This is a genomic window from Pseudomonas fungipugnans, from assembly GCF_029955235.1.
GTDB classification, from domain to species: domain Bacteria; phylum Pseudomonadota; class Gammaproteobacteria; order Pseudomonadales; family Pseudomonadaceae; genus Aquipseudomonas; species Aquipseudomonas fungipugnans.
Genome location: NZ_JARBWL010000001.1, coordinates 1,092,747 through 1,150,047, shown reverse-complemented (window position 1 = coordinate 1,150,047; position 57,301 = coordinate 1,092,747). Strand labels below are relative to the sequence as shown.

Below are 57,301 nucleotides of genomic sequence, written 5' to 3'. Positions count from 1 at the left end.
ATGGCCGAGCAAGAGCTGATGGCGGTGCAGATGGCGACCATGGACGAGTTGACGTTGCTGTCCAACCGTCGCGGTTTCAAGGCCCTGGCGCAACATGGCCTGGACGCCTGCAACCGGCTGGGCAAGCCTGCAACACTGCTGTTTTTCGACCTCAATGACTTCAAGCAGATCAACGATCTTTACGGTCATGCCGAAGGCGACAGCGCGTTGAAAACCTTTGCCGATGTGTTGCGCATTGCCTTTCGTGAAAGCGATGTGGTCGGGCGGCTTGGCGGCGATGAGTTCGTGGTGTTGCTGACCGGGTCGACGCATCTGGAAACCACGTCGGTGATGGCGCGGCTCAAAGAGATTCTCGACGAGCGCAACGCCACTTTGCAGCGTGGGTACGACATTCGGTTCAGCGTCGGCCAGATCGAGTACGACGCCAAACGCCACGACAATGTCGATCGGTTGTTGGCCGATGCGGACGGCGCGATGTATGCGCACAAGCAGTTGTTGCGGCGTGGGTAGGCTCGTTATTCCATGGCTGTAGAGGACTTTTGTGGCAAGGGAGTTCGCTCCCGTCGGGTCGCGAAGCGACCCCAATGCTGCATTCGCGGTGTATCGGAAAAAACTCACTGACTGCTTTGGGTCTGCTTCGCAGCCCAGCGGGAGCAAGCTCCCTCGCCACAAACGCTCCGGGGTGGGGCTTAAGTTTTCAATGTGCCAGCCAGCTGCTCAGCCACTGCCAACAGCGGTCCATCAGCCCTGAAACGCCCGATCACCTGTAACCCCACCGGCAATAATCTTTCTTCGCGAGGCAACGGCAGGTTTACCTGCGGCCAGCCGAACGCGCCCCAGAACTTGATGAAATCCGATGGTCCGGTGCTGTCCAGGCCTTCAGGTGCGACCATCCCGCACGTGGCGCCGAGCATCGCATCGAAGGGCAGGCATAGTTCGGCAAGGCGCGGTGCCAGGGCCGCAAGGCGCGCCTTGGCTGCCGATTCCTGCTCCCAGCCGGTCGCCGTTGCGCGGTCGAACATCGCCAGTATTGAGGGACTCAACCGTTCGCGGTGTTGCTCAAACTCCTTGGCCAGCGAACGTGCGCCCTCGCAGTCGTTGATCAGTTGATGATCATCGAACACCCCGGCGAACGCGTCCGGCAATATCACCTCGTTGACCCGATGTCCGGCACGGCGCAACTGTTCGACGGCCTGTTCCAGGGCCTGAGCCACTTGCGGCTCTACATCCGCCCAGCGCGAGGTGCGGCAAAAGCCCAGATTCAGCGGGCGTGGCGCAATCTCGTTGGAGGGAAAGCCAGCAATCAACACCCGCGCCACCAAGCGCAAATCCCGCACGGAGCGCCCGTACCAACCCACCGTATCGAAGCTTGGGGCCAGCGGTTTGACGCCTTCCAGCGACACCAGCCCCAACGACGGTTTGTAGGCGAAGAGGCCGCAATAGGACGCCGGTTTGAGCAACGAACCGGCTGTCTGCGTGCCCAGCGCAACGGCAAAGAAACCTGCCGCCATGCCGGCCGCCGAACCGGCGCTGGAACTGCCCGGTGTGCGGTTGAGGTCGTGCGGGTTACGCGTCGGCCCGGTGTACATGTAGGCGAATTCGGTGGTGTGGGTCTTGCCCATGATCAGCGCGCCGGCCTGTCGCAGCAGGGTCACCACATGCGCATCGCGGGACGGTTGGTTGCCAGCATAGATCGGCGAGAAAAATTGCGTGGGATGGTCGACGCTGTCGAAGATGTCCTTGACGCCCACCGGCACACCGGCCAGTAGCCCTCGGCCATCGTGCTGTGCGGCTTGATCACGAACCTGCTGCGGGTCGAACGAGACGAAGGCCTGAATTTGCGGTTCCAGTGCCTGTATACATTCAAGAAAGTCCTCGGCGATTGCAGCGACACGTGTCTGGCCATTGACCACCGCTTCACTGAGGGCGGTGGCATCCGGAGCTGGCCGGATCATTTGGCAAACAACTGGCTGATGTCCTTGAACGCCTTGAACTCCAGGGCGTTGCCACACGGGTCGAAGAGAAACATCGTCGCCTGCTCGCCCACCAGCCCCTGAAAGCGAATCCCGGGTTCGATCACGAAGCGTGTGTTCAGGGCTTTCAGGCGCTCGGCCAGGGCTTCCCACTGGGTCATGCCCAGCACCACGCCGAAGTGCGGCACGGGTACGTCATGGCCATCGACCGCATTGGTGTGGGCGGCTTCCTGAGCGGCATTTTTCGGTGCCAGATGAATCACCAGTTGATGGCCGAAAAAGTTGAAATCCACCCAATGATCGCTGGAGCGACCCTCTTGCAGGCCGAACACATCACGGTAAAAAGTGCGTGCGGCGTTCAGGTCGTAAACCGGGATGGCCAAGTGAAATGGGCACAGTTGCATGGGGTGATCTCGATTGTCTGGCGTTGAGACGAGTTTAGCCCTGTGATTTTCGATGAAAAGACGATAGTTTTTGCGTCGAGCTCAAATTATTTCGATCAGTCGGGAGCCCTATGCTGCGGGAACTGAAAACCTTTATTGCCGTGACTCGCTACGGCACCTTCGCGGCGGCCGGCATGCACATCGGCCTGACGCAGTCGGCCGTCAGCGCACAGATCCGCAATCTGGAACAGGCGCTGGGCATTCGTCTGTTTGATCGCACTGGGCGCCAGGCGCTGCTCAATGCGGCGGGGCAACGCGCATTGCCGATGGCTCGGGAGATGCTGGAAACGTTCGCGCGCATGGCGGTCAGCGAGGACGTCAGTGAGTATCGCGGCGAGCTGAAGATTGGCGCGGTGGCCACCGTGCAGACCGGCTTGCTGCCGCAGGCGCTGGTGCGTCTAAGGCAACAGGCACCGCTGCTGGAGGCGAAACTGGTGCCCGGGGTGTCGCTGAATCTGTTGAGCCAGGTGGACACCGGGGAAGTGGATCTGGCGATCCTGATCAAGCCACCGTTCGAGCTGCCCAAGGAGCTGACCGCGCAGGTCATACGCCTGGAACCGTTCGTGTTGATCGTGCCGGCGCAGCTTGAGGGCGATGATCCATTGCAGCTGTTGGCCGAACATCCGCACGTGCGCTACGACCGCAATTCTTTCGGTGGCCGACTGGTGACACGCTTTCTGCGTGAGCAACAGATTGATGTACATGTCGCCCTGGAACTGGATGAGCTGGAGGCGATCGTGAAAATGGTCGAGTGCGGGCTCGGTGTGTCGTTGCTGCCTGAGGCGGGATTGTGGGTCGAACAGGGTGCGAACGTCAGGGTCATCCAGCTCGGCGAGTTGACGTTCTATCGCGAGATCGTGTTGTTGCAGCGATACAGCCAGCGAGCGCAGCCGATTCAGCAACTCTTTGCGCGGTGTTTGTCGTGATGTGAACGTCAAAAGATCGTCCGCCTGTGGCGCGGGCCTTTGCGATCTTTTGCCTTGAAAACACACAATTTGCGCTGCCCCGGTTAAACTCTGCCTCTTTTCAAGGAGTTCATATGAGTTATTACCAGCCGGGCATTCTCGCCACCCCAGTTCCGCCTCACGCCCGTCATATGTTCTTCGCCCTCGAATCTGTCGACGCATTGCCGGCGGCCCTGCAAAGCCTGCAAACCCTGGTAGACGGCAAATCGGCGGTGGTCGGTTTCGGCAAATCCCTGGTGCAAGCCATGCATGGCCAGATTGAGGGCCTGCGTGCGTTCCCGGCGTTGACCGGGGTTGGCGTCGACAACCCGTCGACCCAGCACGCGCTCTGGTGCTGGCTGCATGGTGTGGATCGCGGTGAGTTGCTCAATCGCAGCCACGCCATCGAAGCGGCGCTGGCCCCGGCGTTTCGCCTGGTGCAAATGAACGAGACGTTCCGCCACCTCACCGGCCACGACCTGACCGGCTACGAAGACGGCACCGAAAACCCCCACGACGAAGCCGCCGTGGCTGCCGCCCTGACTCGCGAAGGCGCAGACGGCATGGTCGGTGGCAGCTTCGCCGCGATCCAGCAATGGCAGCACGACCTCAAGGGCTTCAACGCCATGGCGTCCCATGAAAAGGACGACATCATGGGCCGCCGCCTGAGCGACAACGAAGAGCTCGACGACGCGCCGATCTACGCCCACGTCAAACGCACCGCCCAGGAAAGTTTCACCCCCGAAGCCTTCGTGGTGCGCCGTTCGATGCCGTGGATCGAAGGTGATCGCGCCGGCCTGATGTTCCTCGCCTTCGGTTTTTCCCTCGACGCCTTCGAAGCCCAGCTGCGACGCATGAGCGGTCTGGAAGACGGCATCACCGACGGCCTGTATCGCATGAGCCGGCCAATCACCGGCGGCTACTACTGGTGCCCGCCGCTCAAGGACGGTCACCTGGACCTGCGCGCTTTGCGCATCGATTAAGCAAACATCAAGGAGTGATTATGAACGTGGTGCGCTGGGGCATGATTGGTTGTGGCGATGTCACCGAACGCAAGAGCGGGCCGGCCTTCTACAAGGCGCCGGGCTCGGCACTGGTGGCGGTGATGGGGCGGCGTCTGGAGGCGGTGAGCGACTACGCCGCGCGCCACGGCATTGCCCGGTTCTACACCGATGTCGATGCACTGATCAACGACCCCGAGGTGGACGCGGTGTACATCGCCACGCCACCGGACAGTCACCACGCCTATGCCCTGAAAGTGGCCGCCGCCGGCAAACATTGCTGTGTCGAAAAACCGATGTCGCTGAATGCCGGGCAGAGCCGCGAGATGCAACAGGTGTTCGCCGACGTCGGGCTGCACCTGTTCGTGTCCTACTACCGACGCTCGTTGCCGCGCTTTCAGCAAGTGCGGCAATGGCTGGCGGACGGGCGCATCGGCGAGGTCCGGCACCTGAGCTGGACCCTGACCAAAACCCCGTCCGCAGGCGACGTCGAGGGCAGTGACAACTGGCGCAGCGACCCGGCGATTGCCGGTGGCGGCTATTTCGCCGACCTCGCCAGCCATGGCCTGGATCTGTTCCAGTACCTGCTCGGCGATATCACCGAGGTGGCCGGTTTCACCGCACGCCAGGCCGGCTTGTATGCCGCCGAAGATGCCGTCAGCGCCACCTGGCGTTTCGCTTCGGGAGCCTTGGGCACGGGCTGCTGGAACTTCGTGGCGGACCGTCGCGAAGACCGCGTCGAGTTGATCGGCAGCCAGGGGCGGATCACTTTTTCAGTGTTCGACGCACACCCGGTGCAACTGGATGCCGACGAACAACTCAGCCTGCACATCGAGCATCCCGAGCACATCCAGTGGCACCACGTACTGGGCATGAATGCGCACATTCGTGGCGAGTCCCGGTATCCGGCGCTGGCCGAAGAGGCGTTGAAAACCGACTGGGTGATGGACCAGATCCTCAAGCGCTGACACAAGCCCCCCCTGGAGCAGGCTTCGCCAGCGTCTATGGGGGATGCGGTGGTTACAGGCGATTGTAGACCTGACGCCCGGCAAACCACGTCTGCAGCACCTGAGTGTCGTGCAGGGCTTTGTCGTCAACGCTGAAAACATCGCGATCCAGCACGATGAAGTCGGCCTGTTTCCCGGCACTCAACGAGCCGATCTGCTGCTCCAGGCCGATGGTGCGGGCGGCGTTGACGGTGTAGGCGTAGAACATCGTTTCGCGGTCGATGCGTTCATCGGCGTTGAGTACGCCCAGCGGGCCGATTCGGGTGATCGCCTGGGCCATGGCATTGAATGGGTTCGGCGAAGACACCGGCCAGTCGCTGGCGCCGGCAATGGTCGCGCCCTGTTTGAGCAGCGAGTGCGCCGGGTACTGATAACGGAACGCCAGGGCGCTGACATAGGGCTTGATCATGCCCGTGGTGTAGTCATCGGCGGTGGCCCACAGCAACTGCATCGAAGCGATGACGTTCAGCGGCTTGAACCGGGCAAACTCCTTCGGGTTGACCATTTGCAGGTGGGTGATGGAGTGCGTCACACCGCTCTGCCGGTCTTTGCGCGCCTGCGCGATGCCGTTCAGGGATTCACGCACCGCCCGGTCGCCGATGGCGTGGATGTGCACCAGCCAGCCGCGCTGGTCAATGGCGCTGACCAGTTCGCCGAAATGCTGCGGATCAATCAGCAACTCGCCTTGTTTGTGCGAGTTGTTGTACGGATCGATCATCGCCGCGCTCTGGGCCGGGTATTCGATCACCCCGTCGGCGAAGATCTTGATGCCGGGCAGGGTCAGGTTGGGGATGCCCTGAAATTGCCGACGGACCTTGTCCAGGGTGTCGAGATCGGCCGGAATGCTTTTCGGGTTGGCCACCAGCAGGGCGGCGACGTGGGCGCTCATGCCGCCGGTTTGCGACAGGGCCTTGTAAACGGGCAATACGCCGACGGTGTTCTCCGTGGGCTTGAGGGCGAACACCGGCTCGCCCGGCGCGGCGTTGGCGGCCGGGTCCATCCAGGCGGTGATGCCGAGGCTGTTGTTGTAGCGCACGGCGGTTTGCGCAGCCTTCAACATGTCGGCGGGGCTCGGCACCGGCATGTTCGAGGCGACCCGGTCCCAACCAGCGTCCACCAGAAAGCCGTTGGGACGACCGTCGGCGAGTGTGCCGATGGTGTCGCGCTCGGCGCCCGGCAGGTTTTTCAGCAGGGCGGCGTTTATGCCGGCGCGCTCCAGCATCACGTTGTTGGCCCACGCGGTGTGGTGGTCGCTGCCGGTGAAGACCACCGGCACGGTGGCCCATTCGCCACTGTTGAAGGTCTTGCCAAAGGCCTCGGCCTGCGCCCAATAAGCCGAACTCATGCCGGCCACGCTCAACACATCGCCATGCCGGGCCTTGCCGTCGTCACGCCAGCCGCGCAGGCGTTTTTCCAGTTCATCGAGGCTGACCACCTCGTCTTCCATATTGGCCGCGACCATTTCCAGGCCGCCGAAGATCGCGTGGGAATGACTGTCGATCAGGCCCGGCATCAGGGTCTGGCCGCCGAGGTCGACCACTTGGGTGCCGGGTTCGATCAAGGCCTTGATCTGTGCGTCGCTGCCCACTTGCAGCACTTTGCCGTCCTGCACCGCCAGGGCCTGGACCTGAGGCTGGCGGCGGTCGGCGGTGAAAATCTTGCCATTGAGCAACACCAGGTCAGTGGTGGCCATGGCTTCCATTGAGGCAAAACTGACGGCGGCGACCAACAGATTCGGGATGAATTTTTTCATTGAACATTTCCTTGTTATTGCGTCTGATGGCCAGATTAGTGGCAGCTCACCCGCAGCAGAACGCCTGCCTGACGAAAAACGTTTTTGCCTGAATGGAAAAAGCATGGACAAGCTGGGCGCACTGAAAATGTTTGTGGTCACGGCGCAACTCGGCAGTTTCAGCCGCGCCGCCGAGCAACTGGGCAAGACGCCGTCGGCGCTGACCAAAGCGGTCAATCACCTGGAAGCCGAACTCGGCGCCCGGCTGTTCGAGCGCAGCACCCGGCGCATTCTGCTGACAGAATCCGGGCGGCTTTATCTGGACACCGCTCGTCAGGTGTTGCAGCGCCTGGAGGAGGCCGGCGAGGAGATCGAGCAGTTGCAACACGGGCTGCGCGGCAGTTTGAAAATCACCGCCCCGCTGGCCTATGGGCGCGCGTTCCTTGACGACGTCTGTGGTGGTTTTGTGCAGCAATACCCGCAGATCGATCTGCACGTGGACCTGTGCGACGCATTCGTCAATTTGCTGGAAAGTGGCTACGACCTGGCCCTGCGCGAAGGCCATGACGACCTGCCGGGGCTGATTGCCCGCGTGGTGGGCAGCAACCGTCTGGCGTTGTGTGCCAGCCCCGCCTATCTGGCCCGCAAGGGGCTGGTCACGCCGCAAACCCTCGATGAACATGAGTGGCTGCTGTATCGCCACCCCTTGCTCAGCCGCGAGTTCTGGTGGGCCGAGCGCGATGGCCAGCGCCTGAGCCTGCCGCAACCCCGATCGCCACGCCTGCGCAGCGACAATTATGATTTGCTGCTGGCCAATGCCCTGGCCGGGCGCGGGTTGCTGCATACACCGCTGTGGAGTGCTGCGCCCTACATTGCCGACGGGCAACTGGTGCGGGTGATGGCGGACTACGACATCGACCCGGACAGCTTTGGCGCGCACATCCTGGCGGTGTACCCGAGCCATCGACGGGCGACCGCCAAGGTGTTGGCCTTTATCGACTGCATCAGTGCATTTCTGGCGGCCCGAGGCTTGAGCTGACTGGCGGTTCTTGTCAGTCATATCCTACAGGAGTACAAATGTACTCCATGACCACTCTGACTCCCCGCCGTACTGCCATCCTGACCTTTATCCGTGATCGAATCGCGGAGCACGGTCAGTCCCCGAGCCTCGCTGAAATCAGCGAGGCTTTTGGTTTTGCCTCCCGCAGCGTGGCGCGCAAGCATGTGCTGGCGTTGACCGAAGCCGGTTTTATCGAGGTCAACGCGCATCAGGCGCGGGGCATTCGCCTGCTCGGGCAACCGGCGCGCCCCGAGTTGCTGGACATTCCGGTACTCGGTCGAGTGGCGGCGGGTGCGCCGATCGGTGCCGATGCAGAGGTCCACAGCCGCCTGTTTCTTGACCCGGCGATGTTCTCCCGTACCCCGGATTACCTGCTGCGGGTCCAGGGCGATTCGATGATCGACGACGGCATTCTCGACGGCGATCTGGTGGCGGTGCACCGTACTCCGGACGCGCTCAATGGCCAGATCGTGGTGGCACGCCTGGATGGCGAAGTCACCATCAAACGCTTCGAGCGGGTCGGCGGCCGCGTTCGGCTGTTGCCGCGCAACCCGGCGTACCAGGCGATCAACGTCGAGGCCGATCAGGACCTGGCCATCGAAGGGCTGTTCTGCGGTCTGGTGAGGCGCGGGTGATGGGCGCCGTCGTTGCGCTGGACACGCTGTTCAATGGCGGCCAGGTCTGGAAGGGCCGGCCTGCGCCACCGGCAGTCAGCCCGCAACCCACCGGGCACGCAGCACTGGATGCGGCATTGCCCTGCGGTGGCTGGCCGGAGGCGGCGTTGAGCGAAATACTGCTGGCCGGGCAGGGCATTGGCGAGTTGCAGCTGGTGTGGCCGACGCTGGCGCGCTTGTCGGCGGCGGGTGAGCGCATCGTGCTGGTGGCGCCCCCCTATATCCCGTATCCCCAGGCCTGGCAGGACGCCGGGGTCGATCTGCGACAGCTGTCGATCATCCAGGCCAGTGAACGCGATGCCTTGTGGGCGGCAGAACAATGCCTGCGCTCAGGCAGTTGTGGCGCCGTACTGTGCTGGCCGCACAAGGCCGATGACCGGGCGTTGCGACGCTTGCAGGTGGCGGCGGAAACCGGCCAGACCCTGGCCTTTGCCTATCGCTCGATCCATGAAGCCGTCAATCCGTCACCAGCGGCCCTGCGCATTGCCATCGATGCGCGGCCCGCGCAGTTGCGGGTACTCAAATGCCGGGGCGGGCTGGCCCGCTCGGCGCCGATTGCCTTTGCCATGGGGCATTGAGGTTGCCATGCGTTGGGTCTGTATTGTTTTCCCGCAATTGGCGCTGGACGCCGTGCTGCGCCAGCGCGCCAATCCCGATGAGCCGCTGGCGCTGCTGACCGGCCCGGCCCAGCGTCGTGTGTTGCAGGCCGTCAACGGCTCGGCGCGGGCGCTGGGTCTGCGTCCCGGTCAGTCAATGACCGCCGCCCAGGCGCTGAGCAAAGGTTTTGCCACCGCCAACTACGACGCCGCCGAGATTGAACAGTGGCAGCAATTTCTCGCCGCCTGGGCCTATCGTTTCAGTGCGCAGGTCAGCGTGCATTACCCCCGTGCCGTGGTGTTTGAAATCGAATCGAGCCTGGGGCTGTTCGGTCCGTGGCCACAGTTCGAGGCCCGGTTGCGCGCCGAACTCACGGCGCTGGGCTTTCGTCACCGCATCGTCGCCGCGCCCAACCCGGTGGCGGCCAGGGTGTTGGCCAATGTCTATGACGGGCTGGTGGTGCCGGACGCTCAGGCCTTGCAGCATCATCTCGGTCAACTGCCCATCGACCGTCTGGCTCTGGAGCCTGCGGTGGCCACGGCCCTGTCGCGCATGGGCCTGCGTACCTTGAGTCAAGTGCAGGCCTTGCCCCGGCACACGCTGGCCCGGCGCTTCGAAGCCCAGGTACTCAAGCATCTGGACACCCTGCTGGGCGAGCGCCCTCTGGCCCTGGCGTTCTACTTGCCGCCGGACCGTTTCGATGTGCGCATCGAACTCAATTTCGATGTGCAATCCCATCAGGCCCTGTTGTTTCCCCTGAGGCGGTTGACCGGCGATCTGTCGGCGTTCCTCTGCGGCCGGGACAGCGGCGTGCAGCGTTTCGATCTGCTCCTTGAACATGCCGGGTTGCCGGACACCCTGATCAAGGTCGGTCTGTTGGGGGCCGAGCGCGACGCGGCGATGCTGTTCGAACTGGCCCGAGGGCGTCTGGAGCAGGTGCAGGTCGAGGCCCCCGTGCGTGGCTTTCGCCTGCGGGCCGAAGACTTGCCGGCCTTTGTACCCCAGTGTCAGGAACTGTTCGACGACCGCCCGCAGCAATCCATGCCCTGGGAGCAACTGCGCGAACGCCTGCGGGCACGGCTGGGGGATGAGGCGGTGCAGGGCTTGCGGTTCCAGGCCGATCATCGGCCCGAATGCGCCTGGCAGCCCCGTGCCGACAGCCAGGTTTGCGCCGGGGTGCCGGGGGTAAAACGGCCTGGCTGGCTGCTCACCGAACCGCAGGCCGTGCACGAAGGCTCGGCGCGGATTCTCATGGGCCCGGAGCGTATCGAATCCGGTTGGTGGGACGGCGACGATGTGCGCCGCGACTACTACCTGATCCAGACCCGCGCCGGCCAGCAGGGCTGGGCCTATCGAACCGTGGGCGAGGACGGCCCCCTGTGGTTGCAAGGCTGGTTTGCATGAACGTCGACTATGCCGAGCTGCACTGCCTGTCGAACTTCAGCTTCCAGCGCGGTGCCTCCAGTGCCCTGGAGCTGTTTCAGCGGGCCAAAAAACAAGGCTATCAAGCCTTGGCCATTACCGATGAATGCACCCTGGCCGGCATCGTCCGCGCCTGGCAGGCGGCCAAGGCGGTTGAGCTGCCGCTGATCATCGGCAGTGAAATACGCCTCGAAAACGGCCCCAAAGTGGTGCTGCTGGTGGAGAACCTTGAGGGTTATCAGACGCTGTGTCGATTGATCACCCGGGCGCGGCGCCGAACGCACAAAGGCCAGTACCAGGTGCTGCGCGAAGACTTCAGCGAACCGTTGCCGGGGCTGTTGGCGTTGTGGGTACCGGACACCGTCGAGGCGGTTGAACAGGGGCGCTGGCTCAAGCAGGTTTTTGCCGAACGCCTGTGGCTGGCCGTGCAGTTGCATCGCGGGCAGGACGACACTCGGCGGCTGGCCGCGCTGCTGACCCTGGCCGGGGAACTGCAAATCCCGGCGGTGGCCAGCGGCGATGTGCACATGCACGCCCGTGGCCGACGTGCCTTGCAGGACACCATGACCGCGATCCGCCATCACCTGCCGGTGGCCGAGGCCGGGATGCGCCTGCACCCCAACGGCGAGCGGCACCTGCGCAGCCTTGAAGCGTTGGGCGAGTGTTATCCGCCGGCCTTGCTGGCCGAAACCCTGACTATCGCCCGGCGTTGCACCTTCGACCTGAAGCAGTTGCGTTATGAGTATCCCCGCGAGTTGGTGCCCGAAGGCCATACGGGCACGTCCTGGCTGCGGCATTTGACTGAAGAGGGCATCCAGTGGCGCTGGAAAGCACCGACAGCCGAAGTATTGAAGCAGATCGACAAAGAGCTGGAGCTGATCGCCGAACTGGGCTACGAGAGTTATTTCCTGACGGTCCACGACATCGTGCGCTTCGCTCGTGATCAGAAAATCCTCTGTCAGGGGCGGGGCTCGGCCGCCAACTCGGTGGTGTGTTTTGCCCTGGGCATCACGGAAATCGACCCGGACCGAAGCACGATGTTGTTCGAACGCTTTCTGTCCAGGGAGCGCAACGAGCCGCCGGACATTGACGTCGATTTCGAGCATGAGCGCCGCGAAGAAGTCCTTCAATACGTGTTCCGGCGTTACGGCCGCACCCGCGCCGCACTGACCGCTGTGGTCAGCACCTACCACGCCGCGGGCGCGGTACGCGACGTGGCCAAGGCGCTCGGATTGCCGCCGGACCAGATCAATGCCCTGGCCGATTGCTGTGGTCATTGGAGCGACCAGACGCCACCCGTGGAGCGCCTGCGTGAAGGCGGTTTCGATCCCGACAGCCCGGTGTTGCGCCGGGTACTGAGCCTGACCGGGCAGCTGATCGGCTTCCCTCGGCACCTGTCGCAGCACCCCGGTGGTTTCGTGATTTCCGAGCAGCCGCTGGACACCCTGGTGCCAGTGGAAAATGCAGCCATGGCCGAGCGCACGATCATTCAGTGGGACAAGGACGACCTCGATGCGGTGGGCTTGCTCAAGGTCGATATCCTGGCGCTGGGCATGCTCAGTGCCATTCGCCGCTGTTTTGATTTGCTGCACAGGCATCGCGGACTTGAGCTGAGCCTGGCGACGATACCGTCCGAAGACGCGCCCACCTACGACATGATCAGTCGGGCGGACACCATTGGCGTGTTCCAGATCGAGTCACGGGCGCAGATGTCGATGCTGCCCCGGCTCAAGCCCCGCAGGTTCTATGACCTGGTGATCGAGGTGGCAATCGTCCGGCCGGGGCCGATTCAGGGCGGGATGGTGCATCCGTATTTGCGTCGCCGAAACGGTGATGAAAAGGTGGTCTATCCGTCGCAGGAACTCGAAGTGGTTCTGGAACGGACGCTGGGCGTGCCGCTGTTCCAGGAGCAGGTCATGCAAATCGCCATCGTCGCCGCCGGCTACAGCCCCGGCGAGGCGGACCAGTTGCGCCGCTCCATGGCCGCCTGGAAGCGCCATGGCGGGCTTGAGCCGCATCGGCAGCGACTAGCCGACGGCATGAAAGAAAGACGCTACACCCCAGAGTTCGCCGCGCAGATTTTCGAGCAGATCAAGGGCTTTGGCAGCTACGGGTTTCCCGAGTCCCACGCGGCCAGTTTCGCCTTGCTGACCTATGCCAGTTGCTGGCTGAAATGCCACGAACCGGCTGCCTTCGCCTGTGCGCTGATCAACAGTTGGCCCATGGGTTTCTACAGCCCTGACCAGATTCTTCAGGATGCGCGCCGGCATCATTTACAGATCCGTCCGGTGGACGTGCGCGCCAGCGACTGGGATTGCAGCCTGGAACCGATCACCGGGGCACAGCCCGCGATTCGCATGGGCTTGCGCATGATCAAGGGTTTTCGCGAAGAGGATGCCCGGCGCATTGAGAGCGCACGGGCGCGGGGGACGTTTATCGACATTGCCGACCTCGGCGAGCGGGCACAACTGGACGCCCGCGCCCAGGAACAACTCGCCGATGCCGGGGCCTTGCGCGGCCTGGCCGGTGACCGGCATCGGGCACGCTGGGAAGTGGCGGGGGTGCAGAAACAACTCGGCCTGTTTGCCGGTTTGCCGCGTCAGGAAGAGCCGCAAGTGCACCTGCCCAAACCCACGGTCGGCGGGAATTTGCAGGCTGATTACGCCACGGTGGGTACGACACTCGGGCCGCATCCATTGGCGTTGTTGCGCGCTGAACTGCAGGCCCGGCGTTGCCGCAGTTCCAGGGAGTTGCTCGACCTTGAACATGGCCGCCCGGTCAGCGTCGCCGGGCTGGTTACCGGGCGCCAGCGGGCGGGGACTGCCAGCGGCGTGACGTTCGTGACCCTGGAGGATGAATTCGGCAACGTCAATGTGGTGGTCTGGCGCGACCTGGCTGAACGCCAGCGGCAGGTGCTGGTGGGGTCGCAATTGCTCAAGGTCGATGGGCGCTGGGAGAGGGAAGGCGAGGTGCGGCATTTGATTGCCGGACGCTTGAGTGATTTGAGTCCGTTGCTGAATGGCATCAGCGTGCAGAGCCGCGATTTTCGCTAATGTACGACCGTGCGAAATCCCTGTGGGAGCGAGCAGGCTCGCTCCCACAGGAGACTAGAGGTGAATACAAAATTTGAGCCCAACCGCCATCAACTGTGGGAGCGGGCTTGCCCGCGAAGACGCCAGCACATCCAGCATCAATGTAGCTGACCCGACGCCTTCGCGAGCAAGCTCGCTCCCACAGGAAACTTGAGGTGAATACAAAATTTGAGCCCAACCGCCATCAACTGTGGGAGCGGGCTTGCCCGCGAAGACGCCAGCACATCCAGCATCAATGTGGCTGACCCGACGCTTTCGCGAGCAAGCTCGCTCCCACAGGGTTTGGGTTTCAACTCAAAGGGTAGCCAACCTCTCAAACCGCCACATGGTACGGATTACGCGGATCATGGTTCCAGTCCAGAAACGGCTTGCCGGTGTCCATCGGCACCATCTCGATGCAGTCCGCCACCGGGCAGGTGATCTGGCACAGGTTGCAGCCCACGCACTCGTCTTCAATCACTTCATATTTGTGCGTGCCGTCCGCTTGCTTGAGGCTGGCAATCGCCTGGTGCGAAGTGTCTTCGCAGGCAATGTGGCAGCGCCCGCAACCGATACACGCCTGCTGGTCAATTTTCGCGATCACCTGATAGTTGATGTCCAGGTACTTCCAGTCCGTGGTATTGCCCACCGCCCGCCCGGAAAACTCGCTCAGGCTGGCGTAGCCCTGACTGTCCATCCAGCGCGACAGGCCATCTTTCATCTCTTCGACAATCCGGAAACCATGCAGCATCGCCGCCGTGCACACCTGCACCGCGCCGCTGCCCAGGGCAATGAATTCCGCCGCATCGCGCCAGCTGCCAATGCCGCCAATGCCGCAAATCGGCAGGCCCAGGGTCTGCGGGTCGCGGGCTATTTCGGCGACCATGTTCAACGCAATCGGCTTGACCGCCGAGCCGCAATAACCGCCGTGAGTGCTCTGCGATCCCACTGTCGGCATGGCGACCATGCGCTCCAGATCGACACTGGTAATGGAGTTGATGGTGTTGATCAGCGACACCGCATCCGCGCCACCCCGGTAAGCGGCACGGGCGGCGATGCGGATGTCGGTGATGTTCGGTGTCAGCTTGACGATCACTGGCAGCGAGCAATAGGTCTTGCACCAGCGGGTGACTTGCTCGACGTACTCCGGCACCTGGCCGACCGCCGCGCCCATGCCCCGTTCCGGCATGCCGTGCGGGCAGCCGAAGTTCAGTTCGATACCGTCGGCACCCGTGGCTTCCACCAGCGGCAGGATGTGTTTCCAGGATTCTTCAACACAGGGCACCATCAGCGAGACGATCAGCGCCCGGTCCGGCCAGTCCTTTTTGACCTGGGTGATTTCCCGCAGATTGATCTCCAGCGAGCGGTCGGTAATCAGCTCGATGTTGTTGATGCCCAGCACTTCACGGTTGGCGCCGAAATGCGCCGAGTAGCGCGACGACACATTGACCGCCGCCGGGTCTTCACCCAGGGTTTTCCAGACCACGCCACCCCAGCCGGCCTCAAAGGCACGGACCACGTTGTAGGCTTTATCAGTCGGTGGCGCGGAGGCCAGCCAGAACGGATTGGGGGCTTTGATGCCGGCGAAGACTATCGAGAGATCGGCCATTTACGCAGCCTCCACGTTGAGCAGCAGTTGCGCGTTGATGGCCTCGGCGGCCAATTTGCCATGTTGCACCGCTTGCACGGTCAGGTCCTGATCGAGGCTGGTGCAGTCACCGCCGGCATACACGCCGGGGATGCTGGTGCGCAGTTGCTCGTCCACCTGAATCCGTTCGCCCTGGCGCTTGAGTTCCCGGGCCAGCGGATCGGCGAGGGCGTTGCCATCGAAGGCCTGACCGATGGCCTTGAAGATCGCATCGGCGGCCAGCTCGAAGGTCTCGCCGGTGGTTTGCAGGCGACCGTCGATCATCTGCGTGCGGGCGAAACGCATGCCGCGCACATTGCCGTGATCATCGAGCAGCACTTCTTCCGGCTGCGCCCAGGTCAGCAAACGCACCTGATTGGCCTTGGCGATATCCTGTTCATGGCCGGTGGCGCCCATGTCCTCGACGCCACGGCGGTATACCAGGTTCACATCGCGAGCGCCGAGGCGGGCCATTTGCACGGCCATGTCGATGGCGGTGTTGCCGGCGCCAAGGACAATGCAGCGGTCGGCCAGCGGCAATTGGCTCAGGTCATCGGCTTGCCGCAATTCGCGGATGTAGTCCGTGGCGGCGACCAGCCCCGGTGCATCCTCGTGGGCCAGGCCCAGCTGTTTGCTGGCGGCCAGGCCAAGGCCGAGAAACACCGCATCGAATTGCTGGTGCAGTTCGCTCAAGGTCAGGTTGTCGCCGAGTTTCTGCCCGTGACGGATTTCGATCCCGCCAATCTCCAGCAGAAAATCCAGCTCCTTCTGCGCGTAGTCGTCCACCAGTTTGTACTTGGCGATCCCGTATTCGTTGAGACCGCCAGCTTTCTCCCTGGCCTCGAAAATCACCACCTCATGCCCGTGCATCGCACTGCGATGGGCGCAGGACAACCCCGCCGGACCGGCTCCGACCACGGCGATGCGCTTGCCGGTGGCAGCGGCGCGCTGGAACGGGTGTTGGCTGAAGTGCGCGTTGTCCACGGCGTAACGCTGCAACAGGCCGATCAGCACCGGCGCGCATTCGTGGGCGTTGTTACGTACGCAGGCTTGCTGGCAAAGAATTTCCGTCGGGCACACCCGTGCGCAACTGCCGCCGAGGATGTTGGCCGAGAGGATTTTCTGCGCTGCGCCCTGGACGTTTTCCTGATGGATGTTGCGGATGAACGACGGAATATCGATCTCGCTGGGGCAGGCATTCACGCACGGCGCGTCGTAGCAATACAGGCATCGTGAGGCTTCAAGGTGCGCCTGCCGGTCGTTGAGCGGCGGCGCCAGGTCGGTGAAATGACCGGCGAGGGCGGCGGCGTTTTCTGCGGGATGGGGGAGGTGGGTCAGGGTATTGATCACGGTTTTTTGCCTCACGGTTTGAGGTATTGCCTCTGATGGGCATTGGGTATTTTTGTTGTTAGTGCCGGCCCCATCGCGAGCAAGCTCGCTTCCACATTTGGAATGCATTCCCCTGTGGGAGCGAGCTTGCTCGCGATAGGCCGAAGGCCGCTTTCAGCGTTTCACAGCAACCGGCCTGTTCAACTCGGCCCGCTTGCTCAACAAGTCAAACACCGCCGGATAAGCCGGCCGTTCGACATAGCGCCCGGCCCCACGCTCGGCCCGCAGATCACCATCGGCCCAGACCACCCGGCCCTGGCTGACGGTGTGGCTCGGCACGCCGCGCACGGTCTTGCCTTCGAAGATGTTGAAGTCCACCTGCTGATGGTGGGTTTTGGCCGAGATAGTGCGAGTCCCTTGCGGATCCCACAGCACCAGGTCGGCATCGGCGCCGACACGGATTGCGCCCTTGCGCGGATAGAGGTTGAAGATTTTCGCAGTGTTGGTGGAGGTGAGCGCGACAAAGTCCTGCATCGACAGGCGCCCGGTGTTCACTCCTTCATCCCACAGCAGCGCCATGCGGTCTTCGATCCCGGCGGTGCCGTTGGGGATTTTGCTGAAATCGTCGCGACCAGCGGCTTTCTGCTCGGCGCAGAAACAGCAGTGATCGGTGGCGGTGGTGTGCAGGTTGCCCGATTGCAAACCATGCCATAGCGCCTCCTGATGACCACGCGGACGGAACGGCGGGCTCATCACGTAACCGGCAGCGGTCTGCCAGTCCGGGTGCTGATAGACGCTGTCGTCCAGCAGCAGATGCCCGGCCAGTACTTCGCCGTAGACCGGTTGACCCTTGCTGCGGGCATAGGTGATTTCGTCGAGGGCTTCCTTGGTCGAGACATGCACCAGGTACAGCGGCGTACCGATCGTTTCGGCAATGCGAATCGCCCGGCTCGCCGCTTCGCCTTCCACTTGCGAGGGCCGCGACAACGGGTGCGCTTCCGGCCCGGTCATGCCTTGGGCCATCAACTTGCGTTGCAGGTGATAGACCAGTTCGCCGTTTTCGGCGTGCACGGTGGGCACCGCGCCCAGCTCCAGGCAGCGCTCGAAACTCGCCACCAGCGTATCGTCGGCGGCCATGATCGCGTTCTTGTAGGCCATGAAGTGCTTGAAGCTGTTGATGCCGTGATGGCTGACCAGTTCGGCCATTTCTTCACGCACTTGTTCGCTCCACCAGGTGATGGCGACGTGGAAACCGTAGTCCGATGCCGACTTCTCGGCCCAACCGCGCCACTGATGAAACGCTTCCATCAACGACTGCTGCGGATTGGGAATCACGAAATCGATGATCGAGGTCGTGCCACCGGCCAGACCGGCCGCCGTGCCGCTGAAAAAGTCTTCACTGGCCACGGTGCCCATGAAGGGCAGTTGCATGTGCGTGTGGGGGTCGATGCCGCCAGGCATCAGGTATTGGCCGCTGCCATCGAGCACTTCGGCACCTGCGGGGATATCAAGGTGTTCACCAATGGCCTTGATCACGCCGTCGGCGCAATAGACGTCGGCGCGGTAACTTTCATCATGGGTAATAACGGTGGCGCCACGGATCAACAGAGACATTCCGAGTTCCTCGCAGGCATTGACCGACTTGTGCCGGTTCTAAATGTTTTATATGAAGCAGACGCAAACAGGTGTATTCCTGTCATCGCTGTCAGGAATAGAAGCTAGTCGCAGTTTGGAAAATGAGCAAGAATATTTTTTATAAGCTTATACCTATAATAACTCGTTGATAAATAACGATTAAATATGAAAATCACCAAAATGGTTCAGCCTCTCACCATTTTGACGCACTTGACAGGTTCAAAAAATAGACGAGATTTCCTATGTGAAATCAGCCGCTTGAGGAGGGCCTATGGTTGAGGCGCGATTGTGCAAAAAAGTTTGATGCACCAGATTGAGTCCTGACAGTTCGGACAACTTGCTGATCCTTCAGCCTGAGGGGTGCAACAAGTAACCGGGGATTCAATAGTTGAAGTTACAAAACTGATGAACATCAGTTGTTTAGAAAGATTTTATGGCACTGCCCGATGCGCAAGCGGGGCACCCGGCACGTTAATTGATGCCGCCGCTGACACCTTGGCCGGTCCATGAAAGTTGTCAGTTCCTCCGGCCATCGTCGGCTTGCGCTCCCTGGCGCCAGCCCCTGATGAGCAAAAATAATTCAAAGAACAGTGGAGCGGCCATGCAACAGATCAGATCGCAAGTGACCGAGCGCGACGGCTTGTACGAACTCGAAGCCGGCAGCGACGTCCTCGACAGTCCCCGTTACAACCACGACATGGCACCGACCAAGGTGCGCGAGCGAACCTGGAACAAATGGCACATCACCGCGCTGTGGATCGGCATGTCGGTCTGCGTGCCGACCTACACCCTCGGCGGCGTGCTCACCGCGTACTTCGGCTTGAGCGTGGGCGAAGCGCTGCTGGCGATTCTGTTCGCCAACCTCATTGTGCTGATCCCGCTGACGCTTAACGCCTTCGCCGGCACCAAGTACGGCATTCCATTCCCGGTGTTGCTGCGTTCGTCCTTCGGCATTCTGGGCTCCAACGTGCCATGCCTGATCCGCGCGCTGGTTGCCTGTGGCTGGTTCGGCATCCAGACGATGTTCGGCGGGCTGGCGATCCACCTGTTTCTGGGCTCGATCTTCGAGGGCTGGAAATCCCTGGGTGGCACCGGCGAAGTGATCGGTTTCATGATCTTCTGGTCGTTGAACCTGTGGGTGGTGCTGCGCGGCGCCGAGTCGATCAAATGGCTGGAAACCCTGTCCGCGCCGCTGCTGGTGGCGGTCGGTATCGGCTTGCTGGTGTGGGCCATGCCCAACGTGTCGATGACCGAGTTGCTGGCGATCCCGGCCAAGCGTCCTGAAGGCGCCAGCGTGGTCAGCTACTTTGCCGCCGGGCTGACCGCGATGGTCGGCTTCTGGGCCACCTTGTCGCTGAACATCCCGGACTTCAGCCGCTACGCCAAAAGCCAGAAGGACCAGATCCTCGGGCAGATATTCGGCTTGCCACTGACCATGTTCCTGTTTGCCTCCCTCGGCGTGATCATGACGGCGGCTTCGGTGAAACTGGTGGGTGTCACCGTGTCTGACCCGGTCAGCCTGATCGGCCACATCCAGAGCCCGGTCTGGGTCGCGGTGGCCATGGCGCTGATCATCATCGCCACGCTGTCCACCAACACCGCCGCCAACATCGTGTCGCCGACCAACGACTTCCAGAACATCGCGCCAAAGGTGATCAACCGTACCAGGGCAGTGATGCTCACCGGCCTGGTCGGGTTGCTGCTGATGGGCCATGAACTGCTGAAAAAACTCGGGCTGATCGTGTCGGACGTGAGCCTGGAAACCGTGTATTCCAACTGGCTGCTGGGATATTCCAGCCTGCTGGGGCCGATCGCCGGGATCATGGTGGTGGACTATTTCCTGATCAAGAAACAGCAACTGGATCTGGCCGGTTTGTACCGCGATGACGTGTACCCGGCGTGGAACTGGTTCGGTTTTATCGCCTTCGGCGTGCCGGTGGTGCTGACGTTGCTGTCGCTGGGCAGCGATGCGTTCAGCTGGTTCTACAGCTACGGCTGGTTTACCGGTTCGGCGTTGGGCGGGTTGATTTACTACGGGTTGTGTTCGATGCGGACCAACCCGTCCGTTGTGAAATCTTCGGTGTAGCGGATGGCCCCTTCGCGAGCAGGCTCGCGAAGACGGCATTACCAACACCAGAGAACTACCTGAAAGAACCCATAAGAACAGCCTGAGGAGATCACCATGAGCGCGGCCACCGACGTTCTGCAGTCCACCCATCAGCACATCAACCGCGACCGCCTGTGGCAGTCGCTCATGGAACTCGCCAAGCTCGGCGCCACGGTCAAGGGTGGCGTATGTCGCCTGGCCCTGACCGACCTCGACCGCCAGGCCCGGGACATTTTCGTCAACTGGTGCAAGGAGGCCGGCTGCACCGTCAGCGTCGACGCCGTCGGCAACATTTTCGCCCGCCGTCCCGGTCGCAACCCCAATCTGCCTCCGGTGATGACCGGCAGCCACATCGACACCCAACCCACCGGCGGCAAGTTCGACGGCTGCTTCGGCGTGCTGGCCGGGGTCGAAGTGCTGCGCACCCTCAACGACCTTGGGGTGGAAACCGAAGCGCCGCTGGAGGTAGTGGTCTGGACCAACGAAGAAGGCTCGCGTTTTGCCCCGTGCATGATGGGCTCCGGCGTGTTCGCGGAAAAATTCACCCTCGAAGAAACCCTGGCCAAGGTCGATGCCGAGGGCGTCACCGTCGGCGAGGCGCTGAACGCCATCGGCTACGCTGGCCCGCGCAAAGTCAGCGGGCATGCGGTGGGCGCCTATTTCGAAGCCCACATCGAACAAGGCCCGATTCTTGAAGACGAACACAAAACCATCGGCGTGGTGATGGGCGCCCTCGGTCAGAAATGGTTCGACCTGAAATTGCGCGGTGTCGAAGCCCACGCTGGACCGACCCCGATGCACCTGCGCAAGGACGCCCTGGTCGGCGCCTCGGTCATCGTCGGCGCGGTCAACCGCGCGGCCCTCGGCCATCAACCCCACGCCTGCGGCACCGTCGGCTGCCTGCAAGCCTATCCGGGCTCACGCAACGTCATTCCCGGCGAAGTGCGCATGACCCTCGACTTCCGCCATCTGGAGCCTGCACGCCTGGATTCGATGATCAGCGAGGTCCGCCAGGTCATCGAAGCCACTTGCGAAGAACACGGCCTGACCTTCGAACTGACACCCACTGCGGACTTCCCGCCGCTGTACTTCGACGAGGGCTGCGTCGAAGCGGTACGCGGCGCGGCGCAAGGCTTGGGCCTGTCACACATGGATATTGTCAGCGGGGCGGGACACGATGCGATTTTCCTCGCCGAACTCGGCCCGGCCGGGATGATCTTCGTGCCGTGCGAGGGCGGCATCAGCCACAACGAAATCGAAAACGCCGCACCGCAGGACCTGGCAGATGGCTGTGCGGTGTTGTTGCGGGCGATGCTGGCAGCGTCGCAGGCGATTGCCAGGGGTGACATGGCGGCGTAGGAGCAAGGTGCATCAGCTGTGCGACCCCGGATCAGGCAGTCAAACGCAGAATTATGTGGGAGCGAGCTTGGTCCGGGCGGCGTTCCGACGAAAGCGGTGTGTCAGTCAGCAGAGATGTTGAGTGTGCAATCGCCATCGCGGGCAAGCCCGGCTCCCACATTGGTTTGGCGTCGTACACAACATATGCATGCCCAGCAGCTCCCCTGTGGGAGCGGGCTTGGTCCGGGCGGCGTTCCGACGAAAGCGGTGTGTCAGCCAGCAGAGATGTTGAGTGTGCTGGCCTATTCGCGAGCAGGCTGGCTCCGACAGGGGGGGTGGCTGGAGGTGTGGGTCAGTCGACATTCTGCGCCATCAACTGGCGCACCCCGTCCCACGCTTCGGCGCGCATCTGCTGTACATCCAGCCCCGGTATCACGCCGTCATCGACCACCACACGACCGCCGACAATGCTGTAACGCACCGTGATCGGTTCACCCGCGACGACCGGCGCCACGGCGATGTCGTGGAAGCCGAAGAACCGTGGATGGTCGAGGCCGTAGATCACCAGGTCCGCCGCTTGCCCGACTTCCAGTGTCCCGACCGCACCCAGTCCCAAGACCTGCGCACCTCCGGCGGTGCCCCAGTGAATCACGTCTTCGGCGGTAGTGGCCGAGGCGCCTTGTTCGGCACGGTGGATCAGCCACGCGGTGTTCGCTTCGCCGACCATGCTTCCGGATTCGTTGGACGCCACACCATCCACCCCCAGGGAAACCGGCACCCCGGCCTCGACCATCTGCGGCACGGGCGCCACGCCGCTGCCCAGGCGTGCGTTGCTCACCGGGCAGTGGGACACGCCGGTGCGGGTTTGCGCGAGCATGCGGATTTCGCCGGGTTGCAGGTGCACGGCGTGGGCGAACCAGACGTCGGGGCCGAGCCATTCGTGTTCGGCGACAAATTCCACCGGCAGGCAGTTGTATTTTTCACGGCAGAAATTGACGTAGTTCTGCGTCTCCGACAGGTGCGTGTGCAGGCGCAGGCCGAGGCCGCGGGCGGTGTGGGCGAGTTCGCGCAGCAGGGTCGGTGGTAGCGAGAAGGTCGGAGTGGTGGGGGCGACGACCACGCGGCGCATCGCGTCGGGCGTGTCCTGGTGGTAGCGCGATTTCAACCGTTCGATATCACCGACCATCTGCTCCAGCGTCTCCGGTTGCAGTGCGGTTTTCGAGAACCCCGGATGGGCGCTGGCCGACTCCAGCGCGCCGCCCCGGCACAACACGAAACGCATGCCGAATTCGTCGGCGGTGTCGAACAACTGATCACCGCTCTCGGTGCTGCCGTGGGCGTGATAGAGGTAGTGGTGATCGGCGCAGGTGGTCACGCCCGACAGCAGCAACTCGGCCATGCCCAGCCGCGCGGCGATCCGCGTCAGCTGTGGCGTGAAGCGGTTCAGGCGCGGATAAGGCACGCTTGCCAGCCAGCCTTGCAGGTCCTGATTCAGGCCTTCGGGCACGGCTTTGAGCAGGTTCTGGAACAGATGATGGTGGGTGTTGATCCACCCCGGATACACCAGCGAATGGCGCGCATCGATCACCCGCTCACCGGGTTGCGCTTCGAGCCCGGTGGCCATTTCGGCGATGCGGCCTTTGACGATGCGGATGTCCACCGCGCCCGCTCGGGCACGCGGGCCGCGCAGACCGGTCATTACCGCCAGCGGATTCTTGATCAGGATATTTTGCAATTGAGTCATGGTCGGCTCCGGTCAGAGGCTGTGAGAGGCGGGTTTGCTGGCGCTGGCATCCGGCACGCTGACGCCGTTGAGGGCGGCGTTGAGCAGCACCGACACCAGGCAGGCGATCACCACGCTGCTGTGCAGGAACGGCTGGCACCATTCGGGCATTTGCTTGAACAGGGTCGGCGCCAGCACCGGCACCAGGGCGGCGGCGATGGTGAAGCCGACGATCAGCACGTTGTAGCGATTGCGTTCGTAATCGACCTTGGCCAGGGTCTGAATCCCGGCCGCCGCGACCACGCCGAACATGGCGATGCCGGCGCCACCCAGGGCCGCGGTCGGCATCGAGGCGATGATTGCCCCGGCCTTGGGTACCAATGCCACCAGGCACATCAGCAAGCCGCTGATCGCCACCACCCAGCGGCTGCGCACGCCGGTCAGGATCACCAGGCCGACGTTTTCCATGAAGGCAATGAACGGGAACGCGGCGAACATCCCGGCGATGGTGCTGGCCAGGCCATTGGCGCGCAGGCCGTTGATCACCTGTTTCTCTTCCACCGGTTTGTCGACGATGTCACCGATGGCGACGAACAGCCCCATGGACTCGACCATCTGCACGATCATCACCACGATCATGGTGGCGATGGGCACCAGGCTGAAGGTCGGCAAGCCGAAGTAGAACGGGTAGGGCACGGTCAGCCACGGTGATTGCTGCACACTCTGGAAACTGCCCATGCCTAAGCCGTAGGCCAGCGCCGCGCCGACCAGCATGCCGATCAGCACCGCCATGTTGCGCAGCATCGGGCTGCCATAGCGGTTGACCAGCAGGATGGTCGCCAGCACCACGATGGCCACGGCGAGGTACGCCGGGGCGCCGAAATTGCTGGCGTTGCGCCCGCCACCGACCCACTCATAGGCAATCGGGAACAGCTGCAAACCGATCACGGTGACGATGCAACCGGTCACCACGGGCGGAAAAAATCGCCGCAATCGCCCCACGAACGGCGCGGCGAGCATGGTGAAGATCCCCGCGCCAATCACCGCCCCGCAGACCCCGGCGAACCCCACTTGTGGGTTGGTGCCGATGGCGATCACCGGGCCGACGCTGCTGAACGCCACGCCCTGCAAGATCGGCAAGCGCACGCCGAATTTCCAGAAGCCGACGGTTTGCAGCAGCGTGGCGATCCCGGAGCAGAACAGCGTCGTGCTGATCAGCACCACGGTGTCGGCCTGGGACATTTTCAGGGCACTGGCGACAATCAACGGCACGGCGATGGCGCCAATATACGAGACGGCCATGTGTTGCAGGCCGAGGGTGAGCATTTGCCGCGCCGGCAGAATCTGATCGACCGGGTGCACCGTGGAGACGGTAGTGGCTGACGACATGGAGAATCACCTCTTGCTGTTTTTATGCGGTAGAGAGGGGTATTCGTTCTGATGCCAAACGGTGAAGGGCCGGCAAGCCCGCTCCCACGGGTTCTGCATTCGCATCAGCTATTCGTTCTACGTGCCCGGAACCGCCATCCACCGGCTCCGATGCGGTTGTCAGCCTGCCAGGCAGGCGGCGAAGCCCTGGTTCAATGCGGCGCGGTCCAGGTCGCGGCCGATGAACACGATCTTGCTGGTGCGCGGTTCGGCGCCCCATGCCGTGGAGGCGCGGAACTCGACCAGGCTGTGTACGCCTTGCAAGACGTAGCGCTGGTCCTGATTGGCCACCGACAGCACGCCTTTCATGCGGTACAGGTTGTCGGCCTGCTCGGTGCGCAGTTCGCTGATCCAGCGGTGGAACGCGCCCAGGTTCACGGCGCCATCCACGGCAATGCCGACCGATGAAACGCTAGGGTCGTGCTCATGGTCCGGTTCGTCGTGATGATGTTCTTCTGCGTGGTGGTCATGCTCCGAACCGATTTCCATCAGCTTGTGCGTCGATTCAAACGCGCCGATGCCGAGGATTTTCGACAGGTCGATCTCGGCATAACTGGAGGTCACCAAATCCGCGGTCGCATTCAAACCGCGAATCTTCTCGCTCAACGCGGCGACGTCAGCGGCGCTGACCAGATCGACCTTGTTGATGACGATGCGGTCGGCACAGACGATCTGGTCCACCGCCTGGTTGTCCACGCCGTCGAGTTGCAGGTCTTCCAGGTGCTGGGCGATGTGTTTGGCGTCGACCATGGTCACGATTGCATCCAGCTCCACTTCATCGGCAATCGGGTCGTTGATGAAAAAGCTCTGCGCCACCGGGTACGGGTCGGCCAGGCCGCTGGTTTCGATCAGGATGTGGTCCAGCCGCACAGGCCGCGCCACCAGCTCGCGGACGATGCGCACCAGGTCCTCGCGAACTTCGGCGGTGCAGCACACGCAGCCGTTGACCATCTCGTAGATTTCTTCGGTTTCGGAGCTGAGTACCAAATCGCCGTCGATGCCGACTTCGCCGAATTCGTTTTCGATCACGGCGATTTTGCGCCCGTGGTTTTCCTTGAGGATGTAGTTGAGCAGGGTGGTTTTACCGGCGCCGAGGAAGCCGGTGAGGATAGTGACCGGGATTTTGCGGTTGGGGGTTGGTGCGTTGAATGGGCTGTTCATTTGATGCTCCTTTCCTGCGTTTTTTGTCGGAGTGCTATCAATGTGGGAGCGAGGTTGCTCGCGATGGCGGAGGGGCAGCCAATGGGAGTGTTGAATGTGACGGCCCTATCGCGAGCAAGCTCGCTCCCTCAGGTTTTTCGTTTGAGTCAATGGCATCAGGGCTCACCCCAACGCAACGCAGTCCCGGCGTCGAGGCCGAACAGGTCGAGGACACGGCCGAGGCTGTGATCGACCATCTGCGACAGGCTTTGCGGGCGGGCGTAAAACGCCGGAACGGGCGGGGCGATGATCCCGCCCATCTCGGTGACGGCGGTCATGTTGCGCAGATGGGCGAGGGTCAACGGCGTTTCCCGGGCCATCAGCACCAGTGTGCGGCGCTCCTTGAGGGTGACGTCGGCGGCGCGGCCGATCAGCCCCGAAGACGTGCCGGTGGCGATCTCGGCCAGGGTGCGCATGGAACAGGGCGCGACCACCATGCCCAGGCGGCGGAACGAGCCGCTGGCGATGCCGGCGGCAACGTCGTCGGCGCGGTGATAATGGCTGGCCAGCGCGGTGACGTCGGTGAGTTTGTAGTCGGTCTCATGGGCCATGGTCAGCAGCGCCGCGCGGCTGATGATCAGGTGGCTTTCGATGTCCAACTCGGCGAGCAATTGCAGCAGGCGCACGCCATAGACAAAGCCGGACGCGCCGCTGATGCCGACCACCATGCGCTGGCGGTTCATGACGGATAGCCCTTGAGCAGGTTGCGTGCCCGTTCCAGAGCGTCCTGATCCAGTTGCGCCTTGATCCCGTCAAAACCCGAGCCGCGCGTGGCATCCAGGCCCATGCGCGAGGTGGTGCCATTGACCGAAGACGACGGATCCAGTGGACTGCCGGGCAAGCCGTCGATGACGAAAATATCCTGATGCGGCTGGAAGTGCGTGGCCAGCGCCCATAGCACCTGACTGTCATCGGTGATGTCGATGTCACTGTCCACCGCGATCACGGTTTTCAGGTACGGATCCCAGCCGAGCAGCGCGAGCATGATCTGCCGTGCCTCGCCGTCGCGGCTTTGGTCCAGCGCCACGTAGCAATGAAAGTGTGTACCGGAATTGGGGTAATGCACGGCGGTGACCGCGGGGAAACGCGCCTTGAGTTTTTCGCTCATTTCCGCTTCCCGTGGCAGCCGCGCCAGAGTCAGGTGTTCGGCGTAGCGGCCTCCGACCACGTCCACCAGCCAGGCATCCTTGCGTCGAATCAGCGTGTCGATGCGCAGCACGTTGTTGGTCGAACGGTCCGATGAGTAGCCGCTGAATTCGCCGAACGGGCCTTCTTCGGCGTAGGCTGCCGGGTCGATGGCGCCTTCCAGCACGAACTCCGCGCAGGCCGGCACGCCGATGCCGTAGCGCGGGGTTTTTACCAGCTCCAGCGGCGCGCCAAACAGGCCTCCGGCTACCGCGCGTTCGTCACTGCCGAAGGGTAGACGCGCAGCGGCGGCGAGCATGAACAGCGGGTGCGCGCCAACTACCATCGCCACGCGTAATTCTTCGCCACGCTCACGAGCGGTTTGCAGCATGCGCCACAGGTGGCCGCGTGAATGCAGGCTGGTGGCGAGGGTCTGCCGGGCATGGCGCATCGAGCGGTGGTAGCTCATGTTGGCAATGCCGGTGAGCGGGTCTTCGGCGATGATGATTGCGTTGGTGATGTACGGCCCACGGTCGCTGTCGAAGTGCTTGAGCATCGGCAGCAGCGCCAGGTCCACGGCTTCGCCTTCGAAAATTTCGTCCAGCACCGGGCCGGTTTCGACGTATCTCGGTGGGATCGGCGCGTTGGCCCGGGCCTGGAAAGTTTCGTGCAGTTGCGCCGGGGTGACGCCGAAGATCCGAGCGATGCGGGTTCGTGAAGCGAACAGATTGGTCGCCACCGGCACACCGAGCTGACCGACGTTTTCGCAGATCAGCAGCGGGTCGCGACCTTGGGTGGCCAAGGCATCGACCAGGGCGGTGACGTCCTGGTCGGCGGAAATTTTTTCGTGAATCGTCAGCACATCGTCCGGGTATTGCCGGCGATAGGCGTCGATGAAATCGTGGAAATCCTGGGTATCGCCGAGCGTAGAGAGGGGCATGGTTTCACCTCGTGAAAAGCAGTGCTGAGGACGAGCAAAACTCCTGTGGGAGCGAGCCTGCTCGCGAAAGCGGTGTGTCAGTCGGCAACGATGTTGAATGTGCCGACCCCTTCGCGAGCAGGCTCGCTCCCACAGTTGATCTGGGGTATTCAGTGACAATTGTTCGCACCACGAATCCCTGTGGGAGCGAGCTTGCTCGCGATGGCGATGGATCAGTCGACATCAATGCTGAATGTGACGCCCTCATCCCGAGCAAGCTCGGTCCCACATTGGATCTGCGGTGTTCACTGACAATTGTTTTCACCACAACCCCCTGTGAGTGCCTTGAGGCCTAGAGGTAAGTCGTGGTCAGGCGAATGTCTGCCTCTACCAGGTCCTTGGGCGGCGGTGTCGGTTCGATGCCGCACAGCCGGGCGATGTTGTTGCCCAGGTAGTCCTCAAGGTGGTCCTCGTCGATGCCCAGTCCTTGCGGTGCCGGCGAACAAAGCACTTCCAGTTCGCGCAGCCACATTCCCGGTTCGTTCGGTGGCGAGTCGGTGCCAAACACGATCTTGTTGCGTGGCAGATCCTTGGCGAATTCGACGATCCGCGACTGGAAGCACCAGCCGGATTCGCAGTACACGTTCGGCGTGTCCATCGCCATCCAGAATGCCTCGAACGAGTAGTTGCCCCCGGTCTGGATGCCGAAGTGACCGATGACAAAGTTGACCATCGGGAACTCGCGGATGATCGGGTAGAACATCGTCGGAATGGTGTACGGCCCGTCGCCGGTGTGGATCAGCACCACGATGTTGTACTTGGCGCAGACTTTCATCGCCGGGCGCAGCCAGTCCAGCGCCCGGTCCGGGCGGTAGCCGTGCATATTGGCGTGCAGCTTGAGCATCTTGAAGCCGTATTCCTTGATGTGGAATTCCAGCTCTGCGGCACCGTTTTCCGGTCCCCAGCGCGGGTTGAAGTTGAAGTTGCCGATGAAGCGATCCGGGTATTTCACGCAGAGTTCGGCGACATACGACATGTAGTCACGCACGCCCTCGCGGCCCCGGCGGTTGCCGTCGCGATAACCGGTGTTGCCCGGTGGCGGCTGGATGAAGCCCATGTCGATGCGCCGTGGCTTGCCGTTGATCATGTACGGCCCGTCCATCAGCTTGAGCATGCGCTCGCCGGTGAACGGTTCGCCGGTATGGCGCCAGGCCTCGTCGACCAGGTTGGTGGGGTGCAGATGGGTGTCGATAATCATCGGTTCAGCTCCTGGCCAGTTGCGTGGTGACGGGGCGTTTGAGTTGCGCCTGTGCTTCGCTGACGGTGCGTGGCGGCGGGGTCGGTTCGAGGCCGATCATCCGCGCGGTGTTGTTGCCCAGGTACTCTTCGAGGGTGTCCTCGTCGAGGTTCAGGCCCTGAGGCGGCTCGTGGCAGAGCACTTCCAGCAGGCGCAACCACATGCCCGGCTCGTTCGGCGGGGTGTCGGTGCCGAACAGGATCTTGTGCGTCGGCAACACCTTGGCGAACTCGACGATCCGCGATTGCAGGCACCAGCCCGACTCGCAGTAGACGTTGGGCAACTCCATCGCCCATTGCATCGGTTCGAACACGTAGACGCCGCCGGTCTGCACCCCGAAGTGGGCCATGATGAAATCGACGTTGGGGAATTCCTTGATCATCGGCACCCATTCCGACGGGATGCTGTAGGGCCCGTCGCCGGTGTGCAGCTTGACCGGGATGCCCAGTTCGGCGCATTTCTCGAAGCACGGGCGCACCCAGTCCAGGGCGCGGTCAGGGCGGTACGCATGCATGTTGGCCTGCATTTGCACCATCTTGAAACCGTGTTGCGTGACGTAGCGCTCGATCGCCTCGACGCCGTTTTCCACACCGCAGCGCGGGTTGTAGACGAAGCAGCCGATAAAGCGGTCCGGGTAGGTCTGGACCATCTTCAGGGTGTAGGCCATGTAGGCGTCGATGGACTCGCGACCACTGAGGTCGCCGTCGGTCCAGGTGTAGATGGTGTTGCCTTGCGGCGGCTGGATGAAGGCTTTGTCGATGCGCCGAGGTTTGCCGTTGACCATATAGGGGCCATCCATCATCTCCAGCAGACGCTCGCCGGTGAACGGGTCACCGTCATGCCTCCAGGCGAGGTCCACCAGGTCGGTGGGATAGCAACTGATATCGATGATCATTGAAGTCGATCTCCTGATAGCGGGGAAGAGAACCGTGCGGTTCACAAGCAGCCACGTCCGGGCAATCGGCCATTTCTATGCGCAATGACATGCGCATTCCCTCGCCTGGTCGGATCCGGCTCGGAACGCTGGCTGCCTGGGGGGAAGTATTGGAAGGGGGGGCGGGGTTCGTACAATATTAATTGGGCGAGGGGTTGATACCTGTTCGATATGGGCTTGAGTCAGGCGCAACTTTGGGGTGTGAATGTGCCGACGCCATCGCGAGCAAGCTCGCTCCCACAGGGGACCGTGATCAACTGTGGGAGCGAGCTTGCTCGCGATGGCGTCAGTGTTGTGTACGCAATGCCAATTTTTTGATCACCTCAACCATCGGCGCCACTCGCTCTCCATGTCCTGGTGGCCACACCGCATACAGGTTGTAATGCGCCGTAATCTGCGTTTCGTTCAGCGCCACCAAACGGCCTGAACGCAACGCATCCGCTGCCAGCAACCCGCGCACCAGTCCCGCGCCAACGCCGGCTTCGGCGGCTGCAATCAGGTTCGCCGCGTTATCAAACACCACCCGCGCCGCCGGTTCAACCGCCGCCATTCCCGCCGCCTCCAGCCACGCAATCCACGACCTGCGCGTATACCCCAGCAACGGCATTTGCAGCACCTGCGCCGGGCTGATCGGCAGTTGCAAACCATGCCGTTCAAGCAGCGCCGGGGAGGCCACCGCCAGCACGCGATCGGCACAAATCTGCGTCATCTCGCCGTCGTCCCAATCGCCATAGCCGTAGCGCAACGCCAGGTCCACCCGTTCAAACGAACTGCGATCCGAACGCGGCATCGACAGCAGCACCACCTCATGTTCAGGAAGCGCCTCCAGCAATTGCGGCAAGCGAGGATTGAGCCAGCTCTGCGCCAGTTCACTGTCGACATCGATGGTCAGCCGTCGCGCCACGCTGCGGTTTTGCACCGAGGACAGCGCCCGGTCGATCTGCGCCAGGCCGTCGGACAGTACGCTGGCGAACAATTGCCCGGCGTCGGTCAGGTTGCTGCCGCCACCTTCGCGCACGAACAGCGGCTGACCGATGAAGTCCTCCAGGGCGCGGATCTGCTGGCTGATGGCGCTGTGGGTCAGGTCCAGTTTGCGCGCTGCGCTGGAAAAACTGCCGCTGCGGGCGGCCTGGATGAAGGCGTTCATCGACTGCACTGACGGGTATCGCTTGTACATGCTGTTAGTCCTGCTTACACCGGTTGGCAGAAATCGTCGCTGGCTGATGGTTGCCGAGCCTTTCAATAATCGGTCACCAGGCCCGCACAAAGACGGGCCGCTCTTTTGGAGCCTGACAATGATCGAATTCACGGTAAACGGCGAACGACGAGAGCTGGACGAGGCATCGCCCTCCATGCCCTTGTTATGGGTGTTGCGTGATCACTTGAAACTCACCGGCACCAAGTTCGGCTGCGGCATGGGCCTGTGCGGCGCGTGTACGGTGCATCTGGACGGCGTCGCGGTGCGTTCCTGCCAGTTGCCGGTGGCCGCCGTGGCGGGGCACGCCATCACCACCATCGAAGGCCTTTCGCCCACCGAACAGCACCCGTTGCAACTGGCCTGGATTGCCGAAGATGTGCCGCAATGCGGTTACTGTCAATCCGGGCAGATCATGTCTGCCGCCGCGCTGCTCAATACCGGCGCGGTGGTCAATGACGATTCGATCCGCAATGCGATGTCCGGCAATCTCTGTCGCTGTGGCACCTACGGGCGCATCAACAAAGCCATCAAGCGGGCGGCATCTGCGCCGAAGGAGGCCTGAGAATGGATCTTTCGCGCCGCGTCTTCCTCAAGCAGACCGCCACCGTGACAGCGGGGCTGGCGATTGCTTTTCATCTGCCCTCGGGCATGGCGGCAACTCCTGCAACCCCTTCATCTGCGGCCGAATTCGAACCCAATGCCTGGGTTCGCGTGTTGCCCGACGGCACGGTGAAACTGGTGGTGCACAAGCACGACTCCGGCACCGGCACCCAGACCGCATTGGCCGCTTGCGTGGCTGAGGAGCTGGACGTCAACCCGATGACCGTGCAGGTAATCACGCCGGAAAACCCGTTCTTCGAAGCCTATATCCACCCAATCTGGAAAGTGTTTTCCACGGGGGGCAGCACCAGCGTTTCCCTGGAGTACGACCGGCTGCGCATGGCCGGGGCCACGGCGCGGGCGTTGTTGATCGCGGCGGCGGCCCAGCGGTGGAAAGTCAGCCCCGACAGCTGCACCACCGAAGACAGTCGAGTGCTGCACCGCGAGAGCAAACGCAGCCTCGGTTACGGCGAACTGGTGAGCGTAGCCGCGCAACTGCCGGCGCCGGCCAAGGTCACGTTGAAAGACCCGGCGCAGTTCAAATACATCGGCAAGCTGCGGCACAAGCGTGATGCGGCGGCCAAGGTCTGCGGGCGTTTCAAGTACAGCATCGACGTAGACTTGCCGCAGATGCTGGTGGCCGTGGTTCAGCGTCCGCCAGTGGTCGGGGCCAGGGTCGTTGCGGTGGATTCGAAGGCCGCGCTGCAAGTGCCAGGCGTGCGCCAGGTGATCGCGATTCCCGGCCGACCGGATGTGCTGGGCGGCAATCAAGAAGGCGTTGCGGTGCTGGCCGACAACTACTGGGCGGCGCATCAGGGCCGGGCGTTGCTCAACGTGCAATGGAGCGAGTCGCCGCTGGCCGGTTTTGACAGCGATGAACTGGCGAAGCTGCAAGCGGCCGCCATCGATGACCCCGGCGCGCAACGGGTGTCCGCCATGGCCGCAGGAGATGTCAGCGCCCAATGGCCGGGTGCCGCCAAGCTGCTCGAAGCCGATTACCGCATGCCATACAAGGTGCAGAACCCGCTGGAACCGATCTGCATCACCGCCCATGTGAAGGACAACGCCATCACCTACTGGGGCGGCGTGCAGGTGCCATCGGCGGCGCTGGAGGCGGCTGAAACGGTGTGCAAGATCGCCAAGGACAAAGTCACCATCAATGAACGGGTGTCCGGCGGCAGCTTCGGCGCGCGGGAGTCCAAATACTGGTTGTTCGAAGTGGCGTACCTGGCGCAACAGGCCGGGGTGCCGGTGAAATTGATGAACAGCCGCGAAGACGAAATGCGCGCACTGTTCATGCACCCGGCGACCTTGCACCGGGCCAAAGGTGCGCTGGACGCTCACGGGCAACTGAGCGCGCTGCAACTCAATGCGGTGTCGCCAGCCTCGCCGGAACAGTGGGAGCCAGGCTACTTCGAACGCCCCGACAACATGGACTACAGCACCACCGAGGCCATCACCGCGTGGGACTTCGCCTATCGTCCACCGCACCTCGATCTGGCCTGGATCCGCCACGAAAGCGACGTACCCAGTGGCTGGTATCGCTCGGTCAGTTTCATCCCCAACGTGTTCGCCGTGGAGAGTTTCATGGACGAACTGGCTCACGCTGCCGGGCAGGATCCACTGGCTTTTCGCCTGGCCAACATGCGCGACCGGCCCCGGCATGTGGCGGTGCTCAAAAGCGCTGCCGAGCGCGCCGGTTGGGGCCAGCCGTTGCCCGAAGGCACGGGACTGGGCATCGCCACTAATCAGGGTTATACCAGCTTCATCGCGGTGGTTGCCCGGCTCTCGAATAAGGATGGCGTGACCCGCGTCGAGAAGCTCACCTGCGTGGTCGATTGTGGCCTGGCGGTGTCGCCCACCGGCGTTGAAGAGCAAATCTACGGCGGCCTGATGTGGGGCCTGGGCCATGCCTTGTTTGATCGCCTGGACATCAAGCAGGGCCGGGTGCTGCAGAGCAATTTTCACGACTACCGCGTGACGCGCATGTCGGACATGCCTGCCACCGACATCCTGATACTGGACGGCGAGCCCGGCAAACCCGGTGGCGTTGGTGAACTGGGTAGCCCGTCGGTGGCGCCAGCGATTGCCAATGCCTTGTTCAGCCTGACGGGCGTGCGCCAGCGCTCGACACCATTGAGCCTGGGGTAAGCCGTCATGGACCTGCGATTGCTGCGTTACTTCATGGCGCTTGCCGAAGAGCTGCACTTTGGTCGCGCCGCCACGCGCCTGCACATTTGCCAACCACCGCTGAGCCAGCAGATTCGCCTGCTGGAAGAGGAACTGGGCACGCCGTTGTTCGAACGCAGTCATCATCGAGTGGAACTGACGGCGGCGGGGCAGATGCTCAAGGAGCAGGCACCGCTGGTGTTCGAGCAGTTGAACCGGGCGCTGGACCTGACCCGTCAGACCGGTCGCGGCCAGTTGGGTGAGCTGGAAATCGGCATGATCAGTTCGGTGATGGTCGGCGTGCTGCCACGGGCCTTGCACCTGTTTCGCGAGCGCTATCCGCAAGTCAACTGGCGACTGCACGAGATGACCCCGGCGGCGCAGATCCAGGCGCTGAAAGAGAAACGCATCGACGCCTGCGTGTTTCGGGTCGGCTGCGATGACCCGCAGTTGCGCAATGAACTGCTGATCCACGAGCCGATCCGGGTGGTGATGCCGGCGGATCACCCACTGGCGAAACGCGAGCCTCTGGCCCCGGCGGACCTGGCGCAGGAACCGTTTGTGGCGCTGGAACTCAAGCAATCGCGCTTTGCCGATTTCCTCTATCAGTGTTGCATCAAGGCCGGGTTCGTCCCGCAGATTCGCCAGCAGGTGATTGAGGTGCAGACCTTGCTCAGCCTGGTACGTGCCGGTTTTGGCGTGTCGCTGTTGCCAGCCTCGATAGAACAGATGGCGCCGCCGGGCGTGGTGTTCCGTCGCCTGACCCCGGCGCTGCCGCAGGTGCCGCTTTACGCCACGTATCGCGCTGACGATGCCTCGCCGGTGCTGAAGTTGTTTCTCGATACGCTGCGCGAGCTGGTCGTGCAGGATGGCCTGGGTTAACACGGCCCCTGTGGAGCAGGCAAGCCAGCTCCCACAGGGGTTGTGTGAACAATAGAGGCCAAGGTGCTCCGGTTGCACGATTGCTGAGCCTTGCGGTCGTAATCTTCACAGCGTGCCGTGTTCAGGCGCCGTCGTATTTGTGGAGACCCAATGAGCCAGGACGTCCTGACCACCGAAACCAATCGCCGTCAGCTACAACAGATCATCGCCGGTTTGTCCGACGGGGTGATTGTGCTGGAACTCGACCAGACCCTGATCTGGGCCAACGACGCCGCGCTGAGCATGCACGGTGTCAGTCACCTCGCCGAACTGGGTGCCAATGCCAGGGAATACGCCACGCGTTTCGCCCTGCGCTACCGCAACAATCACCCGGTGCCGACTGACAATTACCCGATCAAGCGCGTCGCCCGTGGCGAGGCCTTCAGCGACGTGTTGGTGGAAGTGACCCCCACTGACGACGAACAGCGCCTGTGGGTCCATAGCGTACGCAGCATGGTCCTGACTGATCGCGCTGGCGAACCCGAATCGCTGGTGCTGATCATGAACGACGTCACCGAGTGGGCCAGCGCCGAAGAGCGCTTCGAAAAGACCTTCAATGCCAACCCGGCACCGGCGGTGATCTGCCGTCTCAGCGATTTGCGCTATATCAAGGTCAATGCCGGATTTCTGGAAATGACCGGCTACGCCCGCGACCAGGTGATCGGCGCTTCGACCTACGAGCTGGATATTCTCGAAGGCGCCGAGAAGAAGGACCTGGCCATCGAGCGCTTGCGTGAACACGCCACCATCCCGCAGATGCAGGCCGAGCTGAAACTGCCCGGCGGCGGCAGCAAGCAGGTGATCGTCGCCGGCCAGCCACTGGAGTTCAACGAAGAGGACTGCATGCTGTTCTCCTTCGTCGACATGGAACCGCGACACAAGGCCGAAGTCGCCCTGCGCCAGAGCGAGGAGCGCTTTGCCAAGGCGTTTCGCCTGACGCCGGTGCCGATCCTGGTGTGCGCTGCCGAAGACCAGACGGTACTCGACGTCAATCAGGCCTTTCTCGACACCCTGGCGTACCCCAGCGAAGAAGTCATCGGCAAGACCGTGGCGCAGATCGATTTCATCAGCGACGCCGGCGCACGCAGCCGATTGTTTGCCGCGCTGGAGAAAGCGGGCCGGGTGGACCGGGTCGATGTCGGCGTGCGCAAGAAAGGCAGCGAGCAAATTGACTGCGCCGTCTCGGCAGACACCGTGAACATCCAGAACGGCCCTTGTTATCTGTTGGTGTTGATGGACATCACCGAGCGCAAACGCACGGAGCTGGAGCTGGTGGCCGCCATCGAAGAGGTGATGAAAGACGCCTCCTGGTTCAGCCGCACCCTGATCGAAAAACTCGCCAACGTGAAAAACGTCAATTCGCCGCAACTGCCCAGTGTGTCGTTCACCGACCTCACGGCCCGGGAACGCGATGTGCTGAGCCTGATCTGCGAAGGCCTGGCCGACAAGGAAATCGCCGCGCGCCTGAAACTGGCACCCAACACCGTGCGCAACCACGTGGCGACGGTCTATTCCAAGCTCGACGTGCACAGTCGCAGTGAGGCGATTGTCTGGGCGCGGGAGCGCGGATTGTTCTCCGGCGAATGGCGCACCAAGGGGCAGCGCTGAGGGTGCAAATGCACTAATCCGGTCAGTGCAAATTCATGTGTTGCGCGAGGGGTTCGGATCTTAGTCTGCAAGGGTGCGCTGCCAGTCTGCGGATGTGCAGCGCGTCCCTGTCGAATCAGCTAAAGGAACAGCCTCATGAGTCGCGAACACGTCAAAGGTGCAGTTGAAGAAGTGGCCGGCAAGGCTCAGAACATGCTGGGCGAACTCACCGGTGATCAACACATGCAACTGGAAGGCAACGCCCGTCAGGCTGCCGGGCGATTGCAGCAGCATTATGGTGAAGCGCTGGATGACGCTGCCGGCTTCGTCAAGGATCGTCCCTTGACCACGCTGGCCATTGTCGCGGGCCTGGGTCTGGTGGCCGGGCTGTTATTGCACCGTCGTCAGGGTTGAGTGCGATGATCTATCTGGCGCAGTTGCGCGTGCAGTTGGAACACAGCTTTTCGCCCCTGGCCTGCGAGTGCAGCCTGACCGGTGACAGTTCGCTGACCGTGAAGCTCTATCACCGCGAAACCGGGCAGGTGGACCTGGTGGTCAGTGGCTTGAGCATCGCCAGCCTGCGCACGCCTGATGCGGTGAGGGCGTTGATTGAAGAGCTGCGTTATGAGCTGGAAAGCAATTCCCTGCACCGCCCCGAGACGTCTTGAGCGCACGGGATGGAGGCGACGAGCAGTCATCCCGTCTCTTGCGGTTAAGCTATAAACAATCGATGGACCTTTGATACGGCGGCTCTCCGGCAGCGAGAGTGTTTCATCGGCGTATCACCATGCGTTTTTGGTCGATTGCAGGTTACCCAATGCCCATTCCTTTTCGCTTTTACCTGGCACCTGTGCTGCTGGGAGTTTGTGCCGCGTCCATGCTCGTCGGTTGCACCACGCCTGAGGAACAGGCCGCGGCAGACCGTCAGACCTGTGGCAACTATGGCTATACCCAAGGCACTGACGCCTTCGCCAATTGCATGATGAAGGCCGACACCCAGCGCAAGAAAGCGGCCGCCGACTGGCAGGCCGAGCAGAACCGCAAATGGGACGCCAAGACCGCCGACCCGGCGATGCAGGACTGCCAGACGACGGAAAGTGTGGATGTGCAGGGGGATGCGGCGGCGGGAGGGGAGACGACCAGGACCAATAGTCGGACGGTGTGTGTGGGGCAGTGAGTGGGAATCAGTTGATTGAAATGCTGGATTTCATGACGCCATCGCGGGCAAGCCCGCTCCCACAGTGATCGTGGGTTGGCTAACAACACCGTTCCCTGTGGGAGCGGGCTTGCCCGCGATGGCGATCTGAAGTCCAGCCCCAAACCCCCGGCCATACGGCCTTTGACTGGCATCACCCGACAGCTGAGCTATAAGCAATGCGAGGGTTTGTTTTTCTGTGGCCGGTTCGCGAGTGCGCGGGGTTGTTTTCGGGTCGCGGAAATGTGTCGATCACTTATCGCGGATCAGCCTATGAACAGTCTTGGGAAACGTGCTTTATCGCCAGTGTCACTGGCTTTCTGCCTGGCGATGCTCAGTGCCTGCGCCAGTCCACCGCCGCCCCCACCGCCACCTGCTGCACCTCCACCACCGGTCCGTACCTGCCAGACCATGGATAAAACCGACGTGATGGGCGACATGCGCGCAGACGGGCAGGTGACGCGAGTCACCACCACGACTCACTGCGTCACTCAGTAACACCGGCCTGTGTGGACGGCTGAATCTCAGACGTCCTCGACCCTGACCCAGCGCGATTCGCTGGCGGCCAGGCGAATGGCCGTGGCCAGCCGTTCAACCTGCCACGCCTGTTCGAAGTCGGTGCCGCCGTGGCTGGCCCCGACCAGTGCCTGTATCAGGTCATGCACTTCAAGGGTCTTGAGTTCGTTGTAACCCAGTTGGTGCCCCGGCGCCGGACTGAACGCCGCGTAACCCGGCAGGTTCGGACCGGCCAGCAGGCGCTGAAAGCCGTCCTGCCCGACGCGGAACAGCTGCAGCTCATTCAAGCGCTCCTGATCGAAGTGCAGCGTGCCTTGGGTGCCGCTGATCTCGAAGCTCAGGTGGTTCTTGTAGCCGTGTTTCAGCCAACTGCTGCTGAACGTGCCGCGCGCGCCGTTGCTGAATCGCAGCAGGGCGTGAACTTGATCATCCACCACAATGCGCCGCTGTTCCTGGCTGCCGGCAGTGGCGGGGCGCTGACTGTGCACGGTCTGGGTGTCGGCACACACCGCCTCGACATCGCCCACCAGATAACGGGCCATGGCCAGCAGATGACTGCCCAGATCTGCCAGTGCTCCACCGGCATACCCGGCGTCGCAACGCCACGACCAGGGTGAGGCGGCATCGGCCATGAAGTCCTCGCTGAACTCGCCCTGAAAGCTGATGATCTCGCCCAGTTCACCGTTGGTAATCAGGTCACGGGCCAGGCCGATGATCGGGTTGTGTTGATAGTTGTAACCCACCCGCGTCACCACACCGGCCGCTTTGGCGGCCAGGCGCATGGCGTTGGCCTGTTCAAGGTTCACCGCCAGCGGCTTCTCGCAATACACCGGTTTGCCAGCGGCGAGGGCGGCCATGGCCATGGGGTAGTGCAGGTGATTGGGGGTGGTGATGGCGATCAGATTGACCTTGGGATCGTCGATCAACTGCTGCCAGTCACTGTGGGCGGTTTCAAAACCCCAGGCATCGGCGCAACGCCGGGCGCGCTGTGGGTCGGCGTCAGCCAGGGCGGCGAGCTTGAGGGTCAGGGGCAGTTCGAAGACCGCGCTGACATTACCAAACGCCAGGGCGTGGGCACGGCCCATGAAGCCTGTGCCGATGAGTCCGATACCGAGTTCGCGCATAGCCGGGATCCTTTTGGATTTTTATTTTCAGGAGGGCTATTTATGGAATATAAATTCTCTAATTGCAATTGGTGGAATAAATATTCTTTGCAGGCGCAAATCTCGCACACGACGCGAAAACAAGTGTGGGAGCGAGATTGCACCTCACTGATCGACAGCGTTGATCAGGACAGGAAGCCGCCATCCACGTTGAGAGAAACCCCAGTCGTATAACTCGACGCATCGCTCGCCAGGTACAGCACCGCCCCCGCCATCTCACTCGGATCGGCCACGCGCTTGAGGGGAATCTGCGCCAACGCCGTCTTCAGGATCGCATCGTTCTTCACCAGCGCCGAAGCAAACTTGGTGTCGGTCAAACCCGGCAGCAACGCATTGCAGCGAATGCCGAACTGCGCGCACTCCTTGGCGAAGACCTTGGTCATGTTGATCACCGCCGCCTTGGTCACCGAGTAGATGCCCTGGAAAATCCCCGGCGAAATACCGTTGATCGACGCCACGTTGATGATGCTGCCGCCACCGTTGTCGCGCATCAGCTTGCCGGCTTCCACCGACATGAAGAAATAGCCGCGGATGTTGACGTCGACGGTTTTCTGGAAGGCGCCGAGGTCGGTGTCCAGCACGTTGCAGAATTGCGGGTTGGTCGCGGCGTTGTTGACCAGAATGTCCAGGCGCCCGAACTGTTCGCGGATGCCGGCGAACACCTGGGTGATCTGCTCCATCTCGCCAATGTGGCAGGCCACCGCTGTGGCTTTGCCGCCGGCGGCAATGATCGCGTCGGCGACGTGTTGGCAGCCTTCGAGTTTGCGGCTGGAGACGATCACATGCGCGCCTTGCTGGGCCAGCAGTTTGGCGATGGCCTCACCGATGCCACGGCTGGCGCCGGAGACGAAAGCGATCTTGCCGTCGAGGTCGAACAACTGAGTCTTGGACATGGTTTTTCCTTGTGATGGTGCCGATCAGCGCTGCGATCAGAGGCTGGATTTCTGGATGACTTGCAGGCTCATGTGCTCCAGCAGTTTGTTCATGTGAATGAACTGCGCGAAGCGTTTGTCCTGGGTCTGGCCATGGAAGAAGCGGTAGTAGATCTGCTGCACGATGCCCGCCAGACGGAACAGGCCGTACGCGTAGTAGAAGTCGAAATTGTCGATCTGGAGCCCGGCGCGTTCAGCGTAGTAGTCGACGAATTCGCGACGGGTCAGCATGCCCGGCGCATGGCTCGGCTGGCGGCGCATCAGTTGCACCGGCGCCGGGTCGCCGGCCTCGATCCAGTAGGCGAGGGTGTTGCCCAGGTCCATCAGCGGATCGCCCAGGGTGGTCAGTTCCCAGTCGAGCACGCCGATGATGTGCATCGGGTTGTTCGGGTCGAGGATCACGTTGTCGAAGCGGTAATCGTTGTGGACGATGCTGGAGGTCGGGTGGTCGGCGGGCATCTTGTCGTTGAGCCAGGCCTTGACCGCTTCCCACTGCGGCGCGTCCGGGGTCAGGGCCTTCTCGTAGCGATCGCTCCAGCCTTTGATCTGCCGCGCCACATAGCCTTCGGGCTTGCCCAGATCGGCCAGGCCACAGGCCTTGTAGTCGACCTGGTGCAGCTCGACGAAACGGTCGATGAAGCTCTTGCACAGCGCCTCGGTCCGGGTGGCATCCAGGCCCAGTTCCGGTGGCAGTTCGGAGCGCAGGATGATGCCCTTGACCCGCTCCATGACATAGAACTCGGCACCGATCACCGACTCGTCGGTGCAGTGCACGTAGGCCTTGGGGCAGTACGCAAAGCCGTCCTTGAGCTGGTTGAGAATACGAAACTCGCGGCCCATGTCGTGAGCCGACTTGGCCTTGTGCCCGAACGGCGGGCGCCGCAGGACGAATTCCTGTTCCGGGTATTCCACCAGGTAGGTCAGGTTCGACGCACCGCCCGGAAACTGGCTGATCGTGGGCAGGCCGCTCAGGCCCGCAATGTGTGCCTTGAGGTATGGATCGATCAGGCTGGCATCAAGTTCTTCGCCGCTGCGAACACCGGTGGACTGGTCAGTAAGCGCCATGCTTATCCCTTCTGCTTATTTTGGAGGCCAGACATCATTGGCTAATCTAATGGGGCACCGCAGGCGTCACAAGGGTGACGCGGTCTTATAGGTTAGCGTGTTGCCGGATAATCAGCGTTCCGAATGTGCAAGAACCGGGCGCGCAGGCTAGTGTTGAAAGGATTCGCAAAGGAGATTGCAAATGGGCTGTCCGCAAGTCTGTGCCACTGCCACCCTGCAATGCAGCTTCGGCGCTGCGCCCGGCGTGCTCAACGTGCTGCCGGTGAACCGCACGCTGACAGGAGGCATGCCGGCGGCGAATATCATGGACCACATCCCGCTGGTGAATGTGATGCCGTTCGGGGTGTGCATGAGCATGGCCAACCCGATGGTCGCCGCCGCGACGGCCGCAGCCCTCGGGGTGCTGACGCCCATGCCGTGCATTCCGGCCACCGCCGCGCCCTGGATCCCCGGCGGTGCACCCACCGTGCTGCTGGGCGGCATGCCGGCGCTGGATGCCAACAGCACGCTGATGTGCAACTGGGCCGGAGTGATCAAGATCGCGATGCCGGGGCAGATGCAGATGCTTATTCCCTGAAAAGTGCAATTGTGCAAACACCCCCCCTGTGGGAGCGAGCTCGCTCCCACAGGGGAATTTCATATGCCTTAGCCCTGAGCCGGATCAGCCCAACGCCGATACCACCAGCGCACCCGCGAAATCGGTTTGCCGTCGGCATCCAGTGGTCGGCCATCGCTGGCAAATCCCTGTTCCGGTTCTACCAACTGTCCATTGAGGTAGCGCGCATCGACTGCCGGCTTACCGTTCGGATGAAAGCGCTGATAACGCCCCTCACGCACCCCGTCACGATAAAACTCGGCCTCGGCCAGTTGCCCGTCGGGGAAATAATTGTTCGCCTCGCCATGCAGCAGTCCGCGCCGGTACGTGGCCTTGCGCTGCAACCAGCCCTCGGGGGCAAAGAAACTGGCGACGCCCTGCAACTTGTCGCGCACATAAGGCAACTGCGCCGAGACTTTGCCGTTGGGGTGGTACATCAGGCTGGTGCCTTGCAGTTCGCCGTGGCTGTAACTGAGCTTCGCCTGGGGCCGTCCGGCTTCCTGAACATGCAGCGGGCCATCCAGTTGCTCATCAACCAGTTGCCCCTGCATGCGACTGTCGCCGCGCTCCACATCCACATTGCGCGATGCCATCCTCGTCATCTCCTCAGTTGACCTTCACCAGCCCGCCCTTGATGGTCAGCATGCCGCCGCCATCCACGGTCTGCTCGGCGCCGCCCTTGTTCATCAGGCTGACCCCGGCATCGTTGGTCAGGGTGGTGCCGGCCTTGTTGGTCAGCGATGTACCGGCCTGATTGGTCAGTGCCGTGCCGGCCTTCTGCGTGATGGAGGTGCCGGCCTGTGCGGCGAGATCGGCGCCGCTCTTGATCGTGAAGCTGTCACCGCTTTGCAGGGTCAGCGTGCCGGACACCTTGATCGTCAGATTGCCCTCCACTGTCAGGCTGTAATTGCCCGTGACCTTGTGCTCGTAATTGCCGCCGGTGCTGTGGGTCTGATCGGCGCCGACTTTCACGGTGCGAGTGTCCTTCACATCCAGACTGTCGCTGCCGGTCTGGATGGTCACGCTGCGTTTGCCTTTCTCCAGCGTCACCGTTTCATCGCCTTCCTTCACCGTGCGGGTGCGGGCGTTCTGCACCGTCAGGATCTCGTCGTGGCCAACAGTGGCGGTGGTGTCATTGAGTACGTTGATCTTGAAGTCCTTCTGCGCCTGCACAAACACCTCTTCGGCGTCTTTCTTGTCCTCGAAGCGCAACTCGTTGAACCCGCCACCGCCCTTGGACGACTGGGTCTTGATCCCGGACTGCGTCTGATTCGCCGGCAGCGCATAGGGCAAGGCGTTGTCGCCGTTGTAGACGCACCCGGTGACCAGCGGCCGATCCGGGTCGCCATCAATGAACGTCACGATCACTTCCTGGCCGATGCGCGGCACAAACTGCATGCCAAAACCCTTGCCACTCCAGGGCAACACCACCCGTACCCAGCAGGAGCTGGTTTCGTCATTCTTGCCGTCGCGATCCCACGGGAACTGCAACTTGATCCGCCCGTATTCATCGGTCCAGATGTCTTCCCCGGACTTGCCCACCACCATCGCCGTCTGCGTGTGCATCAGCGGTTTGCGGGTGATGCGCGCCGGTCGATACGGCGTGGCTTTCGGGATCGCCTCGAAGCGATTGCGATAGTCCTCGTGACTGGCTTCATGGGTCACGGACGTCACCACCCAGTCGATATTCAGACTTGCATCATCATGCCCGGCGAGGGTGAACCAGTGCCCCGGCACCAGCCAGCGGCAATCGCTTTCGCCGACAAAACGCTTCTGCTGACTGCGCAACCCGTCAACCCGCTGCTTGGTCAGGGCATCGCCGCGAGCCTTGACGTTGTAACCGCCCGGATGTTCATACATCGACAACGGGCCAGCCACTGCCTCGGCCTGGCCGTACAACGAGGTGGTCGGTGTGGTGAACGCGTAATCCGTCGCCCGATACACCCCGGCTACGGCCTGCATGCACACCTGCCCGGCACGAATGCCGTGCAGCTCGCGCTCGCCGATTTTCTGGCCGAGGTAGCTCACTGTCGGCCCATTGGGGATCTGCACGAAGGCGTCGTTGCTGTCTCCCAGCACCAGTGTGTGTTTGCCCGCTTCGTGGGTGAAAAACCAGAAAATCCCTTCCTCTTCCAAAAGCCGCGAAACGAAGGCGAAATCGGTTTCGCCGTATTGAACGCAGTATTCCCTTGGGGTGTAGCTACCACTCAGGGACAGTTTGAAGTCGGTGAAACCGTGGGCCTTGAAAATCGTGGTGACGATGTCCGAGGTGGCGAGGTTCTGGAACACCCGGTTGTTGCTGGCCAGGGTCAGCCACCAGAGCCATGGTCTTAAAACCAGCTGATAACGCTCGGCGGTGGCGTCGGCGGGGAGCTGGCGAATTTCGGCGACCAACGCATCGAAGGGGCGCAGCAGGGCGTCGTTGTGCAGGGTGGTGGTGACGTGGGTGGCGACGGCCGTGGTTAGCGTGAGGGAAGTGCCATCGTTGAGGCCGTTGAGGGTCTGGCTGCCCAGGGCGTTGAGCGATTCGTCGCCGGACAGCGACTCAGGGTAGAGCGCCGACAGCGAGGTGGCGGTGAGGGAGAGCGTGGTGTTGCTGTCGGTACTGCGAGGCATCGGAAGTCCTTGAATGGCAGCGCAAGATTGGCAATTAACCGGTAACGTCAAAAAGAATAGGACGGTGGTCGGGGCCGGACATATCGAAAATGTGCCCAAGTCCGGTAATGTCGACAACGTTGACGGTCACGTCTGCCGAGGCCAGCACCCAATCGAGAATCCCGCCTTTGCTTTGGGTCTGCTGACCGCCCCAACATTGATAGGCCAGGCCCGCCGTATCGAGCAGGCCGACGTTCTCGTATTCCAGATTCAGGTCACCGGTAGCGACCCATTTGCCGCCCAGGGCCGTGCAGGATTTGAGCTGGCTTCGGGTCAGGCCGCTCTGCCCGGATTTGAAATGCGCGAGGAAAACATAGCCGCAATACCCCTTCACACCGTTCGCCTCCACGGCAATCAGATCCCTGTTCAAACCGAAGAGGCTGCCCTGACTGCACACTTGAAGGGCTTCAAAACTCTTGACCAGGACAATGTAGGCATTTGAATAACCGCCGTCGAATGCATGCACGGTGTAGTGCTTGTAGATGTCAGCCAGGTTGGACCTGTAGTTATCAATCTGGGCCGAATGGATCTCGCACAGGAAAACGATGTCAGCATCCCAGGCGTCGCTGGTGCAGCAATTGTTAATAAAGAAATCGACTTGAGTCTGCTTGTCGAGTGTTGAAGACTTGCCGTTCTTTTCGACATTGAAGCTGCCGATTCTCATGAGTCAACGCTCCTTTTTCAGTCGTCATGGCGCCAGGCTGTCTGCCGTCGATTACCAGGCGTCGTCGTCGGCATGAGCGGCGACATCCAGACAATTACTGTTGGCGCCCCCGTTGAAAAGCGTCTGAACATACAGGCCAAACCCCGCTTCTCCCACATTGGAGGGGCGATTTCCCGCACCATCGGCGACGCCTCGGGTGTCGTCTGCCGGGAGATCAATCCGTACCTCGAACGCTTTGAACATCCAGGGTTGGAAACGGCTGATCCAGGCGGCACAAAACGCACAGGTGCGTTTCAAACCTCCGATCCGGACCCTGCCGGTTGTTCTCGGCATCAGGTTTTGCGTGTGCGCGTAGGCCAGCATTCGCAACAGCTTGAGCTCGGCATGGACCGTCGTGCTGTCGTCCAGCAGGTTGATGGTATGGATGCCGTTGAAATTCGTCGCGTAATGGAACGCGGTGGCGGCGGGCCGGTTCAACCCGGCCAGCGCTGGCGCCCCGGTAAATTTCTTGAGGAACCAGGCCAGGGTTCGTTGTGGGCCTGCCGGTAATACCGCGGTGGTGACCAGGCCTCTTGCCTGGGCGATCTCGACCAGTGACAAGGGCGCAATATGACCCAGGCTTTCAGCGGCATAGTTCAGGGTGATGTCTTCCTGGCCACTGAATGCACCGTGATAGGACCTGCCTGTCACGGCCGTTCGGGTCACGTACGGTGTCGATAACAACCAATGGCTGTACCTCAGGCAGTCAATGAACGTGGTTTGATTGGAAACGCCAAATGCCCGGAAAAAATCGGCAATCGATGCGTGCTCCCCGTGATTGCCGGCGACGTACAGCGACTCGCGAAACAGCATGCACTGCACTTCTTCAATGGCTGGGCCCGCGCCACCGGCGCCCAGGTCGGCGCCCCAATTACGCAAGCAGGCCGCCCGGGCGATAATCGTCGAAAAAACGCTCAGGTCTTTGGCGGTGTAGTCCTGCATGGGCATGGTGGGGCACCTTCTTTCAGGGCTGACCTATTGGCGCCTGGTGTTCAATAGACTCCCAAGGGCAGGTCCGGCTGGCTGTTGAACGTAATATTGCCGTTATACATGCGCACCACGAGTTGGCCGCCCATATCATTGGTGACATCACCCAGCGCGGCCAGATTGAAGCCGGCCAGTTGTGGTGAGGGCTGGCCCCAGTTTTCGAGATGACTCTGATACGTCGACAGTTTGAAATCCGTAACGGAATGCCTGAAGTGACGTACTTTCCCAAGCAGCAATTGCGGCGGCGATACCTGCCAGTTGTGATCGTGGTGATAGATTTGACCCACCTGATGCGGGTTCTGGAAATCGGCGTCGATCAACATGACCGACAAACTCATGTCGTGACCCAGGCAATGTTTTACAACGTCATCGGGGCATTGTTGGTTGGCGGCTTCCAGCGCGCCTTTCTCGCCATTGATATGGCTTCCCGTACTGATAAAAATCAGGTGCCTGGGGCGAGGGTGAGCCTGAAGATGATTCAGCCGTATGGTTAAAAGCAGCAGCACCTCGTCATCGATTTGTGGCACAAATTGCGGTCTGTGGATCAACTGATAGTTGCCTTCATTTTGCAATGCTTCAGTTGCACCGATGGGACGGCTATTGCTCGCAGCAAGGAGTATCGGTTGCACAGGAGCAGCGGGGTCCAGGCCATAAGCTGCCAATATCAGTGGCATTGCCGCTGCGCGGGTTGAATGGTCGGGCAATTCAATCACTGTGGTGCCATGACCGCCATTAAGCTTTACGAGTATTTGCATGGTCTGTTTATCCTTTTTTGTGGCTACTCCAACACCCACTCCGCCAACTTTCCCGTCACTTGCGTCATCAACACATTCTCGACATCCCGTGCGCCAGCCGCACTGCACTTGGCCAGCACCGCCTGCACAATTCCGGCATCGAACTCGAACTGTTTGCCCGTTGCCGCTTTATACCGCCCACGCAGTTTCTCCAGCTTCGCGAGCACTATCGCTTCCAGCGTCACCTCATCCAGCGGCCGATACGGCACCACCGTCATCCGTGCCAGAAACGCCGGCCTGAATGCTTGCAACAGCACTTTGTGCAGCGCTTCGTTAAAGCCATCCGAGCCGAGTTGCGCGACCGGTGTATCCAGCAACAACTCAGCCCCGACATTGCTGGTGGCCAGCATCACGGTGTTCTTGAAGTCGACCACCAACCCGGTGCCATCCTCCATCACGCCCTTGTCGAACACGTTGTAAAACGCTTCCAGTACATCCGGATGGGCCTTTTCGATTTCATCCAGCAACACCACCGAATACGGTTTACGCCGCACGGCTTCGGTCAGCACGCCGCCACTTCCGTATCCGACATAACCGGGCGGGGCGCCTTTGAGTTGGCTGACGGTGTGGGCTTCCTGGTATTCCGAAAGGTTGATGCTGATCAGGTTGCGTTCGCCGCCGTACAGGGCGTCGGCCAGCGCGTAAGCGGTTTCGGTTTTGCCGACGCCCGTGGGGCCGACCAACAGGAATACGCCGACTGGTTTTTGCGGGTCGGTGAGGCCGGCACGATAGGCCTGCAAGCGTTGGGCGATGGTGCCCAGCGCAATGCTTTGGCCCATGACCCGCAGGCCCATGCGCTGGCCCAGGGTACGCACGGCGTGGGCTTCGTCGGCGAGCATTTTGCCCACCGGGATGCCGGTCCAGCCGGCGATGACCGCGGCGACGGTCTTGGTATCGACCTGTTCCGGTACCAGTGGGTCGTCCTGGCGAATGGCGTCGAGTCCGGCTTCCAGGCGCAGCAGTTCGGCAGCCAGGTGGTCGATGCGGTTATCGGTGTCTTCATCGGATTTGTCGCTGTCGGCTCGCTCACTCAGGGCCAGCAACTGGCGGCGGGTGTCGAGCAGTTCACGCACGGCCACCCGTTCTTCGCTCCAGCGTGTTTCCAGCTCGCGGATGGCTTGCACATTGGTCGCGGATTCGTTTTCCAGCAGGGTGATGCGTTCGCGATGATCGAGCCCCGTGGCCTGTTCCCGGCGCAGACGTTCGACTTCATCCTTGAGGCTGTTCTGGCGGTGGCGCAGGCTTTCCAGCGGCGGCGGCACATCGTGCTGCCCGAGGGCGACCCGGGCGCATGCGGTGTCGAGCACGCTGATGGCCTTGTCTGGCAACTGGCGGCCGGAAATGTAGCGATGGGACAGTTTCACGGCTTCATGAATCGCCGCATCGAGCACTTGCACGCCGTGGTGTTGCTCCAGTTTTGCAGCGACGCCGCGCAGCATCTCGACGGCGGTGATTTCGTCGGGCTCTTCGACCTGCACCAACTGGAAGCGCCGGGCCAGGGCCGGGTCTTTCTCGAAGTATTTTTTGTACTCCATCCAGGTTGTCGCGGCCAGGGTGCGCAACTCACCACGGGCCAGCGCCGGTTTCAGCAGGTTGGCCGCATCGCTGCCACCTTCCACACCCCCCGCGCCGATCAGGGTGTGGGCTTCGTCGATGAACAGGATGATGGGTTTTTCCGCATTGCGAACGGCGTCGATCACACCTTTGAGGCGCTGTTCGAATTCACCTTTGACCCCGGCGCCCGCCTGCAATAATCCAAGATCCAATACCCGCAGGCTGACCTCCTGCAACGACGGCGGCACGTCGCCGGCGGCGATCCGCAGGGCCAGGCCTTCGACCACGGCGGTTTTGCCGACACCGGGTGCGCCCACCAGAATCGGGTTGTTCTGCCGACGCCGCAGCAGAATGTCGATGCACTGCCGAATCTCGCCATCGCGGCCAACGATTGGATCGATACGTCCGGCATGGGCGTCGGCGGTCAGATCCTGAGTGTACTGATCGAGTACCGAATCCTGCTTCGGTGGCGGATTTCCAGGCACCGAAGAACGCACGCCTGCAACGTGTTCACGAGAACTTTCAGTCCACTCCAGCAGGTTGGTACGCAGCGCTTCCCGAGGAATGCGCAACAGCGAAGACGCGCTGTTGAGCAGCAGACTGCGGCGCTCGTCGCGATCGATCAGCGCCAGCAACAGCAAACCGGAACGGATGCTGTCGATGCCCAGCACACTGGCCTGGACCACCGCATCTTCCAGCAGGCCAAGGGTGTGCGAGGAGAGCGCCGGGGTGCGGGTGCTGCCGGCTTTGAACAGGTCCAGTGCCTTGTTGATTTCCGCCGTCAGCGCATCACGTTCCAGACCGAAACGTGGCAACAGAAAGGCAAAGTCGCCGCCCTCGATGTCCAGCAATTCCAGCAGCAGGTGTTCGATTTCGACGTAATGGTGCCCCCGTTGCAGGCAACGTTGCGCGGCCCGTTCGAGGGCGCGGCGGTTGTCCGGATTGAGGCGTCCGATCAGGCTGGCCAGTTCCATGTTCAGGTGATCTCCAACTGACGAAGGCGAGTTTCGATCCGTTGTACGTTGAGGCTGGCTTGCCGTTGCAGGCCACCGTTCCAGTTGAGCAGGGGCGGGGCGGCGCGACCGAGTTGCATCGGGCTGGCACCGCGCACCAGCAGCACTAGCGTGCAGTCGAGGTCGGGGCCGAAATACAAGGCGCTGAGGCTGGCCAGCGCCGAATGGGCTTCGCCGTCCGGCAGGAAACGCGCGGCTTGCGCCGCGCTCAACGGGCCGAGGGTCAACCGAAAACCCGCGTGTTCATCCCAGACCCGGGTGCCGGCCACGGCGCTGCGACCCAATTGCAGGTTGCGCCCGCCCGGTTGCAGGCGACTGCGGCTGGCGGGCGGAATCTCGCGCCAGGCACCTTCGTAGGCGCTGAGTTCAACCGGTAGCTCGAACTGTTCGCGAACCACGGCGGCGAAACCGGCCAGGGAGCGACGACCATCGGCAAACAGCGCGGTACACGCCAGTACGGCGGCATCGGCGATGGACTGACGTTGCTGCAAGGCCTTGGGCAGCAGGCCGGTCAATGCCCGAAGTTGCTTCTGTACCGCGGACGCTGCGGGCACGGTGAAGCCGATGGCGATCCGGTGTTTGCGCATCACTTTGTACAGCAGGCTGAGCAGCCGGTGCTGGAACATATCGAGAAATTCGGCCGGTGCGTAATCCTTGGCTCGCGCCCGCTGTTGCAGCCATTCCTGATAGGCGTAGGGCAGGGGACCGTCGGGGCCGCCGAGGCCGAATACCGGGGTGGTGAGGGTCGGTTGCCGGCCTGGCTCCTGGATCAGGCTTTCGATTTCGCTGGCGGCGAACAGCGGCGTCAACGGCCCGCGCAACCGCAGCGCTTCGGCTTGCGGCGAGGTGCCGCTGCCCAGGGCTTCGGCTTGCGGGTGTTCGCGTTCCAGCAACAGCAACGCCTGCAACAACTCGAACGCCTGCGGGTCGCGACGCAGCCGTTGGCTCAGGTTCAGAGGGTCAGCGGCATGCCGGCTTGGGGTTGCCATGTTTTCACCTCCTTGTCTGACTGGACCAGTACCGTGCGCACGAAGCGATTGGCGGTGGCATAGAGGGAAAAGAACTGCGCCAGCACCGCCGAGAACAACACCGCGCTGTTGCCGACAAAATGCTCGGTGTCCAGAGCCAGGCGTACTTCCAGTCCATTGCGCCAACCACGCCAGGCGTCATCGCCGACGTGCGCAATCACCCGCTCGCAACCGAGGCTGAGCAAGCCTTCGATCTGTCGCAGCGCGCTGGCTTCGTCACGCAGGTTGTGCAGTTGCAGGATCTCCCTGAGGGCAGCCAGTGCCTGCGGGCCTTCCACCAGCGACAAATGATTGAGGGTCAGTTGCGACACCAGCCGCCAGCGCGATTCGCCGTCCAGGCGCGGCAGGCTCTGGTGGCTCGGCGGGTTGCGCAGGCGTGCCCAGGCCACCGGTCCTGGCCGTTCGAAACTCAGCGGCGTACCCGCGGGCAGGCTCTGCGCCAGATGCCGGTTGGTGCACAGCAGCTCGGCGGTGATGCTGTAATCAGGTGTATCGGCCAGTTGATCGAGCCGGGTGTCGACCACGCTGACCATCAGGTCGGTGCCAAGCCGATTGGGGGTCATGCCGCTGACCCGTCGCGCATGCCAGTAGTGTTGCGCGTCGCCGCCCCCGTGCTGGTTGCCATAGTAGGGCGGCATCTGCTGCACGCCTTCGCTGGAGGTGGCGCGCATGCCGCGAATGCTGTGGATCTCCACGCTGTTCTCGCGGTGACTGTCGGCCACCAGGCGATATTCGCTGTGGGTGCCGTCCGGGCGCAGCGGCTCGGAGGTGCGTGGGAACAGGTTGATCGCTGGCGCGCAGCCCAGGGCGATATCGCTGGCCTGAAGGTGTATGCGCCTGACGGTGGGGCGGTCGAACACGATGTACAGAAACAGTGTCTGACTGTCGCTGGTGACGCCAGCCAGGGGAATGTCGAAGAAGTTGAATTTGTCGGCAAAGGCAAAGTACTCGGCCAGCAGGCGCATGCCCGGATGCACGCCGTCTTCGTCGGGCAGCAGTACTTCGTCGCGGCTGAAGCCGACGATCTGCGGCAGGCCGTCCAGCGCAACCGGCACGGTGCCCGCCGGCCCCGCCAGGACTTTCACGGCGTGGGCGCCCAGCAGGTCATACAGGCTGGCGTTGGTGACTGGCGAGGCGGCGAGGTGGATGCGTAGTTGCTTGATGCCCAGCGTCGACCACTGGTTTTCACCCAGGCAGCGCAAACTCAGGCGCAACGCAGAACGTGCCTGGATTTCACCGGTCAGTGCCTGGGCTTCATCGCCTCCCAACAGCAGCGCTTCGTCAATCTGCACCGGCCACAGGCGTACGGCAGCGCTGGTGCGAAAATGGATGCTCTCGCCCTTGGCGGTGGTGACGAACAGTGGCGTGTCCCGAGGCAGCGGATAGCCGCCGGCCAGGTTGCCCTTGGTCGGGTCGGGCTCGAACTGCACGATGGCGCATGACGGCAGCGGGCGCATGGCCAAGGGGTAAAGTTGTTCCAGCAGGGCGTCGCTGAATTCGGCGTAGTCGTCATCGAGGCGTCGTTGCAGGCGTGCGGCCAATAGCGCAAAGCCTTCAAGCAAGCGTTCGACGTGCGGGTCCGGGCATTCGCCGGGAGACAGTTCCAGGCGTCTCGCGACCTTGGGATAACGTTCGGCGAAAATGCTCCCGGCGTGGCGTAGCCAGGTCAGTTCCCGTTGGTAATAGTCGAGCAGTTGCGGGTCAATCGAGTCGCTCATGTCGCACCTCAAGGCCATCGCTGGCCCGCTCGATGACAAACGCCACGGGCCAGTGATGCTGGCCGCTGCGCAGTTCACCGACCAGGCGAATACTCAATTGCTGCGGCTTGCCCTGGACTGGCTCGACGTGAACCTCGCCCAGCTTCAGGCGCGGCTCGAAATGATTGATGGCCTCGCGCACATCCCGGGCCAACTGACGACGGTCATCGCTGCGCTGCTGTTGCAGGGCGGTCCAGTCAGCGATGCCGTAGTCGAGAATGCTCGGTGGCGAGGTCAGGGTGCGTGGACCGCGTCGGGTGTTGAACAGGCGCAGCAATTCGGTGTGCACCGAGTCGAGCAAGCCTTGGCGATCGAACACCAGCGCGGCGTCGATATCGCCCGAGGCAAGCCGCTCGAACAGCGGCGCACGCATGCCGGTGTCTGCCATGGCCGACGCGCCGGCTTACTTGCTGGCCTTGTTGGCGGCCATGTCCCAGACCGTGCCGGCCGTGCCTTCCTTGGTGCCGTCGTCTTTCTGGGCAGTGAGTTCCCATTTGATCTTGGTGAAGTTCAGGGAGATGGTTTCCACCGGTTTGCCCCCCGTGCCGCCACTGACGCTGACATTGGACAACACCACATTGGTGAGGGTGTAGATGATGAAAGGCATCAGTTGGCCGCTGCCTTCGGCGGCGTTACGGCCGATGGTGATCTTGGCTTCCGGGATCGGTTTGCCAGCGCAGCAGTAGCCGTTGAGGCTCGGCGTGGAGCTGTCGACGAACTTGGTCAGGGTGAACTCGCCGACGTGCGGCTTGCCGGACGTGCGTTCCGAGTTGCTGACGTCGTTGGTGACCTGCATCGCGACGTTGTGGCTGTAAGACATGATTTCGATCTTGTCCTTGTAGCCCTCGAGCAGGCTGTCGCCTTTGATGTCGCCGCCGAGGTCGAGAATGATTGCATCCATCGCTTGGAACTCCTGAAGGTTATCGCTATAGGCACGTGGGTGAATGCCCAATGCCAATCAATTAAGCCGAACACTGAACCAGATAAGCCAAACACCGAGCCTGTGGAACTGAATACTGAATCTGAGAGCAGGACACTGAATCTGATAAGCCAAACACCGAGCCTGTGGAACTGAATATTGAATCTGAGAGCAGGACACTGAACCTGAGAGCAGAACACTGCATCTGAGAGCAGGACACTGAATCTGAGAGCAGAACACTGAATCTGAGAGCAGGACACTGAACCTGAGGGCAGGGCACTGAACCTGAGAGCAGGACACTGAATCTGAGAGCAGAACACTGAATCTGAGAGCAGGACACTGAACCTGAGGGCAGGGCACTGAACCTGAGAGCAGGACACTGCATCTGAGAGCAGGACACTGCATCTGAGAGCAGAACACTGAACCTGAGGGCAGGGCACTGAACCTGTGGCGAGGGAGCTTGCTCCCGCTGGACTGCGTAGCAGGCCCCTTTGTTGGGGCCGCTTCGCGCCCCAGCGGGAGCAAGCTCCCTCGCCACAGGTTTCAGTAGAACCACAGTTTTCAGTAGAGCCACAGGTTTCAGTAGAGCCACAGGTTTCAGTAGAGCCACAGGTTTCAGCAGAGCCACAGTTTTCAGTAGAACCACAGGTTTCAGCAGAGCCACAGGTTTCAGTAGAGCCACAGTTTTCAGTAGAGCCACAGGTCTCAGTGAGGCCACAAGTTTCAGCCGTCAGGCGGCAACCGGTGGTGGCAGTTCGGCAACCAGGCGGATCGAGGCGGTCAGTTCTTCGAGCTGGAAGTGCGGCCGCAGGAATACCGTGGCGCGGTAGGCGCCGGGTTTGCCGGCGATCTCGGTCACGTCCACCCGCGCTTCACGCAGTGGGTATTGGGCCTTGATCTCTTGCGGCGCGTTGTCGTTGATCAGCACGTAGTCGGCGATCCAGTTGTTGAGGTAGGTCTGCACGTTGTCGCGGGTCATGAAACTGCCGACCTTGTCGCGCATGATCACCTTCAGGTAATGGGCGAAACGCGAGGCCGCGAGCACGTATGGCAACATCGCCGAAATCCGTGCGTTGGCGTTGGCCTCGTTGGTGTTGTAGGTCCTGGACTTGTTGGTGGTCTGGCCGCCGAAGAACACTGCCACGTCGCTGTTTTTCTTGTGGCACAGGGCGATGAAGCCGAGGTCGTTGAGCTCTTTTTCCCGGCGGTCGGTGATCGCCACTTCGGTCGGGCACTTGAGCGACAGGTCGCCGGAGCTGGTACGGAACGTGTGGGCCGGCAGGCCTTCTACGGCACCCCCGCCTTCGGCCCCGCGAATCGCCGCGCACCAGCCGTATTTGGCGAACGCCTCGGTGATGCGTTGCGACAAGGCCCAGGCCGCGTTGCCCCACAGGTATTTGCTGTGGTCGGTGCCATTGACGTCTTCGACGTAAGTGATGCCTTCCACCGGCGAGGTGTCCGGGCCGTAGGGCAGGCGCAGCAGGAAGTGCGGCAGCACCAGGGACACATAGCGCGAGTCTTCGCTTTCACGGAACGAGCGCCATTTGATCAGCTCCTGGCTCTCGAAGACTTTCGACAGATCACGCGGCACAGCCAGCTCAGTGAAGCTGGTCATGTCGAACAGCCGTGGGCTGGCGGCGGCAATGAACGGCGCGTGAGCAGCGGCGGCAACGTTCGACAGTTTTTCCAGCAGACCGATGTCCTGCGGGTTGCGGCCGAAGGTGTAGTCGCCCACCAGCAGGCTGAACGGGTGCCCGCCGAAAGTGCCGTACTCTTCTTCGTAGATCTTCTTGAACAGCGCGCTCTGGTCGAATTCGACGGCTTTTTCCAGGTCGTTCTGCAGCTCTTTCTGGGTCACGTTGAGCAGGCGCAATTTCAGCCGCGAACTGGTCTCGGTGTTTTGCACCAGCATGTGCAGGCCGCGCCACGAGGCTTCGAGCTTCTGCATCTCGGGATGGTGCAGCACTTCGTTGAGCTGGGCGCTGATCAGCGTGTCGATCTTGCTGATGCGGTCGTTGATCATCGCCACGGTGTCCTTGTCGATGGCCATGCTCTTGTCGAGAACCTGGGTGGCGAATTCGGCCAGCATGTCGCGGGCGTAATCCTGCTGGCTGTCGTCATGGGCCATGCGGCCTTCGGCGATGATGCGGTCGAGCAGGGACAGGGTTTCTGTAGTGCTTTCACTGGTTTTGGCGCTGGCTGAAGCGGGCATGGCGACGTCTCCCTGAGTGAATGAGTGATCAGGCTTGCGGTTCGGCCGGCGCTTCGCTGTCGCCTGCGGTGGCAGGGGCAGGGGCAGCAGGGGCGGCGGTTTCCGGACGGGCAGACTTGATCTCTTGCAGGCCTTCGGTGTTGGCGATCACGTCGCGCAACAGCTTGTCCAGATCATCGTTGCCGTCGAGTTTGGTCAGCAGGTCGCGCAGGCGCTGGCGGGCTTCGAACAGACGGCGCAACGGGGTGATTTGCTCGACCACTTTCACCGGGTCGAAGTCATCGATGTGCTTGAACTTGAGCTCGATGTTGAGCTTGCTGTCGTCGCCGGTGGTGAGCGTGTTGTTGACCTGCAAGACGGCGCGGGGGGCAATCGAGGCGAGCACTTCGTTGAAGTTGTCACGGTCGATTTCGGTGAAACGCCGTTCAGTCAGTTTTGGCAATGCCTGGATGGGCTTGCCGGACAGGTCGGCAAGAATGCCCACCACCAGTGGCAGCTCTTTTTTCTCGATGGCGTTGCCGATTTCGACGTCGTAGGTGATTTGCACGCGGGGCGGGCGAACCCGGTCGAGCTTGTGTTGAGTACTTTCTGCCATGTTGGCTGACTCCGATGCATGAGCGGGCGCAATGCATCGGGGAGGCCCGTTCATCGCTTTCCCTTGCTGGACCACAGGTTAGAAAGGGTGGCAGATGGACCTGTCGTTCCTTTGACAAACCTTCCTCATTCGGCGGGGGGCACCGAACTACCCAAGACGCTAGAACAGGTCTATAAAAAAGCAAGCGAAAACATTTTTGGACCGCCACGAGAAAAGGAAAATTCATTTTGTCTGCACGTTTTTTTGCGCTGGCCGTGTTTCTCTCACTTGGCGCGTGCTCGATGTTCGGGCCACGGGTCGACCTCGATAACGTGACCCTGGATGTCGCGCCGAAAGCCAACGACGACACACCGATTGCCGTGGACTTCATCGCCGTCAACGACCCGGACTTGCTCAAGCAGCTGTCCGGGATCACCGCTCGCCAGTGGTTCACCGGGCGCGAGCAGTATCAACGCGACTACCGCCAGCAGATGACGGTCTGGGGCCTGGAGCTGGTACCGGGTCAATTCATCGACAAACAGCCGTTCCCGTTGGGGGGCAAGCGGGCGGCTGGACTT

At 62.0% G+C, this 57,301-nt stretch carries 50 protein-coding genes (2 of these 50 only partly in view); 21 read left to right on the top strand and 29 right to left on the bottom strand.

The genetic code is table 11. The features are described from left to right. Window positions 1–510: the 3' portion of a GGDEF domain-containing protein gene (locus tag POF45_RS04550; protein ID WP_282315197.1), read on the top strand. Its footprint begins 456 nt before the window's first position; only the last 510 of its 966 coding nucleotides appear in the window; the start codon falls outside the window, past its left edge; its stop codon occupies window positions 508–510. A 179-nt stretch (window positions 511–689) separates the two neighbouring features. On the opposite strand, the gene POF45_RS04545 is transcribed toward POF45_RS04550, so the two are convergent. Together POF45_RS04545 and POF45_RS04540 are read right to left on the bottom strand one after the other, a co-directional pair. Next, complete coding sequence (locus POF45_RS04545) at window positions 690–1,955, bottom strand: amidase (RefSeq protein ID WP_282315196.1); 1,266 nt, start codon at window positions 1,953–1,955, stop codon at window positions 690–692. Then, on the bottom strand, window positions 1,952–2,377 hold the full coding sequence (locus tag POF45_RS04540; protein ID WP_259494765.1) for a VOC family protein: 426 nt from the start codon (window positions 2,375–2,377) through the stop codon (window positions 1,952–1,954). Before POF45_RS04540 ends, POF45_RS04545 begins: the two co-directional genes overlap by 4 nt. A gap of 110 nt (window positions 2,378–2,487) precedes the next feature. Between POF45_RS04540 and POF45_RS04535 the strand changes: the two genes are divergently transcribed. The 3 genes from POF45_RS04535 to POF45_RS04525 all read left to right on the top strand — a co-directional run bounded on the left by POF45_RS04535 (window position 2,488) and on the right by POF45_RS04525 (window position 5,329). Beyond that, window positions 2,488–3,342: a LysR family transcriptional regulator gene (locus POF45_RS04535; RefSeq protein ID WP_282315195.1), complete on the top strand. Its 855-nt coding sequence runs from the start codon at window positions 2,488–2,490 to the stop codon at window positions 3,340–3,342. A gap of 113 nt (window positions 3,343–3,455) precedes the next feature. Beyond that, window positions 3,456–4,343 (top strand): Dyp-type peroxidase, encoded by an 888-nt coding sequence (locus tag POF45_RS04530; RefSeq protein ID WP_259494763.1) that lies wholly within the window; start codon window positions 3,456–3,458, stop codon window positions 4,341–4,343. A gap of 20 nt (window positions 4,344–4,363) precedes the next feature. Further along, window positions 4,364–5,329, top strand: a complete 966-nt coding sequence (locus POF45_RS04525) for a Gfo/Idh/MocA family protein (protein WP_282315194.1) — start codon at window positions 4,364–4,366, stop codon at window positions 5,327–5,329. 52 nt (window positions 5,330–5,381) lie between these two features. Here the strand turns inward: POF45_RS04525 and POF45_RS04520 are convergent, their stop codons facing one another. Beyond that, complete coding sequence (locus POF45_RS04520) at window positions 5,382–7,121, bottom strand: amidohydrolase (RefSeq protein WP_282315193.1); 1,740 nt, start codon at window positions 7,119–7,121, stop codon at window positions 5,382–5,384. Window positions 7,122–7,224: 103 nt separating this feature from the next. On the opposite strand from POF45_RS04520, the gene POF45_RS04515 reads away from it, so the two are divergent. From POF45_RS04515 to POF45_RS04495, 5 genes are read left to right on the top strand one after another with little or no spacing between them, the layout of a single operon-like run. After that, window positions 7,225–8,139, top strand: coding sequence for a LysR family transcriptional regulator (locus POF45_RS04515; protein WP_282315192.1), 915 nt, complete (start codon window positions 7,225–7,227; stop codon window positions 8,137–8,139). A gap of 38 nt (window positions 8,140–8,177) precedes the next feature. Continuing rightward, window positions 8,178–8,795 (top strand): transcriptional repressor LexA, encoded by a 618-nt coding sequence (gene lexA / locus POF45_RS04510; protein WP_282315191.1) that lies wholly within the window; start codon window positions 8,178–8,180, stop codon window positions 8,793–8,795. Further along, window positions 8,795–9,412: a translesion DNA synthesis-associated protein ImuA gene (imuA, locus tag POF45_RS04505; protein ID WP_259494757.1), complete on the top strand. Its 618-nt coding sequence runs from the start codon at window positions 8,795–8,797 to the stop codon at window positions 9,410–9,412. The genes lexA and imuA overlap by 1 nt, the downstream gene beginning before the upstream one ends. Before the next feature lie 7 nt (window positions 9,413–9,419). Continuing rightward, entirely contained in the window at window positions 9,420–10,835 is a 1,416-nt protein-coding gene (locus tag POF45_RS04500) for a Y-family DNA polymerase (RefSeq protein WP_282315189.1), read from the top strand. Beyond that, the gene (locus tag POF45_RS04495) at window positions 10,811–13,906 is read left to right on the top strand and encodes an error-prone DNA polymerase (RefSeq protein WP_282315188.1); all 3,096 of its coding nucleotides are present in this window, start codon (window positions 10,811–10,813) and stop codon (window positions 13,904–13,906) included. The genes POF45_RS04500 and POF45_RS04495 overlap by 25 nt, the downstream gene beginning before the upstream one ends. A gap of 352 nt (window positions 13,907–14,258) precedes the next feature. Here the strand turns inward: POF45_RS04495 and preA are convergent, their stop codons facing one another. The 3 genes from preA to hydA form a co-directional block, all read right to left on the bottom strand. Then, the gene (gene preA, locus POF45_RS04490) at window positions 14,259–15,533 is read right to left on the bottom strand and encodes an NAD-dependent dihydropyrimidine dehydrogenase subunit PreA (protein WP_282315187.1); all 1,275 of its coding nucleotides are present in this window, start codon (window positions 15,531–15,533) and stop codon (window positions 14,259–14,261) included. Beyond that, window positions 15,534–16,901 (bottom strand): NAD(P)-dependent oxidoreductase, encoded by a 1,368-nt coding sequence (locus tag POF45_RS04485; RefSeq protein WP_282315186.1) that lies wholly within the window; start codon window positions 16,899–16,901, stop codon window positions 15,534–15,536. Between the two features lie 153 nt (window positions 16,902–17,054). Beyond that, window positions 17,055–18,494 (bottom strand): dihydropyrimidinase, encoded by a 1,440-nt coding sequence (gene hydA / locus POF45_RS04480; protein WP_259494751.1) that lies wholly within the window; start codon window positions 18,492–18,494, stop codon window positions 17,055–17,057. 622 nt (window positions 18,495–19,116) lie between these two features. On the opposite strand from hydA, the gene POF45_RS04475 reads away from it, so the two are divergent. Then, window positions 19,117–20,601, top strand: a complete 1,485-nt coding sequence (locus POF45_RS04475) for an NCS1 family nucleobase:cation symporter-1 (protein ID WP_282315185.1) — start codon at window positions 19,117–19,119, stop codon at window positions 20,599–20,601. A gap of 96 nt (window positions 20,602–20,697) precedes the next feature. Beyond that, window positions 20,698–21,981: a Zn-dependent hydrolase gene (locus tag POF45_RS04470; RefSeq protein ID WP_259494748.1), complete on the top strand. Its 1,284-nt coding sequence runs from the start codon at window positions 20,698–20,700 to the stop codon at window positions 21,979–21,981. A 331-nt stretch (window positions 21,982–22,312) separates the two neighbouring features. Here the strand turns inward: POF45_RS04470 and POF45_RS04465 are convergent, their stop codons facing one another. The 8 genes from POF45_RS04465 to POF45_RS04430 all read right to left on the bottom strand — a co-directional run bounded on the left by POF45_RS04465 (window position 22,313) and on the right by POF45_RS04430 (window position 31,763). Further along, a complete protein-coding gene (locus POF45_RS04465) occupies window positions 22,313–23,704 on the bottom strand; it encodes an amidohydrolase family protein (protein WP_259494747.1) in 1,392 nt (463 codons plus the stop codon). A 12-nt stretch (window positions 23,705–23,716) separates the two neighbouring features. After that, window positions 23,717–25,072 carry a nucleobase:cation symporter-2 family protein gene (locus POF45_RS04460; protein ID WP_259494746.1) on the bottom strand — a complete coding sequence of 452 codons (1,356 nt, stop codon included), beginning with the start codon at window positions 25,070–25,072 and terminating at the stop codon, window positions 23,717–23,719. A 159-nt stretch (window positions 25,073–25,231) separates the two neighbouring features. Further along, complete coding sequence (locus POF45_RS04455; RefSeq protein WP_259494745.1) at window positions 25,232–26,272, bottom strand: CobW family GTP-binding protein; 1,041 nt, start codon at window positions 26,270–26,272, stop codon at window positions 25,232–25,234. Window positions 26,273–26,427: 155 nt separating this feature from the next. Further along, complete coding sequence (locus POF45_RS04450) at window positions 26,428–26,994, bottom strand: UbiX family flavin prenyltransferase (protein ID WP_282315184.1); 567 nt, start codon at window positions 26,992–26,994, stop codon at window positions 26,428–26,430. Further along, window positions 26,991–28,376 (bottom strand): UbiD family decarboxylase, encoded by a 1,386-nt coding sequence (locus POF45_RS04445; protein ID WP_259494743.1) that lies wholly within the window; start codon window positions 28,374–28,376, stop codon window positions 26,991–26,993. The genes POF45_RS04450 and POF45_RS04445 overlap by 4 nt, the downstream gene beginning before the upstream one ends. A 331-nt stretch (window positions 28,377–28,707) precedes the next feature. Next, window positions 28,708–29,613, bottom strand: a complete 906-nt coding sequence (locus POF45_RS04440) for an amidohydrolase family protein (protein ID WP_259494742.1) — start codon at window positions 29,611–29,613, stop codon at window positions 28,708–28,710. 4 nt (window positions 29,614–29,617) lie between these two features. After that, window positions 29,618–30,547, bottom strand: coding sequence for an amidohydrolase family protein (locus POF45_RS04435; protein WP_259494741.1), 930 nt, complete (start codon window positions 30,545–30,547; stop codon window positions 29,618–29,620). A 325-nt stretch (window positions 30,548–30,872) separates the two neighbouring features. After that, window positions 30,873–31,763 (bottom strand): LysR substrate-binding domain-containing protein, encoded by an 891-nt coding sequence (locus POF45_RS04430; protein ID WP_282315183.1) that lies wholly within the window; start codon window positions 31,761–31,763, stop codon window positions 30,873–30,875. 118 nt (window positions 31,764–31,881) lie between these two features. On the opposite strand from POF45_RS04430, the gene POF45_RS04425 reads away from it, so the two are divergent. From POF45_RS04425 to POF45_RS04390, 8 genes are all read left to right on the top strand, one after another. Further along, window positions 31,882–32,346, top strand: coding sequence for a (2Fe-2S)-binding protein (locus tag POF45_RS04425; RefSeq protein WP_259494739.1), 465 nt, complete (start codon window positions 31,882–31,884; stop codon window positions 32,344–32,346). A 2-nt stretch (window positions 32,347–32,348) separates the two neighbouring features. Then, window positions 32,349–34,535, top strand: coding sequence for a xanthine dehydrogenase family protein molybdopterin-binding subunit (locus POF45_RS04420; RefSeq protein WP_282315182.1), 2,187 nt, complete (start codon window positions 32,349–32,351; stop codon window positions 34,533–34,535). Between the two features lie 6 nt (window positions 34,536–34,541). Further along, window positions 34,542–35,435 carry a LysR family transcriptional regulator gene (locus tag POF45_RS04415; RefSeq protein ID WP_282315181.1) on the top strand — a complete coding sequence of 298 codons (894 nt, stop codon included), beginning with the start codon at window positions 34,542–34,544 and terminating at the stop codon, window positions 35,433–35,435. Window positions 35,436–35,585: 150 nt separating this feature from the next. Continuing rightward, window positions 35,586–37,082: a helix-turn-helix transcriptional regulator gene (locus POF45_RS04410; RefSeq protein ID WP_259494736.1), complete on the top strand. Its 1,497-nt coding sequence runs from the start codon at window positions 35,586–35,588 to the stop codon at window positions 37,080–37,082. Between the two features lie 135 nt (window positions 37,083–37,217). Continuing rightward, a complete protein-coding gene (locus POF45_RS04405) occupies window positions 37,218–37,475 on the top strand; it encodes a CsbD family protein (RefSeq protein WP_259494735.1) in 258 nt (85 codons plus the stop codon). Between the two features lie 5 nt (window positions 37,476–37,480). Then, window positions 37,481–37,729 carry a DUF1652 domain-containing protein gene (locus POF45_RS04400; RefSeq protein ID WP_259494734.1) on the top strand — a complete coding sequence of 83 codons (249 nt, stop codon included), beginning with the start codon at window positions 37,481–37,483 and terminating at the stop codon, window positions 37,727–37,729. Between the two features lie 149 nt (window positions 37,730–37,878). Then, window positions 37,879–38,238 (top strand): hypothetical protein, encoded by a 360-nt coding sequence (locus POF45_RS04395; protein WP_259494733.1) that lies wholly within the window; start codon window positions 37,879–37,881, stop codon window positions 38,236–38,238. Window positions 38,239–38,529: 291 nt separating this feature from the next. Then, complete coding sequence (locus POF45_RS04390; RefSeq protein ID WP_259494732.1) at window positions 38,530–38,754, top strand: hypothetical protein; 225 nt, start codon at window positions 38,530–38,532, stop codon at window positions 38,752–38,754. 26 nt (window positions 38,755–38,780) lie between these two features. Here the strand turns inward: POF45_RS04390 and POF45_RS04385 are convergent, their stop codons facing one another. From POF45_RS04385 to POF45_RS04375, 3 genes are all read right to left on the bottom strand, one after another. Further along, complete coding sequence (locus tag POF45_RS04385; RefSeq protein ID WP_282315180.1) at window positions 38,781–39,896, bottom strand: Gfo/Idh/MocA family protein; 1,116 nt, start codon at window positions 39,894–39,896, stop codon at window positions 38,781–38,783. Between the two features lie 164 nt (window positions 39,897–40,060). Next, a complete protein-coding gene (locus POF45_RS04380) occupies window positions 40,061–40,828 on the bottom strand; it encodes an SDR family oxidoreductase (protein WP_282315179.1) in 768 nt (255 codons plus the stop codon). 36 nt (window positions 40,829–40,864) lie between these two features. Beyond that, window positions 40,865–41,932, bottom strand: a complete 1,068-nt coding sequence (locus POF45_RS04375; protein WP_259494728.1) for a phosphotransferase family protein — start codon at window positions 41,930–41,932, stop codon at window positions 40,865–40,867. Window positions 41,933–42,113: 181 nt separating this feature from the next. Between POF45_RS04375 and POF45_RS04370 the strand changes: the two genes are divergently transcribed. Further along, a complete protein-coding gene (locus tag POF45_RS04370) occupies window positions 42,114–42,509 on the top strand; it encodes a DUF4280 domain-containing protein (protein WP_259494726.1) in 396 nt (131 codons plus the stop codon). 68 nt (window positions 42,510–42,577) lie between these two features. Here POF45_RS04370 and POF45_RS04365 read toward each other — a convergent pair whose 3' ends face one another. The 12 genes from POF45_RS04365 to tssB all read right to left on the bottom strand — a co-directional run bounded on the left by POF45_RS04365 (window position 42,578) and on the right by tssB (window position 56,744). Next, window positions 42,578–43,120, bottom strand: a complete 543-nt coding sequence (locus tag POF45_RS04365; protein ID WP_282315178.1) for a toxin-antitoxin system YwqK family antitoxin — start codon at window positions 43,118–43,120, stop codon at window positions 42,578–42,580. 13 nt (window positions 43,121–43,133) lie between these two features. Further along, window positions 43,134–45,143 carry a type VI secretion system Vgr family protein gene (locus POF45_RS04360; RefSeq protein ID WP_282315177.1) on the bottom strand — a complete coding sequence of 670 codons (2,010 nt, stop codon included), beginning with the start codon at window positions 45,141–45,143 and terminating at the stop codon, window positions 43,134–43,136. Window positions 45,144–45,177: 34 nt separating this feature from the next. Beyond that, entirely contained in the window at window positions 45,178–45,846 is a 669-nt protein-coding gene (locus tag POF45_RS04355; protein ID WP_282315176.1) for an endonuclease/exonuclease/phosphatase family protein, read from the bottom strand. A 51-nt stretch (window positions 45,847–45,897) separates the two neighbouring features. Further along, a complete protein-coding gene (locus POF45_RS04350; protein WP_259494721.1) occupies window positions 45,898–46,833 on the bottom strand; it encodes a hypothetical protein in 936 nt (311 codons plus the stop codon). 44 nt (window positions 46,834–46,877) lie between these two features. Continuing rightward, on the bottom strand, window positions 46,878–47,627 hold the full coding sequence (locus POF45_RS04345; protein ID WP_259494720.1) for a hypothetical protein: 750 nt from the start codon (window positions 47,625–47,627) through the stop codon (window positions 46,878–46,880). Between the two features lie 23 nt (window positions 47,628–47,650). Beyond that, the gene (tssH, locus tag POF45_RS04340; protein ID WP_282315175.1) at window positions 47,651–50,194 is read right to left on the bottom strand and encodes a type VI secretion system ATPase TssH; all 2,544 of its coding nucleotides are present in this window, start codon (window positions 50,192–50,194) and stop codon (window positions 47,651–47,653) included. A gap of 2 nt (window positions 50,195–50,196) precedes the next feature. Beyond that, complete coding sequence (tssG, locus tag POF45_RS04335; protein WP_259494718.1) at window positions 50,197–51,222, bottom strand: type VI secretion system baseplate subunit TssG; 1,026 nt, start codon at window positions 51,220–51,222, stop codon at window positions 50,197–50,199. Further along, complete coding sequence (gene tssF, locus POF45_RS04330) at window positions 51,186–52,979, bottom strand: type VI secretion system baseplate subunit TssF (protein WP_282315174.1); 1,794 nt, start codon at window positions 52,977–52,979, stop codon at window positions 51,186–51,188. The genes tssG and tssF overlap by 37 nt, the downstream gene beginning before the upstream one ends. After that, a complete protein-coding gene (tssE, locus tag POF45_RS04325; RefSeq protein WP_259494715.1) occupies window positions 52,963–53,406 on the bottom strand; it encodes a type VI secretion system baseplate subunit TssE in 444 nt (147 codons plus the stop codon). Before tssE ends, tssF begins: the two co-directional genes overlap by 17 nt. Window positions 53,407–53,421: 15 nt before the next feature. Next, window positions 53,422–53,919, bottom strand: a complete 498-nt coding sequence (locus tag POF45_RS04320; RefSeq protein WP_259494713.1) for an Hcp family type VI secretion system effector — start codon at window positions 53,917–53,919, stop codon at window positions 53,422–53,424. Window positions 53,920–54,667: 748 nt separating this feature from the next. Next, window positions 54,668–56,149: a type VI secretion system contractile sheath large subunit gene (gene tssC, locus POF45_RS04315; protein ID WP_259494712.1), complete on the bottom strand. Its 1,482-nt coding sequence runs from the start codon at window positions 56,147–56,149 to the stop codon at window positions 54,668–54,670. Between the two features lie 28 nt (window positions 56,150–56,177). Next, on the bottom strand, window positions 56,178–56,744 hold the full coding sequence (tssB, locus tag POF45_RS04310) for a type VI secretion system contractile sheath small subunit (protein WP_282315173.1): 567 nt from the start codon (window positions 56,742–56,744) through the stop codon (window positions 56,178–56,180). A gap of 227 nt (window positions 56,745–56,971) precedes the next feature. On the opposite strand from tssB, the gene POF45_RS04305 reads away from it, so the two are divergent. Beyond that, window positions 56,972–57,301, top strand: the 5' portion of a protein-coding gene (locus tag POF45_RS04305) for a type VI secretion protein (RefSeq protein WP_409077890.1). Its footprint extends 117 nt past the window's final position; 330 of the gene's 447 nt are visible here — the first part of the coding sequence; it begins with the start codon at window positions 56,972–56,974; its stop codon lies off the right edge, out of view.

Excerpts from the sequence above, each read along its gene's own strand:
- POF45_RS04545 (WP_282315196.1), bottom strand. The coding sequence starts at position 1,955 with ATGATCCGGCCAGCTCCGGATGCCACCGCCCTCAGTGAAGCGGTGGTC.
- POF45_RS04540 (WP_259494765.1), bottom strand. The coding sequence starts at position 2,377 with ATGCAACTGTGCCCATTTCACTTGGCCATCCCGGTTTACGACCTGAAC.
- POF45_RS04535 (WP_282315195.1), top strand. The coding sequence starts at position 2,488 with ATGCTGCGGGAACTGAAAACCTTTATTGCCGTGACTCGCTACGGCACC.
- POF45_RS04530 (WP_259494763.1), top strand. The coding sequence starts at position 3,456 with ATGAGTTATTACCAGCCGGGCATTCTCGCCACCCCAGTTCCGCCTCAC.
- POF45_RS04525 (WP_282315194.1), top strand. The coding sequence starts at position 4,364 with ATGAACGTGGTGCGCTGGGGCATGATTGGTTGTGGCGATGTCACCGAA.
- POF45_RS04520 (WP_282315193.1), bottom strand. The coding sequence starts at position 7,121 with ATGAAAAAATTCATCCCGAATCTGTTGGTCGCCGCCGTCAGTTTTGCC.
- POF45_RS04515 (WP_282315192.1), top strand. The coding sequence starts at position 7,225 with ATGGACAAGCTGGGCGCACTGAAAATGTTTGTGGTCACGGCGCAACTC.
- lexA (WP_282315191.1), top strand. The coding sequence starts at position 8,178 with ATGTACTCCATGACCACTCTGACTCCCCGCCGTACTGCCATCCTGACC.
- imuA (WP_259494757.1), top strand. The coding sequence starts at position 8,795 with ATGGGCGCCGTCGTTGCGCTGGACACGCTGTTCAATGGCGGCCAGGTC.
- POF45_RS04500 (WP_282315189.1), top strand. The coding sequence starts at position 9,420 with ATGCGTTGGGTCTGTATTGTTTTCCCGCAATTGGCGCTGGACGCCGTG.
- preA (WP_282315187.1), bottom strand. The coding sequence starts at position 15,533 with ATGGCCGATCTCTCGATAGTCTTCGCCGGCATCAAAGCCCCCAATCCG.
- hydA (WP_259494751.1), bottom strand. The coding sequence starts at position 18,494 with ATGTCTCTGTTGATCCGTGGCGCCACCGTTATTACCCATGATGAAAGT.
- POF45_RS04475 (WP_282315185.1), top strand. The coding sequence starts at position 19,117 with ATGCAACAGATCAGATCGCAAGTGACCGAGCGCGACGGCTTGTACGAA.
- POF45_RS04470 (WP_259494748.1), top strand. The coding sequence starts at position 20,698 with ATGAGCGCGGCCACCGACGTTCTGCAGTCCACCCATCAGCACATCAAC.
- POF45_RS04465 (WP_259494747.1), bottom strand. The coding sequence starts at position 23,704 with ATGACTCAATTGCAAAATATCCTGATCAAGAATCCGCTGGCGGTAATG.
- POF45_RS04460 (WP_259494746.1), bottom strand. The coding sequence starts at position 25,072 with ATGTCGTCAGCCACTACCGTCTCCACGGTGCACCCGGTCGATCAGATT.
- POF45_RS04455 (WP_259494745.1), bottom strand. The coding sequence starts at position 26,272 with ATGAACAGCCCATTCAACGCACCAACCCCCAACCGCAAAATCCCGGTC.
- POF45_RS04450 (WP_282315184.1), bottom strand. The coding sequence starts at position 26,994 with ATGAACCGCCAGCGCATGGTGGTCGGCATCAGCGGCGCGTCCGGCTTT.
- POF45_RS04445 (WP_259494743.1), bottom strand. The coding sequence starts at position 28,376 with ATGCCCCTCTCTACGCTCGGCGATACCCAGGATTTCCACGATTTCATC.
- POF45_RS04440 (WP_259494742.1), bottom strand. The coding sequence starts at position 29,613 with ATGATTATCGACACCCATCTGCACCCCACCAACCTGGTCGACGAGGCC.
- POF45_RS04435 (WP_259494741.1), bottom strand. The coding sequence starts at position 30,547 with ATGATCATCGATATCAGTTGCTATCCCACCGACCTGGTGGACCTCGCC.
- POF45_RS04430 (WP_282315183.1), bottom strand. The coding sequence starts at position 31,763 with ATGTACAAGCGATACCCGTCAGTGCAGTCGATGAACGCCTTCATCCAG.
- POF45_RS04425 (WP_259494739.1), top strand. The coding sequence starts at position 31,882 with ATGATCGAATTCACGGTAAACGGCGAACGACGAGAGCTGGACGAGGCA.
- POF45_RS04420 (WP_282315182.1), top strand. The coding sequence starts at position 32,349 with ATGGATCTTTCGCGCCGCGTCTTCCTCAAGCAGACCGCCACCGTGACA.
- POF45_RS04415 (WP_282315181.1), top strand. The coding sequence starts at position 34,542 with ATGGACCTGCGATTGCTGCGTTACTTCATGGCGCTTGCCGAAGAGCTG.
- POF45_RS04410 (WP_259494736.1), top strand. The coding sequence starts at position 35,586 with ATGAGCCAGGACGTCCTGACCACCGAAACCAATCGCCGTCAGCTACAA.
- POF45_RS04405 (WP_259494735.1), top strand. The coding sequence starts at position 37,218 with ATGAGTCGCGAACACGTCAAAGGTGCAGTTGAAGAAGTGGCCGGCAAG.
- POF45_RS04400 (WP_259494734.1), top strand. The coding sequence starts at position 37,481 with ATGATCTATCTGGCGCAGTTGCGCGTGCAGTTGGAACACAGCTTTTCG.
- POF45_RS04395 (WP_259494733.1), top strand. The coding sequence starts at position 37,879 with ATGCCCATTCCTTTTCGCTTTTACCTGGCACCTGTGCTGCTGGGAGTT.
- POF45_RS04390 (WP_259494732.1), top strand. The coding sequence starts at position 38,530 with ATGAACAGTCTTGGGAAACGTGCTTTATCGCCAGTGTCACTGGCTTTC.
- POF45_RS04385 (WP_282315180.1), bottom strand. The coding sequence starts at position 39,896 with ATGCGCGAACTCGGTATCGGACTCATCGGCACAGGCTTCATGGGCCGT.
- POF45_RS04380 (WP_282315179.1), bottom strand. The coding sequence starts at position 40,828 with ATGTCCAAGACTCAGTTGTTCGACCTCGACGGCAAGATCGCTTTCGTC.
- POF45_RS04375 (WP_259494728.1), bottom strand. The coding sequence starts at position 41,932 with ATGGCGCTTACTGACCAGTCCACCGGTGTTCGCAGCGGCGAAGAACTT.
- POF45_RS04370 (WP_259494726.1), top strand. The coding sequence starts at position 42,114 with ATGGGCTGTCCGCAAGTCTGTGCCACTGCCACCCTGCAATGCAGCTTC.
- POF45_RS04365 (WP_282315178.1), bottom strand. The coding sequence starts at position 43,120 with ATGGCATCGCGCAATGTGGATGTGGAGCGCGGCGACAGTCGCATGCAG.
- POF45_RS04360 (WP_282315177.1), bottom strand. The coding sequence starts at position 45,143 with ATGCCTCGCAGTACCGACAGCAACACCACGCTCTCCCTCACCGCCACC.
- POF45_RS04355 (WP_282315176.1), bottom strand. The coding sequence starts at position 45,846 with ATGAGAATCGGCAGCTTCAATGTCGAAAAGAACGGCAAGTCTTCAACA.
- POF45_RS04350 (WP_259494721.1), bottom strand. The coding sequence starts at position 46,833 with ATGCCCATGCAGGACTACACCGCCAAAGACCTGAGCGTTTTTTCGACG.
- POF45_RS04345 (WP_259494720.1), bottom strand. The coding sequence starts at position 47,627 with ATGCAAATACTCGTAAAGCTTAATGGCGGTCATGGCACCACAGTGATT.
- tssH (WP_282315175.1), bottom strand. The coding sequence starts at position 50,194 with ATGGAACTGGCCAGCCTGATCGGACGCCTCAATCCGGACAACCGCCGC.
- tssG (WP_259494718.1), bottom strand. The coding sequence starts at position 51,222 with ATGGCAACCCCAAGCCGGCATGCCGCTGACCCTCTGAACCTGAGCCAA.
- tssF (WP_282315174.1), bottom strand. The coding sequence starts at position 52,979 with ATGAGCGACTCGATTGACCCGCAACTGCTCGACTATTACCAACGGGAA.
- tssE (WP_259494715.1), bottom strand. The coding sequence starts at position 53,406 with ATGGCAGACACCGGCATGCGTGCGCCGCTGTTCGAGCGGCTTGCCTCG.
- POF45_RS04320 (WP_259494713.1), bottom strand. The coding sequence starts at position 53,919 with ATGGATGCAATCATTCTCGACCTCGGCGGCGACATCAAAGGCGACAGC.
- tssC (WP_259494712.1), bottom strand. The coding sequence starts at position 56,149 with ATGCCCGCTTCAGCCAGCGCCAAAACCAGTGAAAGCACTACAGAAACC.
- tssB (WP_282315173.1), bottom strand. The coding sequence starts at position 56,744 with ATGGCAGAAAGTACTCAACACAAGCTCGACCGGGTTCGCCCGCCCCGC.